We start from the raw sequence: 57,671 nt of genomic DNA, 5'->3' as shown, positions 1-57,671 counted from the left end.
ACTCCTGATGGCAAGCCTACAGCCCGAATCGTCTTGCTTAAAGGATTTAGCGCTCGCGGTTTTGTGTTTTATACCAACTATCAAAGTGTCAAGGCCAAACAGCTTACTGCTAATCCCTATGCCGCTTTGGTGTTTTTGTGGGATAAACTAGAACGACAGATACGAATAGAAGGAGAAGTGGAGAAACTTACCGCCAAAGAATCTGATGACTATTTTTACAGTCGCCCTAGAGCTTCTCAATTGGGAGCATTAGCTTCAAATCAAAGCGAAATTATTGCCAATCGTCAAGTATTAGACGAGAATTTGGCGGCTCTGACTGCTAAATATGCCGATGCGACCGAAATTCCTCGCCCCTCTAATTGGGGAGGTTTCCGCGTAATTCCCAACCAAATTGAATTTTGGCAAGGTCGTCCCAATCGTCTCCACGACCGTTTATTGTATTCGCGCCAAGCTAATGGCAACTGGCGGATAGATCGCTTGTCTCCCTGAGCGGTTTTGAATTAAAACTCAAACTGCGACTCGCTCGCTAGCCAGAAATAACAAGACTACGAGCGCCGTCCTCATTAGATTATTTTCAGTGAATTAACGTGGATAATTTTATCGAACTCGATTCAATCGATCTGATTTTAGCACTGGGAATTATCGGAATCGCGATCGCGCTTTCATTGTGGCAAAGACTGCAATTAGAACGACAGCTAGCTTTTGGTGGGGTGCGAGCATTGCTCCAACTAATTGTCGTCGGCTACGTTCTCGATTTGGTTTTTGCTCTCGATAATCCCGTTGCGGTGCTGAGTATTTTGGCAGTAATGATTGGGATTGCCTCAATAGTAGCTCGCAACCGCATCGATAAAAAAATGCGGGGTTTGTTACCTCTGGTTTTACTATCCCTAGTAGCTAGTAGTGCCTTTACTCTTGGTTACGTAATTTTCTTAATCGTTCAACCCGACAGATGGTACGAACCGCAATACCTCATACCTTTGGCTGGAATGTTATTTGGCAATGCTATGAATGGCGCTTCACTTGCAGGGGAACGTTTGGTTAACGCCATTAGACAAAATCGTTTGGCAATTGAAACTCATCTATCACTCGGTGCTACTCCCAAACAAGCCATCGCTAATTATCAAAGAGAAGCGATCGCCACTGGCTTGATTCCTACTTTAAATAACATGATGGTTGTCGGGTTGGTTAGTTTGCCAGGAATGTTTACCGGACAGGTATTGGGGGGAGTTAATCCTCGCGATGCCGCTTCCTATCAGATTTTAATTTTATTTGCGATCGTCTTAACTAACTTGTTGGTTGCGGTTTTGGTAACTCAAGGAGTATACCGCAATTTTTTCAACCGCGATTTACAGCTTGTTGATTAACGACCATCAGCGATCGCCTTTCAGCCTCTAGCCTCTAAATATAAAAAGATAAAAAGGGAAGGAATCTAATCTAGATTTAGATCTGCCTTCCCTTAGCCGTATTAAATTTAACTCGTGGCTAAATTACGTTTTCCTCGTACTTATTGAACGACAACTTTACCAACCATTCCCGCACCACGATGGGGTTGGCAATAGTAAGAATATTCTCCAGCTTCTTTAAAAGTAGTTTCAAACGAATCACCAGGAGAAAATACTAGCTGTTTGTGAGATTTGACATTATCGTCCGAGAAAACTACGTTGTGAGGAGCCATTTTGTTGTTAACCCACTTAACGGTATCTCCTTTACTGATAGTGATAGTTTCAGGTTCGAATTTCAACATTCCTCTATCAGTACCCATTTTTACTTCATAGGTTTCTGCAGCCACGGGATTTACATTAAAGCAAAAACTAGCAATTGCGATGATGACGACGGACAATAATAAACTTAGTTTCTTAGTCATTTGTGCTTGAATCTCTACAATCTATATCAGTTTTTTTACTCGATGTTCTAAAGGTGTAAGAACAAAAGCAGCATCAAACTAATTACTGCTCGAAAAAAGAGGGAATTTTTATCGATGTATTCCCTATAGATCATGGTACAACAGAAGTTTGACCAAATGTAAAACTTTGACAAATTGTCTTTTGACGGAAGCGACGTTTTCTCTGACAATCTGCTTTTGACTCATACTAAAACCAAAGAGGAGAAACTGTCTTGCGTAATCTAATATCAATATTTTCCCTACTGTCAATAGCCGTTATGTTGACTTTTGCTACTCCCGCATTAGCAGGAGATGCCAGCAATGGTGCTAAAGTTTTTAGTGCTAACTGTGCCGCTTGTCATGCTGGTGGGAAAAATGTTATCCAGGGTAACAAAACCTTAAAAAAAGATGACCTAGAGAAATATGGCATGAACTCTTTAGCAGCGATTACCAATCAAATTTACAATGGCAAAAATGCCATGCCAGCTTTTAGAGGACGTTTGAAAGATCAACAAATAGAGGATGTAGCTACCTACGTGCTTACCAAAGCAGAAGAGGGTTGGTAAAGTTTGCTCGAGGTAATCGATAAGTCCGATTTGTTTTTTAGCTCCCCAATCTTTCATCTCAAGGTTGGGGACTAATTTATCTGTGAAACAATAGTATTGTAGGACTAGAGGGAAATTTATTATGGATCGAGGCAAACTACTGGCAATTATTACGGGAGCGATTTCAATTTTAATCGCGATCGCTTATTTAATCGTCGTTCAATTACTGGATTTTCGGGGTGAGATGATTCCCGCACCGGTAAGTCAAAGGTTGTTTCACCATACGAATGATATGATTCTAGCAATCGAAGATCGTTAACTGTGGGTGAATCAATTGCCGATAGCATCGTAACATGTCTATTTGGCGATCGGTAGTTTGAGGAGAAAACGAGATCTTGTTTATAGCTCCGTGAATATGGGTTGTCGATCCCTAATACAATACTCTTAATTTCGTAAACTCTACTTCTCTAATTAGAGAAGATTTTCAGAGTGCGATTGAGTAATTACACTAACTATTAAAGCACACGGGGGAGTTTAATTTCTGGGTAATTACTATGGCAACAGCCATAACTTGGGCTTACCTTGAACGAGTTAATCTACTTACTAATAGCAGATTCGAAAATCGTGGATGTCAGCCGTCAGCCCAAAAAGGAAAAGTTTTCTTTTATCTACACTTTGAGTTTATCTGGCTCATCAAATCTTTTGCAGCAAGCTCGTTACCCAGAACCTAATTTAAATTCTGGCTCGACTTTTACTCAGCAAGAGTTGCCAGCTAAATCGGTGTCGAAAGATTGCGAACGCTTAAATTCTTCTAATTTATCTAAGTATACAAATTCTGAGGAAACTTCAGAATCCTCAGCTGTCAGTTCTGCTTTAGCTACACCTGATGACACTGTTGCTACCATTACCGCTCAATGGTACCAAATAGAGCCATCAGCGAGTTCTTACGATTTAGAATTATCAGCCATAGCTCCCTCTTCTGGTATTACAGAAGCCTTCAAAGAGCGATCTCAACCCCACCGTAACTACTTAAGTAAAATTTTATTAATTTGTTCCTGCGGCTATCTGATTGTGGTTATGGGGTGGCTCTTCGGACACCACAGCGAATACCTATCAGTAATACTGAGAGGAAAACAACCTGTAGTCTTGTCAAAATCTGATGCCGAATTTATCGATTACATGGAGCGATCGCTGTCGGCAATAGACAACCAAGCTAGCCAGCAAGATTTAGTTGCCGAGCGAGATTCTCAAGTAGTTTACGTTCCTGTATTTACTCCTCAAGCTTCGGCTCCAACTACACCGCCTCCTGTCACTTTCCCTCCAACCTCAATGGCTAACGAGCCAACTACAGCGATTTCCCAACCTTTACCGTTAGCACTACCTCAAGAGAGCCTAAAAATTCCCTCACCACCGCCACTACCAGCACCGACACCAAGATCGGATGCCCAAGTCTCAGATTATTCCACTGCGACGGCTACTGCTCGCAAACGCACGAGCGAGCATACGTTAATTGGGATTCTCGAATTAGGCGATCGGTCTGCAGCTTTATTTGAGATCGAGGGAGCGATCGAGCAAGTTAGTCAAGGACAAGAAATTCATAGTAGCGGTTGGATTTTAGACTCTTTAAATGACCAAAAAGTCCAAATTAGCTATCAAGGAGAAGTCCATACTCTTAGCGTCGGTGAAAAGTTCTAAGATATGAATTAAGCAATGACAATTCTGATATTTTAGAATAATTAAAATGGGTTTATTTGACGATCTCGATCGCTTTCTCGAGGAACGACTGGATGAATTTCTCAGTAATAATCCTCATTTGGAACTTCAGGCAATTGAGGAACAGTTAAGAGAACAGGAACGAGACGCTCAAAAAATTATTACCGAGCTGCAGCTGGAAGAAAAAAGTCTGCAAGATAAAATTTTAGCGATCGCCAAAGATATTCAAACTTGGCATGGCAGAGTAAGCAAAGCTGAAAGTGCCAATCGTCCCGATTTAGCTAAAGCGGCGCAAGAACGAGAAGCAGCACTATTGCGACAGGGCAATCAAGCTTGGGGACAAATGCAGGGAGTTAAAAATCGCATCATTCAGGCAAAGGAATTACTTCAGCAGGTTCGAAACAAGCGTCGACAGATTGAGACTGAGTTGGCAAAAGTCAAAGCCAGTAGAACTACAAGTAACACTAGTAGCTATACCGTTGGCTGGGATCGAGGTGCTAGCAATAACTATAGCCGTGCCAGCGATCCTTTAGAAGCAGAATTTCAGAAATGGGAACTGGATGCCGAACTAGAAGAAATGAAAAAGAATATGAACCGTTGAATAGTTCGAAGTTCGAATACTCGGTTTTAAATCCTACTGTCACCCCTGTTGTTAGCAATTCGTTTATCGACTTAGAGCGATCGAGGTGACATTTTGCATTAAAAACAAATTTTTGTTACTATTCTTTACATAAGATAAAAAAAATTAACAAAAAGAGGTAAGTTATGACTACATTATTAATTGCTATATTTACAATCGGTTGGGTAGCCGCTGCGATTATTGGTACTCAGGCATACTTTAGAGGGGAACAAACTAAACCAATTCACGAACGCAACTTAAAATCCGAGTCTTTCGAACAATTAGCCAGAATATTTACTGGTAGAGAAACTAATTATGCCGAAAGAATTCCCGTAGTAGCACTCGATACATACAATAGTCGCAATCTTCCTCGCAGATAAAGAGCGATTACATGAATCGAAATAGCCAACAACTCTGTGAGCTAAATAACGATCTATTTTGACCGGAATCTAGCTTACAGGGTTGCTTTGATTCAAACAGAATTTTGGTAAGTTAATTTTTAAATTAAAACAGTTGTAGTTGCTACTGTTCGGCAGTAACTAATTCCGTACTGCCACGGGAACGACGGCGAGTTAAGGTATTGAACAGCATCATGCCAATTGCCTTAATTAAACTACCTTCTAACTCTTGGAATAATTCCATATTTCGACCAAAAGCAGCATTAGCTTCATCGACAATCTTTTCAGCAGTTTCTAGATCGATTGGCAACTCGTTTAAAGCTTGACGATATCTATTTTTAAACGCTTTTTCATCCGGGATCTCCTCAAATTCATAAAAAGCAGTTCCTTCGCCGTTGCTAAGGTTCATTGCTCTCTGAGAAATCTTCTTGAGAATTTGCCCGCCTGAAAGATCTCCTAAATAACGAGTATAGGAATGACCGACTAGTAATTCTGGTTCGGATTTGGCTATTTCTCTAATGCGTTCTACATAAGATGCCCCTACTGGAGAAAGAGTAATTTTTTCTTTCCAGTTAGGACCATAGTAAAAGTATAAATCCTTTTCTAAACTTTCTTTACGGTTGAGCTCGGGAAAGGAGATTTTAGAAATAACAGGATGGTCTTTTAATTTTGTCATTTCTTCTTCCATTACCGAATAAACGAAATAGAAGTTGCTGACTAATTTACGATAAGATTTTTTTTCAACTACACCTTTGAGAAAACATTTGACGAAGCCGACGTTTTCTGCCATTGTATGTGACTTTTTCGTCCCCTCGCGCAACATCGTGGCTAAATTGACACTCATATTAAGTTTCCTTTCGCTGTTTGTTATTTGTCTGTTTATTTAGTCTGCTTGCTTAAATTTAGCAAGCGATCGACAATACGCCTAGTTTGCTAGATTAAACCGATTTCATGAGAGTTTTCATTAAGAATTTTTACACGATAAGCTGGCTCGAGTTACTCATGACTCTGATATTAATTGGCAAGCTAAACTGTTAAAATTTTTTAGCAGGGAAACTCATACTTTATTTAAGTTAACTCGATCGAAGAATGGCTTAATTTAAATTAGCAAAGAGCGACATTAAAGATTGAAACTATCTATAGCTAGCCGGTCTAAAAGATTAACATTATCACTCTGAGCAATTTTATTAAATAAAATCCATATAATATATCAAATTATACTTAAATATACAAATTATCGAGAATTGGTAAAAAAACTTAAACATTAAGAACATTTTTGCCTATAATCGATACAGGATTGTTTAAAATATCCTACAGATTTTAAATTTCTTTTAAGAAAGCGAAACTATAATCAAACACATAACATATCAAACCAACCATAAACCTTAGTGCAATGCCAAGAATACTTGTAATTGATGACGATCCTGCAATAGCCGAATTGGTCTCAATCAATTTGGAGATGGCTGGATATGATGTCAATCAGGCAGAAGATGGCGTAAAAGGTCAAGCTTTGGCAGTACAGCTACAGCCTGACTTAGTTATGCTAGACTTAATGCTTCCTAAAGTAGACGGATTTACAGTCTGCCAGCGATTGCGTAGAGACAATCGTACTTCTGATATTCCAGTGTTAATGCTGACCGCACTAGGACAGACTCAAGATAAAGTAGAAGGTTTCAATGCTGGTGCCGATGATTATCTAACCAAGCCATTTGAAGTTGAAGAGATGCTCGCCAGAGTAAGAGCTTTGCTACGGCGAACAGATCGTATTCCACAAGCTGCCAAGCACTCTGAAATTCTCAATTATGGTCCTTTAACTTTAATTCCCGAGCGCTTCGAGGCAATTTGGTTTCAGCAAACCGTCAAGCTAACTCATTTAGAATTTGAATTACTGCATTGCTTGCTACAGCGCCACGGTCAAACAGTCGCGCCACCAGAAATACTGAAGGAAGTATGGGGTTACGATCCCGATGACGATATAGAAACCATTCGCGTTCATATTCGTCATTTGCGAACTAAACTAGAACCCGATCCGAGACATCCTAACTACATCAAAACAGTGTACGGTGCGGGGTACTGTTTGGAGTTACCTAGTAACGAAGAAATGGCTGCAGAAACAGATAGAGCGACAGCATAAGAGTAGTGTTACTATATTTTTTATTAACTACTCTCTATTTAACTGGAATTTAATGTCAAGGGCTGACTTAATCTGAGTGTAATCATGTTTTTTACGTAGTTAGAGCGCTCGCTTTGCTAGTAAAGCAGTTCCATAAGCTGCTTCAGTGATAGTTGTCGATACCACGGACAGCTTGAGATAACGTCGGCGAATTTCCTGCCAAACCAGATTTTTTGCACCTCCGCCAGCAGTATAAACTCGTTTCAACTTGCTGGCACCTAATTCTTGTAATTTTTGATACCCTAAAGCTTCGATACGAGCTATGCCTGCTAATAGTCCATGCAAAAAATCTCGCTCGCTTGCAGGTCGAGGGGTCAATCTTGGCGATAAATTAGGATCGTTAATCGGAAAGCGCTCGCCAGGCTTAAGTAGCGGATAATAGTCGAAAGGACTAGGAACATTGGGATCGATTTGTCGCGATAGAGTAACTAACTGCTCCTCATCAAAAAAATGCTTTAAGACTGCGCCACCTGTATTAGAAGCCCCGCCTGTCAACCATAAGTCTCCTAGTCGATGACTGTAGATCCCATATTCTTTAGCTTCAATTCTAGTTTTACTAAGTAACTTCAATACGAGTGTAGAACCGAGAGAAGTTACTGCTTCCCCTACTTGAGATGCGCCACTAGCTAAAAAAGCAGCGATACTATCGGTAGTTCCCGTACAGACCGAGCAATCTCGAGCAAAATGGAAGCGATCGCTAATTTCTGGGGTTATTTTTGCTACCGAAGTACCAGGAGAGAATACTTGAGGGTATAAGTGCCTAAAGGGTAAATCTTGCAACCAATGGGGATAACTTAAATCTTCTATGTCGTAGCCTAATTTGAGAGCATTATGATAATCACTAATACCTAACTTGCCGTGAAGCAAATAAGCCAGCCAGTCAGCTTGATGTAAAAAATATGAGGCTCGTGCAAAGTAAGGTTGCCGAGTATACCATAATAATTTTGCCAAACTCGACGTTGCACTGACAACTATAGAATTGGCTGGTGCGAGCGCCTGGAGCTGAGGTAGTTCGGTTGTTGCTCTAGGATCGTCATACAAAATCGGTTCGCCAATTGGTTCGCCATTGGCGTTACAAAGCAATACTGTAGAAGAAGTACCATTAATAGCGATCGCTTTAATTTGCCTGCTGACTTCTTGAGGAATTTGAGCGAGAAGTGAGTATAGAGCCGCTTGCCAACTAGAGGTTAACTTATCTGGGGCTATATTTTTAAAGGTATGCTTTAAAGTTAGCTTTAGGGTTTCAACTTCATCGATAACTATGCCTCTCACACCAGAAGTACCAAAGTCAATTCCTAAGTAATAAGCCATAAAATCTATTGTAGATATATTGTCTAGGCCTAACTCATAGCCAATTTCCTAGCATAATAAAAGAAGCCCAGTAAAAAGGATGGGCAAATCGAGATGAATTAATCAGAGCCAATTGAGTTTGGCGCAAAGATAAAGCTCTATTAGTTTCGGTTTTAGATTCGGTAAGTTGCTGATAAAAATTATTCATTGCCACAGCGGTAGACTCATCATCCACTGACCAAAGAGTAGCTAAGGTAGTTCTAGCTCCGGCTTTTACCGCCATACCTGCTATACCCAAAGCGGCTCGTCGATCTCCTGCCGCAGTCTCGCAGGCACTAAGTATCAATAGTTCGATTGGTCGTTCGCGAGCGAATTCTGTTTGTTGCAGAATTTTTTCTAACTCTCCAATATCAATATTATCGTCCCAAGCCAACAAATATGTCTCATTCAAGTCAGAGCTAAACTGACCGTGAGTGGCAATGTGAACTACTTGAAATTGGGACGAGCTAATTTTTTCTTGGAGTGCATTTTTAGTAAATGCTTCATTCCTTAAAATGACACCATTAGTTTGTTGTTGAATATTTTCAAGTTCGTCGTTAACATGTTCGAGAGCATAAAAACCTCTTCTTTGTTGAGTGATTCCTGCAGCTAAGGTTTTTAATTTTACTTTTTCTAACGATAAAGGAGCGAGTAACTGCAATCCCGGCGTTAGAGCCACATTATATTGCTCGATTAAATAGCGTTTACCATCATGGAGCACGCTCATCGGAATATTGCGTAAAGAACCATCAGAAACAAAGGTTAGAGTTTTAATATTATTATCGGCAAGCTCTTCTAAAGCAGGGCGAATCAGCCAATTATACAATTGTCGTGCTGGCTGATAGAACTGTCGTCGACTGCGAATTTGAACGGTTTGACGCAGCTGTTCGATAACGTTCTCTAATTCTGCTCTGGGAATTTTCGTAGAGTAATGGCGCAGAGTTTTATCGGGCAAACTAACGATTACTTCCAAGCGATCGCGTAAGATAATTGGATAGATTACTGCAGCTTGGGGATCGATACTCTCAATCGCTGTCGGCTTGGCATCCAGACAAGCTTCGCGAAAAAAATTGTTCAGTTCTGCTAACTGTAAGGATTCAATCGTATTTCTCGCCTGGATTAGATTATTTTGACTGACTGGCTGGTTGTTTTGAGGCTGTAACAGCAAACTGACTAACTGTCGATAAACTGGTTCGACACTTTCCCGAAAAGTAAACCGAGCATCGGTGTTGGTAATGATTAAATCGCTACGCAAAGATTCTAAATCTTTGACCGCTTCAGAATAGGCAGCGATCGCCCCTGAATGACGATCTTGAATTGCCAGTAGTCTTCCCAACTGCCACTGCCATTGATAGGACAGATTTGAGTTATTAATCGGTTCTGCAAGCTCTAAAGCTCGTTCGGTGTATTTTTGGCTCAGCGACCATTTTTCTTGTCGTTCGTATAGATAACCCAAAATCCCAAAGGCATAAGACTCTGCTTGAGTATCTTTGATTTGTTGGGCGCGAGCGATCGCAGCTTCTAATAGCTTTTTAACTGATGGGGTAGATTCTTCAATAGAAGGTGTTGCCGACAAGTCAATTAAACTTTTGGCAAAGTTAACCGTAGCATAGACCGAACGTCGACTTGAAGAAAAACCGGTAATGTTAGTTTGAATTTGCGGTAGTAGCACTTCTACCTCTTGCCATCGTTCGGTAGCGATTAACAGACTGAGTTGATTTAACTGCGCTTCCGTTTGCAGTAATGGTTGGGAAGTAGTAGCTGCTGCTCGTCGATAAAAAGCGATCGCAGCTTCCTTATCGTCCAACCCTCTGGCAGTATTACCCAAACTAAACAGAGTCATGCTAGTTTCTTCGGGCAAATTTAGCGTTTGAGAAATTACCATACTTTGGTATAGTATCTCGCGAGCCTGCTCTAGGTCGCCAGTAACTTGTAAAGTAATCCCCAAACTACGCAGTGCCGTAAGTTTAAGTTTAGGATTGGTTTGTGCTGTCAGTCGCTCGGTAATTTGTTCCAGTAATTTTTGAGAACGTCGATACAACCCCAGACTTTGCCAAGCTTGGATCTGGTTGATTTGACTGCCAAGCATCCCAACTTCATCTCCAGCCTGTTGATAAATTTTAGCTGCTCGTTGCCAATCTGCAAGAGCGGCTTCGGCTCGACCCATTGCCAGCAAAATTCTACCTTGAGTATTTAAAACCCGAGCGAGTATGGGTAAATTTTCATCTTCTAAGTTTTGTCGTTCTAGCAATTGTAAACTTTGAGAGATGTTTTGCTCGGCTTGAGACAACTTTCCTAGTTTGTGATTACTCAAGCTGAGATAGCTCAGACCGATCGCTAGTTCTAAATTATTTCCTTGAGTTTGATAGTATTCATTTGCCTGTTGCCAAATTGTAGCGGCTTTTGCATATCTGCCGGCTTCATAGGCAACTCGACCTTGCTGTAGTAGCTTTTGACCATTAATCTCAACTAAATTATCTGCAACTCTCGTCGGTTTTGCGATCGCGGTTGTTGTTGGCGCGATCGCACTTAAACCCAGCAATGTCAACCAAAGACCAAAATGAATTAACTTTATTGTTTTTTCCTGCTTCAAATTACTCATTTTCAAGATATCTATCGCCCTAGGCAATTTAGAGATTAATGTCAAAGAAGATTAAGCCAGAAAATTTCTATCGGCACTGATTGAATAATTGCCAGTAGTCTTGATCGTTTTGTTGAGGTAGATAACCAAGTAATTCAATATTGCCTTGAGAGTTAACCTGCCATCCTTTAGTTTCAACTATTTTATCGATCTCGTCATCAGAGCGATTATGGTATTGTCGTTGGTTTTTAGCAACGAGAGAGAAATCTCGTAAATCTTCCCAAACCGATTCACCTCTAAGATTTCGACTGGGATTTTCTGACAATCCGCCTTTTCCAGTAACTGCCATAAAGTTACCTTCTTCTTTTGGACAAATTCCAGAAATCAAAGTGGCAGGATCGACAATGTTGCTGGGTAATTCAGCCGTTCCTATTTGTTCGTCTGAATCTACATTATCGATATTTACCACTCCATCTAGACCTAGTTGAGAACTGGCATCGATGTCACTATCAGTAGAAAGTAAGATGACTTCTGTATCGATATTTATGTTACCGCCATTACCCAAAACTGCATTCGCCCTAATATCGCTATTATGATTAGCAATGACATAGTTACTATCGATAAAGATGTTGCCTCCGCCTCCAGTGCTGCCCAAGACACTGCTGCTAAGTTCGCTATTGTTAGTTAAATATAAAAAATCCGTTACTAAGTTAATATTGCCGCCTCCAGTTTGAGTAGCGGTGGTAGCGATTTTGCCATTACTAACATTAACTTCCTCAGCGTTAATAACAACATTACCAGCCTTACCCAAACCATTACTACTAACCGAAATTTGTCCTTTATTGCTTAAATTAAATGTCTCAGCACCGATCGCTACGCTGCCTCCATTACCAGTAGCGGCAGTTCCTACTTCACTAAATACACCGCTACCTATTCCCATAGAAGTAACCATATTAGATTGAATATTTACTCTGCCTCCATTACCCTTAGCAGAGGTGCTGGTGTCGATCGATCCACCATTGTTTAGCGTTAAAGCATCAGTAACAATCGCTACATTACCTCCATCCCCACTACCTCTGGTTTCAGCGGCAATTTCGCTATTGTTATCGAGAGTAATTGCTTCGGCAACATTTAAAGTGATATCGCCTCCGCCACCACCGTTAGTAGAAGCAGTAATACCACTAGAAATATCTGAAGTAATGTTATTTAATTCTACAGAACGAGCATTAATCAAAACATTACCAGCTTTCCCTTCTCCTGGTGATCGTGAACCCAGACTTGGAAAATTGCCAGCGCTAATTACTGCACCATTTTGGATAGATAAACTGTCAGTAGTAATATTTAAATCTCCACCATTACCAGTACCTTGAATTGCGCTGGCAAACAAACCACTGCGAGTGAACTGATTAAAATCGGATAATTTTATATTTTGAGCTTCGATTAATAAATTTCCTCCTTTTCCAGAACCTGTTGTAGTTACTGCCACTTGTCCTCCGTCAGCAACTCGTAAATTCTCAGTTTCTATTTCTAAATTTCCTCCATTTCCCAAACCGACACCAAGAACAGCAGCAACAGGCTCTGGAAGACCAGGTATTGTTTCAACTGTTGAGGCAATAAAACTCGGTCCAAATTCAGTTCCACCAATTACTTTTATACTCTCGGCTACGATTTTTAACTCCCCGGCATTGCCAAAGCCAAAAGTTCCACCTAATATTTGTCCGCCATTAGTTATGTTTAAACTGCCTGTATTGATATTCAAATTTCCACCATTCCCTCTTGCTCCTGGGGCAACGGGCGCAAACAATCCACTAGGACCAAAAGGAGATATGCCGCTTATTTTGATATTTTCAGCTTCTACAGCTAAGTTACCGCCACTACCAAAACCAAAAGTACCACTCGATATTTGCCCACCTTCACTTATTTCTAAGCTAGTGGTTTTAATATCTATATTTCCTCCGTTTCCCATAGCTGCTGGAGCTACATCAGCTAATAAGCCACTAAAAACAGGACTTTGAGTAGAAATTCCAGTTACTCTTAATGACTCTGTGGCTCGAACTGTCAAAGTTCCACCCAAACCATTTCCTATCGTGTCGGTTAAAATTATCGAACCGTCTTCAACCGCAATATTTTCACCCCGAATTTTAATTTCTCCGCCACGATTACCACTAGCATCTACTGAAGCTGCTTGGGAAAGCATGATATTTTGATAGTCGATAGTTTCTTGCCCAGTGCTTACCCCTTCATTATTGAGATTGAGAGACAAATTACCATTTTTGAAAGACCATAACTCAATTTTGCCTTCTGCTGCAGTTAAATTTCCTCCTACAAGCTCGATTTTGTTACCAACTAAAGCCAAAGTTTTGCCATCTGGTACTTGAAGTCCAGAAGGTCTGTTGTTTCTATTTATAGAAAAATCTGGATTGATGGCTAAATTATTGCCAGTTCCTCGCACGACTATTTTGCCTGCGCTCGTCCCTAATTGTAAGCCGATAGGAATACTGACGCTTAACAGTGGAGAATCTGAGGTGGGAGAACTACTAAATTCACTACCGTCTTGAAACTGAATGCTGTCAGCCGTGCTGCCAACGAAAGAACCACCAATATTTAAAGCGGCATTACTACCAAAAATAATTCCGTTGGGATTAATTAAAAATAGATTGGCAGTACCATTGGCACGAATTAAACCATTAATATCAGAAACAGAATTACCCGTTACGCGATTGATAATATTTTTTACGTCCAAAGCATTGTCGAAGACAACCGTTTTGCCTGAAATAACCGATAATTGCTCAAAACTGTGAAACAAATTGGCATTCGCTCGTGAACCACCAGTAATTATCGTGATATTATCATTGGTTTCAACCGCAGAATTATTGGGAAGAGTATCATCGGGAACGACTTGTCCTAGAGCGATCGCATTTATTTCTGAGATTGAGAACCAGAAAACAAACGGCAACAACAACCTATGTTTCCTCAACTGTTGTCGTAACTTAATGATGCAAAAATTAGCAAGCTTCTGCATATTATATTTGTGGAATCTTATAGATTTTCAATATCGCTGCTAAAGACTAAGCATATGATTCCCAAAATTCTGCTAGAAGTAACAAACTGCTAGAAATCTCTACCTAAAGTCAACGTGAATTAAGCCCCTCTACCCCAGCCCCAGAAATAGCCCTCGTCCCATAACTTATTATAAACTTCCCAGTGACCTTTACCGCAGGCATAGGTGCCCCAGATCGGACTATAAACTTCACCGCTGCTAACGAACATTTCTTGTAACTGTTCATTGCGATCGTCGTAATTGTTGCCATCGTTGTCTACATACTCTGGAGTCAAGATTGCTGTACTCTCAACGGTGTTACTCGTCATCCAATCTACAGTTACATCAATTTTTTCAGCTAGTGTAACTTGAGCCTGATTAAATAAAGTAGCTAAATTAGGAGTCTCTATATTTTCAGTTTTAAGATCCCAACCGATCGCATCAAAAAGCTGTACATCTAATTCGGTAATTTCTCTTCTATCTCCCGTTTTCAGACGTGGATCCATAATACCGACTGCCTCGTCCATTGCTTTCCAGTGGCTGGCTTGATAACCATCGCCACCCAATTCGGTATCAACTCCACTTGAAAAGTAAGCTATGGCTTCTCCGTCAGAACCAGTAAACGAAAGATATGGATTACCGCCAACAGACATATCGATCCAGTTTTCACCTCCACTCATGGTGTTACTTTCCTGGGAATAACGCAACATATCAACAGGAGTTGCATTATTTAAAGTACCTTCTAGACGATTGTAATATTTATCTTCTTGTTTACTCTTTTTAAAATTGCTGGTTGTGGATAACCATCCGTCCCTATCTACACCGCTGACAAATCCAAGAACGTGTCCGATTTCATGAATTGCAACCCCTAAATAGTCAAGGCTGTTGTTAGCAAGAGCATTATCGCTGTAGTTATAGTCCCAAGCTAAACTTTCTAATCCACTCTCGCCAGAACCATCAAGGTCGCGCATCAAAATATAGCCGTCGAGCTCTTCACTATGTCCATCAATTAGACCCAAAGCTTTAGCATTAGCGCGAGTCATTTCCATATACTGGTTATTTTCTACTTTATAGCCAGTTATGTCTTCAAACTGACTATCAAAATATGCAGTATAACTATCTCGTTGTGCTTGCTGATTATTATTAATTAAAGTATCAATTTCCGAAGTAATATCTGCTTCTAGAGCATCACGAAAATTACTGTATAATACATTGTCTTCAAATCCTGGTAAAGCACCGCCAATAACATTCTCAGGTAGAGAATCGGTCATCTCAACAAAAATGTTGATACTGACATTATCGTTAAAATAATTTGACCAAAATTGTCCTGCAAGTTCAAAACCCATTATCTGTTCGAAACTTACACCTGGAGCGTAGGTAAAATTGAATTCTGTGCCGAGATTAATTTCTTCCATAATTATTTTAAATTTATTATTATCGTATTAATAAAGAAATTTGGAATTTTAATTTTATTAGATAAAAAGCATTAAAAAATAAATAGCTTTTTATTAGAGTTATTAATTTATATTTATAAAAGATGTGGTTGAGTTAAACTGTGATTGCACGACAAAAACAATTGTGATTTGAAACAATTGTGATTTGAATCCTTATATTTAGTTATTTACTCTTGAGCTTTCGAGGGGTGCGAACAAATGAATACCGTTATTAGTACTTACAGAAAAACACTAAATATATAGTGAACTAAAGTTAAACTAACTTTATAAATAAAGCTTTTGATGTTCTTTTGATTTATTTGGCTTAACCTTGATTTTGTTTAAAAACTTGTGTTTAAAAAAGTATGACAAAACAGTTATCTATAGCAATGGTCAAAAGACTTAGGACAAAACGTAAGGCTGAAAAGCCATATTCGCCGTTGCTTATGTAATTCTGATTATCTACGGCAAGTTATGGAGTTGATTATTAAAGATGCTACGTCCTAACTCTCTTGGTTGTAGCTATAAATTTGGACAGCGAAATAGGCTTAAAATAGGAAAAATAAAAACGATCGCAATTTATGGCGATCGCAGTCAGAAAATTATTGAAGAAACTAATACTCTTTACGAAAAAGTTTGTATTTTTTTAACAGATGGTTCAATTGCCAGAAGATAAGTATAAATAGAGCAGATAATGTGGCTCGAAACATCTGAATAAATTGCTCAAAATAAACTGAATCAACATGGGAGAAGCTATAAAAGAAATGCTCCCCAGTGGCAGATTCTAACGCCCCGTATAGCCAGAAGTTTTCTCGCTGCCACTGCACAGGCATTTACTGGTTTGACTCCTTGAAGAGTAATCTAAGATTAATTCAATTATTGATTAACGGGACTTAAACAAAAATCAAGCCCAAACAAAGCCCAAACTCGCTTTATAAGCTGTGAATAGGTCAGGATTTTGGTTGAGCCATCGAACGAAACCAAAAGACATAGCAGTACGAAACGCTTCTAATGCTTCAGGAAAAGTCTTAATTTCTTTATTAGCCCAGCGTCTTATTAACCCACCAGTTAGCTTGTGCCAAAGGATAAAAGTGTAAGCACAAATCAATTTCTACAACTGCTACCCATAAGTGCTTCGGCTTTTCTAAATTTAGAATTACTTCACTAACAGCCTCTTTGGGTAACGACCGTGCTAAATCATCTAATCTTATGTCTTCTCTATCCTCTAATTGATTAAGAAGTTTTACCTTTCTATTTTTGGCTAATCCTCCAATATATTTTAACTTTCTCTTCTCTAATTCCTTCAACAAGGTTGTATTGTTACCATATACAGATGAGTTGTAACAACAACATTGCCATTATCTGTTTTCCCGATTTCTCCAATATACTGACGACCTACTCCCGCAGTGAAATTGCGCACCGCCCGCGCTGAGGTTTCCTCAGCGTATAGGACGGAGCAAGCACCCACTTTTTCTATGACCACTATCATCAACAATTAAGCTAAAACCGCTACAAATTCTAGTCTGATGACACTTGTTCATTACTTGTAAACGTCGCTCATTAACCATGTCTGATGACCAAGGTGCTTCGGTTAAAAAGTGATGTAAGCGGTGATATGTGAGTTCTACAGCATCTGTTGCGATTTGAGATCGGTTTTTTTTTCTCTCGCTTTCGCCCAATAATCCCCCTAAATAGTTTCTAAATTCCCTTTTCTGCGATTTGTTTTTGAATAAATCATCAAATTTTTGAGACCATCTATCAAAACACGGTGGCATTGCTGCGGGAGTTGTTTCGTTCATAATGGCGAACGCTGTTAATAATAATGCTAAAGTTAATCAGCAAAAGCATTTTACCTCATTTTAGCCACCAAAATTGTCTAAGTACCATTAATTATTTATTGCTCTGCCGCTCATCAAGCAGATGTAATTCGCTTTAATTTGGCTCCTAACTGTTGTAATTTACCTTCTAAATTTTCATAGCCGCGATCGAGATGATGCAAACCTCTGACAGTAGTTTTACCCTCTGCAGCCAAGGCTGCTACCACTAGAGCAGCAGAAGCTCTTAAGTCAGTAGCCATTACCGGTGCACCAGATAAAAAAGGTACGCCACTGACGATCGCGTGATTGCCCTTAACCCGAATGTTAGCTCCCATGCGCTGCAATTCGGCAACATGACCCAAACGATTTTCAAAGACGGTTTCGCTAATTACGCTGTTACCTTCGGCAATACTGAGTAGGGCAGTAAACTGTGCTTGCATATCGGTGGGAAATCCAGGATAGGGCAAAGTCTCGATATCGGTGGCGCGTAATTCGCCAGGAATTAACCGCAGTCTTTGAAACAAGGAGTTACTGCCCTCGTCTGCTTCAACCACCACTCGACAACCAATTTCGTTTAACTTAGCGATGACTGGTGCCAAATGATTGGGAATTACCGAAGTTAGAGTAATCTTCGAGCGAGAGATCGCACCAGCCACCAAAAAGGTTCCCGCCTCGATGCGATCGGGAATAACGTTGTAATCAACCGAATGCAGGCGATCGACTCCAGAAATAATAATTGTATTAGTTCCGGCACCGCTAATTTTGGCTCCCATCTGACGACAAAAATCAGCTAAATCTACTATTTCTGGTTCTTGAGCGGCATTTTCGATTCTGGTTTCTCCTTCTGCCAGGGTAGCCGCCATCAAAATAGTTTCGGTAGCGCCAACGCTGGGATAGTCTAAATAGATATTTGCCCCTTGTAATCTGCGTTTGCCCCCGGTGAGGTTGGCGTGAACGATACCAGATTCGATGCGGACATTAGCTCCCATTGCCTGTAAACCGCGAACGTGTAAATCTACCGGTCTGGCACCAATGGCGCAGCCTCCAGGCAGGGGAACCCGAGCCGTTCCTAGTCTAGTTAATAACGGTCCGATGACAAAAAAGCTGGCTCTTAACCGAGAAACGATATCATAAGGAGCCTTAATAGGGTTGATTTCTCGCGAATCTATGTCTAATACATTGCCATGTTGTTCGATCTTTAGCCCTAGTGCGATGAGAATTTGACCCATACGAGTAATATCGACCAAATTGGGCACATTGTGTAATCGGCAATCTCCCGAACACAGTATCGATCCTGCCATTAAAACCAGAGCAGAGTTTTTGGCACCGCTGATTTTAACTTCTCCTTGAAGAGAAGCACGACCTTCTATTTCGAGAACCGCTTGAGATTCTCGTTCGGTAGCTGGGGTTGGGGTTAAATTAGAAATAGGATTAATCGGTTTGTCCTCAAATTACAATTGATGATTCGATAGAAGCGGTAAACTGATTTACCGTAAAGATATTGGGAAGTAATTTATGATTGCGACCTAAGAAAATGAGTTAGTCAGGGATTTTACCTTAAATAAAAATATATTGAGTTGATTAACAGGCAAAAGTTTTTAATTTAGAGCTAGATCCCCAGCGTTTGACATGAATTGCAAAATATATAATAATATTAGGCTGCATGGCAAACCAGAGAGCGGAACTGGCGGAATTGGTAGACGCGCTAGATTCAGATTCTAGTGTTCGAGTAGAACATTCGGGTTCAAGTCCCGAGTTCCGCATTTAGCAACCAAAGTATTACTTTGATAGGTACTATTCGTCAAGTCTTTCAACCATAAATGTTAGAACCGAGATGCTAACCAGCATTAAAAATCCTCTAATCAAACAGATACGCAAACTATCGTTAGCCAAAGAAAGACGCAAACAACAATTACTACTTTTAGAAGGAACGAATTTAATTACCGCAGCTTGTCAGGCTAGCTTTCAACTAGAACGGGTTTTTTGCACTCCTCGTTGGCGAGAAAACCACGAGCGATTATATAGAGAACTCGAAGCGCAAAGGGTAAAAATCGAATTAGTCAGTGCGGAAGTGTTAAAAGCGATCGCTACTACCGTTACTCCTGATGGGGTAGTGGCAATTGCAGAACGCAGGTCGGCTAAATTACCAGATGTCAGTCAAACTAGATTAGGAGTAGCTATAGAACGACTGCAAGATCCTGGTAACCTGGGAACGATTATTCGGACTTCTGTAGCTGCAGGTGTAGATGGCTTATGGTTAAGTCGCGATAGTGTCGATCTAGATCGCCCTAAAGTTTTGCGAGCCTCGGTAGGAGAATGGTTTCGTTTAGCAGTTGCGACCGAACAAGATTTATCAGAGGTAATCCAACAGCATCGGCAACAGGGAATACAAATAGTTACCACTTCTCCTCAAGCCAGCAAAAATTACTGGCAGATCGACTTTCAACATCCTAGTTTGATCGTTTTGGGCAATGAAGGAGCGGGTTTATCAGACCAATTGCTTGGTTTAGCCGACGAACGGATTAAAATACCGCTAGCAAATCGGGTAGAGTCTTTAAATGTAGCGATCGCTCATGCCCTGTTGGTTTACGAAGCCCGTCGTCAAGTATTAACTAATGGTTAAAGTTGCGAGCGATCGCGCCAACCAAAAAGGTGGGAATTAACTCACCTGATAATTACTTTGGAGATGGAATATTATTAGCTTTTAAATACAGTTAAATACAGTGGAAATTTCTAATTCCGGTATCATGATTTCTTCTAGTAAATATCTATCTAAATATATGGATTTTACTCAAAAAACTGTTCTTAATCATAATCAAAAGAAGATTTAATCTCTTAATTACTGTTACTTAATCTACAAAGATAAAAATCTTATAGGAAAAGAAAAATCCTCTCAATAGCCAATATTATTAAGGGTTTTCTGGCAGTTTGAGTTGAAATTTCATCTTCTACTTCGAGACATTTTTAGGTAGTTCGCTTGAAGTACGAGAACTAATAAAGATTATTATTTGAGTAACAAATAAATCATGAGTAACGGTAATAGCGTAATTTTCATCCACCCAGACGGTACGAGTCCTTCTCACTACCAAGCAGGGCGTTTAGCTTCTGTAGGACCCGACGGCAGACTTAACTGGGATGAGATGACCGATGCTGGGGTATACCTGGGACATATGGACGACCAAATTGTGGCTACTTCAAATGCTGGTGCGGTAGCTCACGCCTACGGGATTAAGCCCTATGCTGGCAGTTACGGTCTAGACGCAGAAGGCAACCCCTACACTTCTCTTTCCGGTGAAGAAGGCACCACAATTATGGAAGAAGCGATCGCTGCTGGTAAAGCAACCGCAGTAATCAACTCTGGCTTTATTGCCGAACCAGGTACTGGTGTATTTCTTTCTGCGGCTGAAGATCGCGACAACGTTGCCGAAATTACGGCTGAAATCGTCGAATCCGGTGCTAACGTCATTATGGGTGGGGGCGAGATTCACTATCTACCCAAAGGAACCGTAGGTCGCTTTGGGGAAGAAGGTATTCGCGAAGACGGACGCAACCTGATCGAAGAAGCCAAAGAGATGGGTTACACCATCGTTTACAACCGCGACGAATTAGAAAATCTTCCTCCCGATACTAAGAAAGTTATCGGTATTTTTGCCGCAGAAGATACTTATAACGACACTGACGAAGCAAGCTTAAAAGAAGAAGGTTTTGTCAATGATGATGGCAGCCTGATGCTTTACGGACAGGAAGGAAATCCCAATCCGCCTTCAGTTGACGAAATGTTAGAGGCAACTCTAGGTCTAGACGTTTTCCAAAACAACGAAGAAGGCGTGTTTGTGGTCTTAGAAGAAGAAGCGACCGACAACTTTGGTAACAACAATAATGGACCTGGAGTCACCGAAGCAGTTCTAAGAGCGGATGCTGCAATTGGTGTCGCTCAAGACTATATAGATAACGTTAACCCCGATACTCTATTAATTACTGCCGCTGACAGTGATGGTGGCGGTTTGGAAAATGACGACGTTCCCGACGATGCAGAAACGGTAGGCTTTACCGAGATCCAGCCTCCTTTCGAGCCAGAAGTTCCTTATGACGGTACTACAGGTAACAATACCGAACCCTTTACCACTGGTGCTCCCGACGCTAACGGCGATATTTTCAACTATGGTAATCTGTGGGCTGGTACTCCCGACTTTGCAGGCAGCATCGTTTCTAAAACCTATGGTTTGAACGCAGAAAAGCTTCCTGCCACTGTAGATAACACGGGTATTTACCGCCTGATGTATGAAACTCTCTTTGATGAAGAGTTGGCACCCCCTGAAGGCGTTCCCGACGCTCCCGAACCCGCTCCCGAACCTACTCAAGATACCGGAAATGTTATCTTTATTCACCCAGACGGTACCAGTCCCTCTCACTACGGTGCAGCTCGTTTTGCTTCGGTAGGACCCGATGGCAGACTCAACTGGGATGAGATGACCGATGCTGGGGTATACCTGGGACATATGGAAGACCAAATCGTTGCCACTTCTAATGGTGGTGCGGTAGTTCACGCTTACGGGATCAAACCATATGCTGGCAGTTACGGTTTGGATGAAGAAGGCAACCCCTATACTTCGCTTTCCGGACAAGAAGGCACTACCATTATGGAAGAGGCGATCGCTGCTGGGAAACCGACGGCGGTAATCAACTCTGGCTTTATTGCCGAACCAGGTACAGGTGTATTTCTTTCTGCGGCTGAAGATCGCGATAACGTTGCCGAAATTACTGCCGAAATCGTCGAGTCCGGTGCAGACGTAATTATGGGTGGTGGCGAGATTCACTATCTACCCAAAGGAACCGTAGGTCGCTTTGGGGAAGAAGGCATTCGCGAAGACGGACGCAACCTAATCGAAGAAGCTCAAGAAATGGGCTACGAAATCGTCTACACCCGCGAAGAATTAGAAGCTCTCGGTCCCGATACCGACAAAGTTATCGGTATTTTTGCGGCTGAAGATACTTATAACGACACCGACGAAGCAAGTTTAAAAGAAGAAGGTTTAGTCGATGAAAATAGCGAACTAATTCTCTACGGTCAACCAGGAAATGAAAATCCTCCTACCGTTGCCGAAATGTTGGAGCAAACCCTCAGTTTCGACAAGTTTGTCAACGCTGAAGACGGCTTTATGGTTGTTTTAGAAGAAGAGGGTGCGGATAACTTCCCTAACAATAATAATGCCGCTGGGGCGATCGAAGCTACTTTACGGGCAGATGAGGCGATTGGTGTAGCCCAAGATTTCGTAAATAATATCGATCCCAATACTTTGGTGCTAACTGCTGCTGATAGTGATGCTGGTGGTTTGGAAGTTGACGACGTAGATGGAGAAACAGTAGGAACTGTAGAAGTACAGCCTCCTTTTGAGCCAGAAGTTCCTTATGACGGACAAACAGGAAACAATACCGAACCTTTTGTTTCTGGCGCACCCGATGCTGATGGCGACACTTTTGAATTCGGCGTAGGTTATGTCAGTACCACTGATGTGGCTGGCAGTATCGTTTCTAAAGCCTACGGTTTAAACTCCGATCTACTGGAAGATACCGTAGACAACACCGATATGTACCGCATCATGTACGAAACTCTGTTCGGCGTTTCTCCTGAAGAAGTTGCTGAAGAAGAGGAAGAACCCGATTTAGCACCTGCGTTTGGTACTGTCGATAGTGACACCATTGAAATCGAAGGTAGCGACCTCTTAGTTTTTGCTGGCGAAGGTAATGATGTAGTCGATGCTGCTGTTAGTAGTGAAGGTAACAACCGCATTTACCTCGATGGCGGCGATGACGTTACTATTTTAGGAACTGGCGATCGCATCGTTGGTGGCGAAGGTGCAGACCGCTTCTTCACTCTTACTGGTGGCGGCAACGTTATTACTGGTGGTGAAGGTGCAGACCAATTCTGGCTTGCCGGTGCCGAACTTCCCGAAGCTGCCAGTATGATTACCGACTTCATCAGCGGTGAAGATGTTCTCGGTATTGCTGGAGTTGGTGCTAGCTTCGAGCAATTGGACATTACGGACCAAAATGGCAGTGCGGCGATCGCCTTCAATGGTAACCCTCTGGCGTATCTCAACGGTATAGAAGCCGACAGTTTGAGTGCTGACGACTTTGCTTTTGCATAACTTCGCCGCTAGCTAGCTACTAACAAACTAAATAATCGGCACTTGAGGGGGCGATCGCTCCCTCAAGTTTTTTAATAATATATATAATTACGCCCCAACGCTAACTCCTAGCTTCTGTAATTTCGCCTTAAAATTTAAAGTAAATCGAACCTATAAATTACGAGTAGCAAAAAAAATGAAACGCATAGTCACGATCGCTGGGTTTGAATCTTTTAACATCAGCCTCTATCGACAAGCGGCTGAGATGGCGACCTCGCGCTGTAGGGATTTAGAAGTTGTCGTTTTTAGCGATCGCGATCTTACTGCCGCACCAGATACGGTAGAAACTGCATTACAAAATGCCGATGTGTTTTTTGCTAGCTTGATCTTCGATTACGACCAAGTTATTTGGTTAAAAGCAAGAGTCAAAAATATTCCCATCCGTCTGGTATTTGAGTCGGCAGTAGAATTAATGAGTCTGACTCAGTTGGGTAAATTTGCCATCGGCGATAAACCCAAGGGAATGCCCAAACCCGTTAAATTTATCCTCAGTAAGTTTGGTAACAGCAGAGAAGAAGACAAGCTGGCTGGCTATCTCAGCTTTTTAAAAACAGGACCCAAACTACTAAAATATATTCCTGCCAAGAAAGTTCAAGACCTGCGTAACTGGTTGATTATTTACGGCTACTGGAATGCAGGTGGCATAGAGAACTTCGCCGCTATGTGTTGGATGCTAGGGGAAAAGTATCTTGGTTTAACCGTGGGCGAAATTCCCCCAGCGATAGAAACCCCAAACATGGGTCTATTACATCCCGAATATCAGGGTTATTTTACCTCTCCTCAAGTTTATTTAAATTGGTATCGAGATATCGATGAACGATCCGTACGACAAAAACCCATTATTGGTATTCTGCTGTATCGCAAACACGTAATTACCAAACAACCCTATATTCCCCAATTGATCGAACATTTCGAACGAGAAGGTTTAATCCCTCTACCGATATTCATTAATGGCGTAGAAGGTCATGTCGCGGTTAGAGACTGGCTGACTAGCGACTACGAACAGGCACAAAGACAACGAGGTAACAAAGAGATCTTATCTCTATCAGAAGAAGCAGTTAGAGTGGATGCAGTTGTTTCTACTATTGGTTTTCCTTTGGTTGGAGGACCTGCAGGTTCGATGGAAGCGGGAAGACAGGTAGAAGTGGCAAAAAGAATTCTTACTGCCAAAAACGTTCCTTATCTTATCGCCGCACCTCTATTAATTCAAGATATTCACTCTTGGACGCGACAGGGAATAGGTGGTTTGCAAAGTGTAGTTTTATATTCCTTACCAGAACTAGATGGGGCGATCGACACCGTACCTTTAGGTGGTTTAGTAGGAGAAGATATCTATCTCGTACCCAATCGCTTAAAACGTCTTACTAGCAGGGTTAAAAACTGGATTAAGCTGCGATCCAAACCCACATCAGAAAGAAAAATTGCAGTTATTCTCTATGGCTTTCCTCCCGGTTATGGTGCGACTGGCACGGCAGCGTTACTAAATGTGCCTCAGAGTTTATTCAATTTTCTCCAGGCTTTAAAAGCACAAGGTTATCAAGTCGGTGAATTACCAGCAGATGGAGAAGAATTAATTCGGCAGGTTAAGGAAGCCGATGAAGCTATTGCTTCAGACGATGGGAAAAATGGCATAACCTCAGTTAACGCCCGAACCTTAGAAAAATGGTTGGGCTACTTACAAACCACCAGAATAGAGAAGCAATGGAAATCCTTAACGGGTACCGGCATTAAAACCTACGGCGATAATTTGCAAATTGGCGGTATTAGATTGGGTAACGTTTGGATTGGGGTACAGCCACCATTGGGGATTGCTGGGGATCCGATGCGGTTGATGTTTGAAAAGGATCTAACGCCGCATCCTCAGTATGCAGCTTTTTACCAGTGGTTGCAACATGAATTTCAAGCCGATGCCGTGGTTCACTTTGGAATGCACGGTACTGTAGAATGGCTACCTGGTTCGCCCTTGGGTAATACTGGTTATTCTTGGTCTGATATTTTATTAGCTAATCTGCCCAATCTGTACATCTATGCTGCCAATAATCCGTCAGAGTCGATTTTAGCCAAACGCAGGGGTTATGGTGTTTTGATTTCTCACAACGTACCACCTTATGGACGGGCGGGTTTGTACAAAGAATTGATGGCACTGCGAGAATTAATCGCTGAATATCGCGAAGATCCGGTAAAGAACGAAGCTTTGAGAGAGTCTATCTGTCAGAAAATTATCGATAGTGGTTTGGAGAAAGACTGCCAGTTTCAGGAAGGTGCCAAGCAGGGAATTGATTTTAATCTAGAGAATGCCAGATTGTTTAGTAAAGCAGCGATCGACGAGTATTTTCTTCAGGTTTATGAATACTTGCAGGTATTAGAACAACGCTTATTTTCTTCTGGCTTACACGTCTTAGGCAAACCACCGACTGAGGAAGAGTTGCAATCTTATCTAGAGGCTTATTTTGATGGCGAGTTATCAGAGAATGAGTTTGAAGAAGCAGAAAAGATAAAAGATTTGTTGGTGCAGAATACAGATGAGATGACTAACCTACTGCGGGGTTTAAATGGGGAATACATTCCTCCTGCGCCTGGTGGAGACTTACTGCGAGATGGCAGTGGCGTGTTACCTACTGGTAGAAATATACACGCTTTAGACCCCTATCGAATGCCTTCTCCTGCGGCTTACGAACGGGGTAAGGAAATTGCTAAAAAGATTATTGCCCAGAATCTTGAAGAGAAAAGAACTTATCCGGAAACGGTAGCAGTGATGCTATGGGGTTTGGATTCGATTAAAACTAAAGGTGAATCTTTAGGAATCTTACTAGAATTGGTGGGTGCCAAACCCGTCAAAGAAGGTACGGGTAGAATCGTCCGTTACGAGTTACTGCCAATTGAAGAAGTAGGACATCCCCGCATTGATGTGCTGGCGAATCTATCGGGGATCTTCCGCGATACTTTTGTCAATATTATCGAACTGCTAGACGACTTGTTTCAACGGGCAGCAGAAGCACCAGAAACGGAAGAAGAAAACTTTATTCGCAAACACTATTTGGCTTTACAAGCACGAGGAGTAGCTAATGCCAGCGCGAGAATGTTTTCTAACCCTGCTGGCGATTTTGGTTCTTTAGTTAACGACAAAGTAGTAGATAGCAATTGGGAATCTGGTGAGGAATTGGCAGATACTTGGAAAAATCGCAACGTCTTTAGTTACGGACGTAAAGATAAAGGACAAGCCAGACCAGAAATATTATCGCAGTTATTGGAAACTAGCGATCGCATCGTCCAGGAAATCGATTCGGTAGAATACGGCTTAACCGATATTCAAGAATATTATGGCAATACTGGCGGTTTAAAACTGGCAGCAGAAATACAAAGCGGCAAACAAGTCGAGGCTTCTTTTGTCGAAAGTTTTTCCAAAGATACTACGCCTCGCAAGCTAAAAGATTTATTGCGTATGGAATACCGTACTAAGTTACTCAACCCTAAATGGGCAAAATCTATGGCAGAACAGGGAAGTGGCGGTGCGTATGAAATTTCTCAACGGATGACAGCTTTAATTGGTTGGGGCGGTACGGCTAATTTTAAAGATGATTGGGTATACGACCAAGCAGTAAATACTTATGCCTTAGATCCAGAAATGGCCCAAAAATTACGAGATGCCAATCCTGAAGCCTTTCGTAACATTGTCTCACGGGCGATCGAAGCCCACGGACGAGGTTTGTGGAATGCAGACGAGGAGAAGTTAGAGAAACTCAGAGAGTTATATGAATCTACTGAGGACGAATTAGAAGGAGTAACTGTATAAATACTCTTTCCATCAATTCCGTACAATTGTACTATTATATTACAGTATTAGAATTATAGGAGTCATCAATAATAAATATGTTATCAGCACAGTTGCATTACTCCAATGAACAAAAATATTAAACTATTTAGAGTAGTAAAGCTTCCGACTTAGCGTTAGCCAGTGTTAATGTTCCCAAAGAAGAATTGTACCCTTATACCTGTGGAATGCTGGCAAAAAAATTCCGATTACGCCAGCATGACATCATTCAAATGATTAAAAAACATTTAATTTGAGAAATGATGTTAAATATCACTACTTATCCCCCTCCTAAGAAACAAAATCAGTCACAGAGGGGGAGACGGACTGAGGAGTCAAATCAAAGCCGAGAGAGTGAGATTTTTTGGTCAGGTTTTGAACGAGTCGCTCTTGATATTTTTGTTCGTAATAATCAACTCCTGGATCGACATAAGCCTCACCTCTGGTCCAAAGATAATAGAAAAGCCGTGCTATTGTCTTGGTGCGCGTTCCCATGCTGGGGAAACCCCAGGGGGGTCGCACCGCTTTATGTGCTGTAGCTGTAAGTGCTTGAGGAGTACCCAAACGGGTTCGCAGACGACGAGAGAATGCACCCAAAGCAGAACGACTATTTTTGAGAGCTTGAGCTGCCATTCGGAAGGCATTAGCTGCTCGATTAACGACACAACGAGTCTGAGAACTTTTAATCTTACCTCCAGTTATACGAGAAGCAGGACATAAACCCAACCAAGAACAAAAATGTTTGACAGAAGCAAAGCGAGTCGGGTCAAGCCCAACTTCAGAAAGAATTGTCTGTACCGTCAAAACCCCAAGCCCATCAATTCGAGTGAAATCAACACCACTAATACGATAGAGATGAGTTGTCAAGTCAAAATTAGGTTGATTCCCTTGAGGTTTATGGCGTCGATTTTTAGCGGGAAGAATGGGTGAAGTTTCGACATCAATTTGATTAGCAAACTAAGCTAGACATTGCTCAATTTTTCGGTCGCATTCAGCGATCGCTTTTTGATAGACTTCATAAAGTTGTAATTCCTGTTGCAGCACAAAAATGTGTTCGACACGGTAATCTCCAGTTAAGGCTTGAGCTATCTCTGAGACACTACTCTTGATGCGGGGATTTTTCAAAGCAGTAAGACTTGGGGGTTTCTTTCTCCAGCCACAATAGCACGAATAATTGCTATGCCAGTGATGCCAGTAATATCACTAATCACCCGATGCAGTTGCAGATTCATTTGCCTAAGAGCTTTCTGCATTCGTTGAACGTGAGTACTGGCACTTTTAATTAGCCTATCTCGTTGACGAATATAACTACGCAGAACGCAGATTTGGTCATCGGGTCGAAATGAACCAGATAACAGACCATAACTGTGTAATTGCTGTAACCATTGACAGTCAAGTACATCACTGTTACGTCCAGGGACGGTTTTGACATGATGGGCATTGACTAACTTGACTTCCAAACCTTGAGTTTCCAGAATTTGCAATAGAGGAATCCAGTACACTCCCGTTGATTCCATTGCTACTGTCTTGACTTGGCACTCTTTTAACCAATTGGCTAAAGCATACAAATCACTAGTAATTCTCCTAAACGGGATAGCCCAATTGTGGCTTCACCAATTTCATTCCCTTAAACATCTAGAACCACGCTTCTGTGCGGGCGCAATCGCACCAATGAGGGTTCGGTCTTAACTGTCAGGCGACCACCATTAATATTAAGGGGTTTTCTCCTCTGTGACTGATTTTGTTTCTTTTATTCATTATGCAGCAATCGCCGCTCATGGAACGCTTCTGTCAGACTCCGAAAACTAGAGCAAATTCTTGTTCATACTCTCTTACCACTGGTTTTACCAGTTTCCATAACTCTTTTGAGTCTAAATTTTTCTGGGATAGAAAACGGGTTATGTTGTCATGGCTGACCATTCCTGATAATGTTCTCGACAATCCTGTCGCCGTTATCTGATCAAATGAACTGATAACGTAATCACTGTATAGTTCCAAAAGCTTTTTATCCGTCTTAATATGATAGCTTTTGCGTAACATCAGTTAATAGAAATTTTTTAGGCGGGCGGATGACGAAAATTTGACTACAAATGGCTCAATGAATTGATATTGTTTCCCTTGAAAACCTTTTCCTAATATGAAATATCGGAAAGTGACAGAAGAGGGATATAGCAATCCAAAATTTAGCTATTACTCATGCAATTGTCTCGTTCAAGAAATCGACTTGGTAAAATTTTATTTCTGCGCTTGCATATCAAACTATAGATAGAAAAGCGATCGCACTACTAAACAAACCAGAGGCTGAAGTTGTAAGCTAAAAGTGTTGTATTTCTGAGGAGCAAGAAGAATGGTAGAAGATCTATCTCAACAAAAATGCGTTCCCTGTAGCGGCGATTTGCCTCCATTGAGTGAAGAAGAGATAAAGTCGATGAAAACTCAAGTTCCTGAATGGGAAGTAGTTCAAGATAACGGTGAGTACCACCTCGAACGAGTTTTCGAATTTCCCGATTTCAAAACCGCTTTATCTTTCACTCAGTCTGTGGGTGAAGCCGCAGAAGAAGAAGGACATCACCCCGTTTTAGTTACTGAATGGGGCAAGGTAAAGGTAACTTGGTGGACTCATGCAATTTCGGGACTGCATCAAAATGATTTTGTCATGGCGGCAAAAAGTGACGATCTAGCTAAAGCAGTTAAGTAGTTAACTTAGTTTTTAGGATCGAGAGCATCCCGTAGTCCATCTCCGATGTAATTGATACTCAAAACCGTCAAAAAGATTGCCAGACCAGGAAAAAGTGCCATATGCGGGGCGGTAGTAAGATAATCTTTAGCATCGAATAACATTCGCCCCCATGTGGGCACGTCGGGAGGAAAGCCTAAACCGAGAAAGCTCAAGGTTGATTCGGTGATAATAGCATTACCTACTGCTAAAGTTGCCGCGACGATGATAACGCTCAGGACGTTGGGAAACAAGTGTATCCAAATTATTCTACTGGGTTTAGCACCGATCGCTCTTGCCGCGCTGACAAATTCCATTTCTTTTAACTTCAAAAAATTGGCTCTAACTAGCCGCGCTACGGACATCCAGTTTAAGCCGCCAATAAGTAATACGATTAAAATAAAAATTCCTAGTTCTGCTCCAGCGATCGCTCTTAATAAATCGCGAAATAAATAGACAATTAATAACAGTAAAGGTAGCTGGGGCAATGCTAAAAATAGATCGGTCAAACGCATTAAACTTCCGTCAATAATTCCTCCGTAAAAACCCGCGATCGCTCCGACTATCGTTCCCAGAAAAATAGCGACGCTCATTGCTGCAACTCCCACAGATAGAGAAACTCTTCCTCCCCACAAGATTCTTGCCAGCAGATCCTGTCCTAAAGCGTTGGTACCAAAGGGATGCTCCCAACTAGGGGGGGCAGCCGAGTTGGCAAAATCAATTCGATCTACAGAAACAGTATAAATAAAAGGTGCAAACATAACTGCCGTAACAATTACTAAAATTACCACCGTTGCCAAAACTGCCGAGCGATCGCGCTTAAATCTTTTCCAGGCATTTTGCCAAAGATTACTTGATTTTTTTATCGGTACATTAACCGAACTAGTGTCTGCAAAATTCATTTCTTAAGGATGCATATTTACCAGTTAGCAAACGTATCTAACTTTATCTGTGGTTCTTAAACTCGCTCTCAATTATAATTAAAAACGTGACTGACTAAAATTTTTTTAATGTTATTATTTGAAGCCGTTCTCAGGGTGTGGAAGTGTTTTTATTAGAACTACATTTTTTGAATTAAGATTACTCCGCAGTTTTACGGTGTAACTTACATTACAATTATTGGTAAAATTTAATTTTATTAATATTAATATAAGTGTCAAACTATGTTTAAAAGGTCGATAAAGATATTTTTGATTACCAACTATTTGTTGATGTCTAATGCTAATCTTGCTGTCTCTTGTTGCCTCGATTCTGCGAGTCCTACTGTTAGGGCTAAACTAACAAATTCACCTACTACTTCAAATTCGAAGAAAGCTACCGCTAAAATCGTTAACAAACAACAGCAATATTTTTCTCAACCAAATCTTTGGTGGGCAGTAGAACAATTCGATCCCTTTGGAGGAAGACTAGTAGAAAGTTGGACATCTCATGCTCGAGTTAAAGAAATAAATTTAACCGTAAATTTACAACTATGGACATTAATGGATTATTTAGGACGCTATAGTTTTGTCAATCAATTTGGCACGACAGTTAGAAACCAGGGATATAATCTCAGCATTTTTAGTACGAGAAAACAACGTTTGGCAACTTATAAATATAATCCTAAAACCGAGCCCCCTAAATGGGAAATTACTTTAGAAAGATTGGGTAAAGACAGCTTGAGAGTCAATTCTTTAAACAACTAAAAGAAAAATAAAATTAATACTTTATAATTAAAAATTGTGCTATTAATTGCTAGTAAGCGTTTCGACTAAGGAGAAATCAAGCGTGAGTTTATTCGAGCGAATTTTAGATGCAGTTAACAGTCCAGAAAGAGAAGCCAGTTCGACCCAATTAAGCGGCATTCTCGATACCGTACAGCAGCTAAGTAGTGGCTACAATACTAATTCTGGTAATATTCAGTCTGCCATGTCAATTGTCGGTAACTTTACTCGTTCGGCTTTAAAACAAAAGCGCGATCGCGAAGGTGTTGGTGCAGTCAACCAAATTGTCAATCGCTATGGCGGCGATCGCGCGGATTCTGAGGCATTGTCGACCTTGTTTAGTACATCTCAGCTACAGCAAATGATAGGACAAATTAGCAGTCGAACTGGACTAGATGCCCATACCATTCAATCACTATTGCCGATTTTAGTACCGATAGTGCTGAATTTACTCAAAACAGGCAACAGAACATCTAATTCTCAGGCATTGGCGAATTCAACTACAGAAAATAACTCTGTTGTCGATCGCTTTCTCGATGCCGATGGTGATGGCGATGTAGATATTGCCGATGCGATGATGTTATCTTCTCGTTATCTCGCTTAACGACCGAGATAACTTCTGTGCTTGCGCTATTGACAAACAAAATCAAATTAGTAACAATAAATACAGAAATTCAAACTCGTTCATCTCTCCAGGTCAGATACCTGAGAGACGGAAGTAAGGAATATGCCTGAAGGAACGCGCCTCATTATCACCGCAAACATTTTAGGAGGCGAAAACCATGCAACTTTTATATCGAGGAATTAATTACCATCGCCAATTGCGAGCTACAATTGAAAACCCTCGTCTAGAAGGGAAGTACAGAGGGGTTAATTGGCGCTCTCATGAGGTTCAACCAATCTCTATCAATCGAACTAACTCTCAATTGACCTATCGGGGCATCAGCTATCGCTAACTTAAAAATTACTGAGTAGAGATTGCTTAGCCCACAGTTAATAAATTTCACAATATAAACCAAGCTAAATTTGGAATTAATTTTTTTCTAAGCTGCGACTTATTATAAATCGTAGCTTTTTTTATTTTTTAACTTTATTTTTACGCGGTTATTTTTTTTTAAGAGATGGGCATACTAAACAAGTATTCTTTACCAAGACTTACCGAGCGCAAATAAGTTGCAACATTTTCAACGAATGTTTTATGAATGAATCTCACCAAAAGCAGTGGATCGTTGCCCAAGATACTTCTGCTCAAAAATTTATTCCCTTGATAACAGAATTACTATCTCAGCCATTATGGGCATTTAGTAGCTTGGGATTGGCGATCGTTTTGGTAGGTTTAATCGCTTACGGTAGATGGAAATATAATCAGATGCTCAAAGCTATTGCCCATGAGCAGCGCAAAATTGAAAATTTAGAAAAAAGATTGAATACTGCTCTGGCAACGATACGTAAATGGGAAAAAAATCCAGATTTAGTGCATTCGCGAGACTGCAATCTCGACTACATTCGAATGCGAATGCAGGAAAAAACCTTTCATTCTGCATTGACTAATCAGGCAAAAGTTAAAGTAAAACAATTTATCAGTACTGCACTGCGAATTAATTTGTCTAAAAATGCTAGTGCTGGAATAGCTAGCAGACATGGTTTTAAAATCGACGAAACTTTTGACATTACCTATGAAACCGAAATTCAAGGTAAGCGTAGTCGCCGAGTTTTGTTTCGTATTCAGGTCAAGTTAACCAAGTTGCCGACGCAATCTACATCAACTACAGTCAAGCAAATTGTCGAATGCGTGGAAACTTTTTTGAGTCCTACGGAAGATCGAGAAAATTGGCAGCCAACTATTCAAGGTCATATTGTTTCTATGAGTTGGAATCAAATGGCAAAGCCAACTCCTTTACTACTTTTAGAGCAGCATAGCGGCGGAGTCAATGTTAGTTTTCGCACCAAAAAAGCCGTTAAAGGTCGCTGAGGCAGATCTATTAAGATTAGAATAGACCAATTCAGATAAATAAACGACTAGATCGAAGATAAATAATGTTGCAATTTTTGTTTACTTGGTTGGCAACTGCGATTTCTCTACTAATTACGGCCTATATCGTACCTGGTTTGACAATTTACAGCTTTTCGGCAGCAGTTGTTGGCGCGGCGGTTTTAGGTTTGGTCAATGCCATAGTCAAACCTATTTTAATTTTATTTACTCTACCCCTAACGATTTTGACCTTGGGATTGTTTTTGTTCGTAGTCAATGCGTTCACTTTAGGAATAGTAGGATATTTAACTCCAGGTTTTGAAGTTGGCGGCTTTTTTGCTGCTCTATTCGGCTCGATCGTGCTTTCTCTAGTTTCTGGGCTAATTGCAGGATTTTTTAATAGTTATGATTACTAAGCTCTATTAGATAAACAAATAGCGGTCGCTCGGTTAAGGAGCGACCGCCTTAACCTTAAAATAATCTCGATCTAGGCGACTTTATCTTCAATCACCTGGTCGATTATGCCATATTCTTTAGCTTCTTCTGCCGACATAAAGAAATCGCGATCGGTATCTTTTTCGATTTTTTCTAATGGCTGACCCGTATTCTCTGCCATCATTTTATTGAGTTGGTCGCGGATGCGTAAGATTTCTTTAGCTTCAATTTCGATATCTGAAGCCTGTCTGCGCCCTTGAACGCCACCGAGAGGTTGGTGAATCATAATTCTTGAATGGGGTAAAGCCAGACGTTTTCCTTTCGTACCCCCAGCAAGTAAAAATGAACCCATTGAAGCAGCTAATCCGACACAAATAGTTACCACGTCCGACTTGATATGACGCATGGTGTCGTAAATAGCTAAACCTGCGGTAACCGAACCGCCTGGAGAATTAATGTAAAGATAGATTGGTTTGCCAGGATCGTCAGAATCGAGATACAACATGATCGCAATAATCTGGTTGGCTAAAGCATCATTAACCCCTCTACCGAGGAAAATAATCCGTTCGCGGTACAGGCGATCGTAAATGCTAATCCAGTCGCTATAAGGCTGACCTGGCATTTGATAGGGAACTTTGGGAATACCAATTGGCATAAATTTTACCTTACTGATTTCAACGTTTAAGTAATTGCGGAAACGGGAGTGGGAAGTTGTGCAGTACTTTCTAAAACTTTATCGATTAAGCCGTATTCTTTTGCTTCTTGCGGAGTCATATACAGCATTCTGTCAGTATCTTTTTCCAGCTTTTCGATTGGTTGACCCGTATTTTGGCTAAAAATTTCTAATACTGCTCGTTTGTTGTGTAGTACTTCCTTGGCTCGAATTTGGATATCGGTAGCTTGACCTTGTGCTCCCTGACGAGCTTGATGTAGGATGATTGTCGCATTAGGTAGGCTCGCACGACAACCTTTAGTTCCCGAAGACAAAATCATTGCTGCCGTTCCCATTGCTTGACCGATACAAATAGTATGAACGGGAGGCTTGATATAGTTAATCGTGTCGCAAATAGCAAAAGCTTCGGTTTCAAATCCGATTGAATCTCCACCATACCAAGAAGTACCGGTAGAGTTGATATACATCATAATCGGCTTATCGGGATCGTCAAACTGCAAAAATAACAGTTGAGCGATAATCAATTCGGTAACATCGACACCGATTTGTTCTTTATATTCGTCAGGAGATACCAAAGGTAGCCCCAAGTAAATAATCCGCTCTTTTAATAATAGAGATGGTAAATCTGGTGGAGGAGTACGATAATTAGTACCACCTCTGTAGGGTGCTTGAACTGCCTGAATTGGTGAATTCATAGTAACTTTATACTGATTTGTTCTTAGTGATTCGGTTCCTGGTTCGATAAATTTAAAGCGAGAACGCCAATAAACTATAATTAAGCTCTAAAACAACCTTGGTAATGATGATTTTAACGCATTACTCAATCGAGCATTAAGCCAATGGAGGTATCTAAAACCGAACCAAGATTTAGTTGCTATTTTGCGAACCTGGCTGCTAACTAGATTTTTTTCTGTTTAAATTATGGCAAGAACCATTGCTTTTATCGCTCACGACCAAAAAAAAGCGGATTTGGTCGCTTTTGCCCAACGTTACCAACCTTTATTATCTCGCTATCATGCGATCGCTACGGGAATTACAGGACAGAGAATCTCAGCCTCGACCAATTTAGATGTAGAACAGATGGAACCTGGTTCTATAGGAGGAGACGCGCAAATTGCCGCTAGAGTAGTTTCAGGGGAAGTAGTGGCGGTAATTTTTTTGGTCGATCCTCTTAATGCCCAGACGTACGAACCAAATGTCGAGTTACTACTGCGAGTTTGCAATTTGCACTCAGTACCCATCGCTACTAATTTAGCTACTGCAGAAGCGATCGTCCGTAGTTTTGCCGACAGCCTAGTAGCACATTTAATTTTCAATCCTGCGTCGGGACACGGTAGAGCAGAACAGGATTTAGATTTAATTCAAGAATTGCTCGAACCGAATCTCCACTTAGAAGTTCACCTTACCAGTCCTGAAATCAGCCCCCAACAAATAGCAGAACGAGCGATCGGCAAGTCTGCCGATTTAATTATTGCTGCTGGTGGAGACGGCACGGTTTCAGCAGTAGCTGGGGCAATTATCGGTACGGATATCCCTCTAGGTATAATTCCCAGAGGTACTGCTAATGCCTTCGGTATGGCTTTAGGTATTACCCAGCAAATCGCTCAAATTCATCGCGCTTGTGAAATTATTTTGGCAGGTAAAACCAGAGTTATCGATGCGGCTCGCTGTAACGAGCGACCGTTAATTTTACTGGCGGGAGTGGGTTATGAAGCCGAAACCATTGCCAAAGCCGATCGCGAAGCCAAAAATCGTTGGGGTCCTCTAGCATATATTATGGCGGGTTGGCAGCAACTGGACGAGCAAAAATTGTTTGAAGCAGAAGTGGAAATTGACGGAGAATTCAAAACTTTTGAAGCAGGAGCAATCACCGTTGCCAATGCCGCACCCCCCACTTCAATTTTGGCTCAGGGTATTGGAGAAGTAGTTATTAACGATGGTTTGCTAGATATTACGATCGCCACTGCAGAAACTAGATTACAGGCTCTAACTACGATGTTAAATATGCTGGGTAGTGCTTTAATTAAAACCAATCGCGAACATGAAAATATCGTTCATTTGCGATCGCGCAAGGTGAAAATTGCCGCTGCTCCTCCGCAAAAAGTCGTCCTCGATGGCGAAATCATTGGTAACACGCCAATAGAAGTTGAATGTATTCCTCAAGCTTTGAAAGTCTTTGTTCCCGTAAATGGCGATGAATAAAAAATGCCAAAATGAAGTATCTACAATTAAGCGGCATTGATGGCTTGTTTCTACTTACCTATTGCTGTAACCCAATTTAATTAAGCTTTTAATACGTGATGAAAACTAAAACTCTAAAGTTATACGAACGCGATTACAATCTTTGGCTAGAACGAACTGCTTTTTTACTAAAAAAAAGGTCGATATTCCGCTTTTTTTAATAGGTAACTGTTTCAGATATTATAATACTCCTCACTTAATAGTACGCTCTGTAGATCGAGATATTTCTTGCAGCAATCTGACAACATTTTTTTCTGTATTATGGCACTAGAACCCTGTAATGTCTGCGGCAGTCTGATTAGTTCTGAAACAGAAATCTGCCCGAATTGCGATAGTCCTACCAAGGGTAGTAAACGCCCCGTTGTTTTTCGCGTAGCCGCAATCGCATTGGTTATAGTTTTTGCTTTACCGGTATTAGTTAGTATTTTTGGCTCATTTAATACAAATAAACTAGAAAATACTCAAAGCTTTAGATCGAGGTAGAAATCGGATAATCAGCGAAATCAAGATAACTTGCCCGTTCAGAGTTTTTCTACTTTAAATTAAAATTCAAATCAATTGATAGGGAAAGAGGATTACATTTGAAAATATCGCTCAACCCACTTCTCTGCAACAATCGTGCTGAGATTTACTTGGTATCTCTCTGATTTGTACCCTGTAACAGACATTTCGCAGGTAGGCTAACAAATTAAATAATATTTTTGGCAAGGGCTTCCAAGAAAACTTAAAATCTTCAGTCGAGCCTCATTAAGATTAGAAACTTGTAGTTGATGATTCAAATGAACAAGATGAATCGCTTGAAAACATCGAAATATCCATCTTAGTGTGGGAGTAGAAGTGGGTTTCTTGAGTTGATTGGGAATAGTTTCTTGGTTCTGAGCTAAAGCTTGTCGTAACTGAGGTTGACCGAGAGTATAAACTAGCAAACACAAACCCATAACCATTGACAATGCTGCTACTCTTCGAGGGGTGTTCAAAAAAACACTGGAAGTAAAAAATAAAGGGTCTTTAAGAAAACGCAAGCCTCGCTCAGAACTTTGCTGTCCTTTGTATTCAACTAGCACCTCATCATTGGAAAGAACGTCTTCATCTGTGACATTAGTTGCTAAAACAAATCTCCCAGCTCGCCTTTGGGCAATCTCAATTATCGACTCTAAAGGAACAACTTGAGCAGTGACACGATAGGTAATGTGTTCGGGAGACTGATTGTTTAGTCGGTCTTCCTGCTTTGATGTAGTGAGGATGAGTTTCAATTGCCACTAATTCTAAAGAATGATATTTCCAATTACGACTTAGCATCTCCGCAGCTTGTTTGGCATCGACAGCACAAGCAAAATCCTGTCTCATGAGTGACTTTAGTTCACTGGTGGCTATTTTGAGTTGTTTTGTCAGTTGCTTGTCTAGCTGCTTCAAATGACTATCGCGACGTTTTTCACTTTCAACAACTAACCAACCTTGAGGCACTCCACCATAATCACAACAACAGGAGGCAATGCGATAACCAGAAATTTCACTCTCGACAAAAACATCGTCTTTGATTGATTCGGCTAAAATCTTAGCTGTTTTGATACTTCGAGGAACAAGAGTAATCCAGTTCAGTTTTTCTAGTTGTTGAATATTGTCCGCGCTGTAAAGCGCACTTTCGGCAACGTAAATACTCTCTAAATTCCATTCCTGTTTAAATTGCTGAATCAACTGAGCAAAAATGGCACGGTCGGATTCGTTTCCATCTCTTATTCTCACAAATAAAGGTACATCTCCATCTCCCTTACAGATGACATCCATCATAAATTGCTTTAAATCTGGTCGATGGTCTTTCGAGTAACCATAAGTAATCTTGAGGGATTCGATAGATTTACTCGATTCATCTGAGTCTCCTATCTTATAACTTCCTTCCACGCTAAAGCTACTGGAGTCTAGATGCAGACTCTTAGTCGCCAGATTAAATCTTTGATGTGCTAACAGGGCAATGCTGGTAAACAATGATGTCAATCCTTGATTCGATAAACTATCCAAGGCTCTGCCTATACGATCGTCGTTTAGGTGTTCTGGCTTAATTCCTTCTCCTAAAAGATGTTCGGTTGCTTTTCCAATAAAGAATTCTCCAAACAACTACAAAGGTGCGCTGACGAACCCTAATCCATTAACAATCATAGCTTTCACCACTTGTCCTGTGCTGATTATTTGTTGGGGATGTGGCTCTATTTGCTTATCTATTTCTTCAACTAATCCTATCTGGTCAACGATTCCTGCTACTATACCTAAGTGATCTAAGTTTTTTACCTGGATATCCATTCAAAGGTTATTTAAACTCTTCATTTTAATACCCTACCTTTATTCCTCAACCTGCGAAATCCCCGCTGTAATCGACTTGCTTATATAAAATACTTGAATGTTTGCTACAAATGACTAAAGTGGTTGCAGTCAATAATTTCTCCGACCTCTTGCCTTCTGGAGCGCGCGCTGCTAGAAGAAACCTCCAGAGTCAGCCCCTTGTTTATGCCGCCCGTCGCTCTGCCCGAATTTTTTACAAACTTTGGACAACCCAAGGAGATTATACCGCTCCTGGCATGGATTATTATGAGCAGCGTTACCGAGAGCGAATGGTCAATAACCTCCACAAAAAAGCGATTGCTTTGGGTTTTGAGCTTATTCCTCAACCCTCAGCAAATCTGGTTTCTTAGAAGAGGGCTAAGTTAGTTTGGTCTCCTAGAGTGGGTTACGTACCACAGTGGGAATAGCCCGAACTATTAGCATCACAAATTCTCAAATTTATTAACCTGAATTCGGGTTAAGACCATCTCGCTACCTGACATTAAATTCAAGTCCCCAGGCTAGGGGATTTAGAGGGCGTTAATTTAGACAATTAGAGTTCTCGGACAGTCTCTGAGATAGCGAACGCTATCTACCGTATCTTTGACGTAAATTCAAGCGACGTTCCAAGGCTTCGATTTGTCTTTCTAATCTTTCTTTTTCTCTTTCTAATTCTTCAAATGAGTTGATAGAACCACGTCTGCGATCGTCATCCCAGCGCTCCTCGTACTCATGGCGATCGCGTCGATAAATTCTGTCTGACTCTTGTCGATATTCTTCTCCACGTCTTCTGCGGTGGTCATCATCTCGATAATATCGTCGATCTCGATAGCGCAGGTTATTGAATTGGTGTCTTCTACGTTCTCGCTCTACTTCTCTACTGTAGTCGGATTCGTACGGTTTACCTTTGGCTAAATAGAGTCTATCAGAAAACCGATTTGAGTCTAGATTGTATACGAATTGGACGGGTAATGTGGGTTTGGCATTTACCTCCCAGTTCGGCGATAGCGCGATCGTCTGAATTAAGATAATCTCTAACATAAGCTGTCTCCCTAAATAAATAAATATGAGTAAAACAGACATTGTTTTAATGTCTGTTAGCTCTTAAAAAGATTGGATCTGGGCAATTTAGACGATATAAAGATCTTCACTAATTAGAAAGTCTACGCCGCCTTCAATAACAGCAAAGGTTTCGCGATCGAACGACAATTCTCCCGAATAAATATCGTAGTCGAAGCGGTGATAATCATATGTATCTATGCCAAAGCCTTCGGCATAAACTTCGATGATGTCTCCCTCTTCATAGTAAAAGTCTTCAATAGTATCGACTCCCGTACCTAAAATTGTGGCAAAGACAAACTTATCCGCGCCATAGCCACCATTTAAGATGTCGTCGCCGCCTTGCCCTTCTAAAATGTCGTTGCCGTCATCACCCGACAAGGTATCTATACCTTCACCACCAAGCAGAGTATCATCTTCGCTTTCGCCAAGTAAAAGGTCGTTTCCCGCACCACCGTCTAGGGTATCATTTCCATCGTAACCGCCGTAGAGAACATCATCGTCTGCCTCACCAAATAGAAGATCGTCTCCTTCTTCTCCTTGTAGGGTATCGAAACCTTCATAGCCAAAAAGAACGTCGTCTCCTACTTCACCTACGACTAGATCTTGGTCGGAACCACCATAAATCGTGTCATCACCGTCAAAACCCACAAGGGTGTCGTTACCTAGATCGCCATCCATGATATCGTTACCTTCACGACCATCCATAAAGTCGTCTTCAGTACTTCGGGGAAATAAAATTCTAAAGTCTTCACTACTTGAAGTGCCAATATACTCAGCCATGTTGATTATTCCTCAGTCATTTATCTAGAGATTTTTAGCTCTATAAAAAAATTACTTGGTTAGCAAAAACTAATTTTTAATTTGTGTTTTAGCCAACTTTTTATAAGTCGTAAAAGCTCGAATTTCTAGATCTAAAATAAATGTCGAGCAATAGCAATTTGCGTAAATTTTGCTTGCAATAACACGCTTTTTGCCTTTTAAAGCTTTTGAATAGTTTTTAACTGCTATCTATTTTTAAGTTTAAAAAACAAAAATAAAGAACCTGGTAAGTAAAAAAAATTAATAAATTATTCGCCCTATAAATACAAAACGCCGAGGAACTTGCTTGCTTTATGATGAATATTTAGGGCAATTGTCGCCATTGAAAAAATCAAACAGCGATCGCATAATTATAGAGATTTACGATCGATTCGTTAACAACGACGCAGTAAAAGAAAAAATTGTTTCCAGCTAAAAAAATTTTATCGTGGTTTGATTGGTGGCGCGATAAGCTTGAAGGGCATCCGCTTCGCGATTGAGCGAAGCCCAGCGGCAAAGCCATCGCCTCAGAACAAAATAATCTCAGCATTGCACGGCCAGGGTATGATGAATATACTAGTAGTTATTTTTGATGGAAAATAATCAATCTAACTATTTACAGCAGTCTCAAGATACAATTAAAACTCCTTCAGTTACAGACAAAGCAAACTGGGCGATCGCTGACAGCGAACGGCTATACAATGTTCGAGGTTGGGGAGAACCTTACTTTTTTATCGATCGCTCTGGTAACTTAGTCGTAAACCTGAAATTTAGCTCCCCTAAAAAATCTTTAGATTTATACGAACTCGTAAAATCCCTAACCAAGCAGGGATTAAATCCCCCAATTCTATTTCATTTTCCCGATATTTTAGCGGACAGAATCGCTCGACTCTATAGTTGCATGGCAGAAGCGATCGCTCGTTATCACTATCTGGGTAACTACCAAGGAGTTTTTCCGCTCAAATGTAACCAAAGCCTTCATTTAGTAGAGGCTCTAGTTAATCGCGATCGCACAGAGCGGTTTGGTTTGGAAGTCGGTTCCAAACCAGAATTAATTATCGCCATAGCCAAACTCAAACCGCAATCAGGATCTCGACCTTTACTTATCGTTAATGGCTATAAAGACCGCCAATACTTGGAAACAGCTCTACTCGCTAGCAAATTAGACTACGAGGTTATTATAGTCATCGAAAGACTTCAAGAACTGTATTTGGCTTTAGAAATTAGCCAGCGGCTGAAGATCGAACCTATTCTGGGGGTACGCGCCAAACTGAATACTCAGGGTACGGGAAGATGGGGTAAATCTACTGGCGATCGCGCTAAATTTGGTCTGACGAGCTCCGAAATTTTGCAGTTAGTTAGAGAACTATCAGCAGCAGACAAGCTCGACTACCTGCAGTTACTGCATTTCCATATTGGTTCGCAGATTTCGGCGATTAGCGCGATTAAAGCTGCCATTTGCGAAGCCAGTCAAATTTACGTGCAGTTGGCAAAAATTGGGGCAAATATGCGGTATCTAGACGTTGGTGGCGGTTTGGCAATCGATTACGATGGCTCGAAAACCAACAGACCTAGTTCTAAAAACTACAGTCTACAAAATTACGCCAACGATATCGTGGCTCAGGTTAAAGACGCTTGCGATCGCGGCGGTGTGACAGTACCTACTCTAATTAGCGAAAGCGGAACGGCGATTGCCGCTCCTCATGCGGTATTAGTTACTAATGTTTTGGGAACTAATAGTATCCCCGCTTGGATTCAGCGATCGCAACTAGACGACGAACCTTTAGTAATGCGCAATTTTTGGGAAACCTTTGACTCTATCGACAAACACAACTATCAAGAAAGGTATCACGATGCGATTCAGTTCAAGCAAGAAGCACTGAGTCTATTTAACTTCGGCTATCTCAGTTTGGAACAAAGAGCTATAGCTGAAGAATTATATTGGGGTTGCTGTCGCAAAATTGCCAAGCTCTTAGAAAACCAAGATTACCTTCCCGAAGATCTTCGAGATTTAGAAGGCATTATGGCTTCAGTATACTACCTGAATCTCTCGGTTTTTCAATCCCTTCCCGATGCTTGGGCAACCGAGGGGTTATTTCCCATTATGCCCCTTCACCGCCTAAACGAAAGACCTACAGTTAAGGCAACACTTGCCGATCTTACCTGCGATAGCGACGGTAAAATAGACCGCTTTATTGGCTTGAGAGATAACCAACAAGTTCTGGAATTGCATTCAGGCGATCGCCATCCCTATTATCTGGGAATATTTCTAGTTGGTGCCTATCAAGAAACAATGGGGAACTTACACAATCTTTTTGGCAAAACTAATCTAGTTCAGGTTCGAGTAAATGCTGAAGGAAAGGTAACTGAGCGTGTAGTTCGAGGAGATAAAATCAAAGATGTTTTGGCAGATATAGACTATGATGCCGAAGACTTACTAAAAACCTTGCACCTATTTTGTCAAGAAGCATGGGAAAAAAATCTTATTACTTCAGAAGAGGCTACAAAATTAATACAAAACTATCAAGATAGTATGTTTAACTATACCTACTTAGCCGAAAGTTAGTATAAAACTCAAAAAAGAGCGCAGATTTCGCGCCCTTGAGTAGTTATTTAAAAAATTAGCCTTCTTGTTTTTCAGGAGTAAATTCTAGAGCAACTCCATTCATACAATAGCGTTGACCTGTAGGTTGAGGACCATCATTGAAAACGTGACCCAAGTGACCGCCACAGCGACTGCAGTGTACTTCGGTTCTAGTCATAAACAAGGAGCGATCGACGCTAGTTTCTACTCCATCTTCTATAGGTGCGTAAAAACTCGGCCATCCCGTACCGCTATTAAATTTGGTATCAGAGGTAAATAGCGGTTGACCACAGCCAGCGCAAAGGTATGTACCCTCATCATAGTTTTTGTCTAAGGGGCTAGTACCGGCTCTTTCAGTACCGTGTTTGCGCAGAACGCGAAATTGTTCGGGTGTTAGAGTTTCTTGCCACTCTCGTTCTGATTTTTGTACTTCAAATTCTTGTTTAGAAGCTGTCATAAGGTTAAAATTTAGCTCAATTAACGTAAATACTTTATTTTATTATGGGCTAAATCCAACTCTGCTTCGAGTTGGAAATCGCTAAAGCTATGTGTGGGTTTTACTAAAACGAGCGATCGCTTTAGGAAATTAACTTTAGTTTTGCTTGAAAAACTTTTAAAATTATTAATGAAGTAGATTATTTAAATATTAAATAACCAGGATAAAAAACTATGACCCCTTCATTAAGCAATTTTCTCTTGAGTTTAGTACTAGGCGGCATAATTGTAGTCGTTCCAGCAATTATCGGTCTAGTAGTTCTCAGTCAGAGCGACCAAATCAAACGTTCCTAGACATTTTTCGTGATTCCAGGACGCAGTTACCATAATCAACACTCGAGCCAAAAATAGCACCATATATAACCCATGGGAGAATCACTGAGGCTTGAGGAAAATCGGGGTGGGCAGTGACCACCCCTTATACTATAGATAGAATAAATAATATTAAAAATTTGAGTTTTGTGGTGCGATAAACTTTCCCATAAATAAATCTTGAAACTACTCGTTGTTTGGTTACAACAGTACGACAAAAACAAAAAAGATTAAGTAGGGCGATCGCTAATTCAATTAGGAGATTATTTTTATGGTTAATTTTGGGCTAAATTCAGCTAGCATTTTGGGCATCTTTCTGGCAGTGGCAGGAGCCTCACTATATTTTATGCGTTCTGTGCGTCCAGAACTGTCACGAGATCACGATATATTTTTTGCTGCCGTAGGCTTGCTGTGTGGTTTTATTTTGCTATTTCAAGGTTGGCGGCTCGACCCCATTTTACAATTCGGTCAATTCTTGTTGACTGGTTCGGCTGTGTTTTTTGCCGTAGAAAGTATTCGTCTTAGGGGAGTAGCTACCGAACAGGCTAGACGCAATACTCCTACTGTCGATCGCGACCGCCCTGTAAGCCGTTCTAGAGTCTATACGGAAGCAGAATTAGACAAATTTAACTCCGATGAGTATGAAGGAACTCCTAACTATGACAGTCCCAGATTGAGAGGTTATGAGGAACCATACCCGCGTTCTGCTCGCAGACCTTCAGAAGCTAGAACTGCCGAGTCTCGATATACCGACTATTCTTATTCAGAACCAGCGGCGGAACCACCAACCCGCAGTCGTAGCAGTCGTAGCCGCAACAGCCGCCCCGAAAGGTATGAAGCTACAACAGACGCTCGTCCTCGCCGTCGTAAAAGCTCACCGCCACGCCATTCAGAAGTTTATGAGGAGGGACAAGTTACAGCTAGAAACGAATCTTCTCAGACATCCTCTCGTCCTCGCCGCCGTAATACCAGAGATGACGGCTACTCAGATTCTCCCGTGTTCTCTAGACGCAGTAAAGCTAATCCAGCGGATTTGGGTAGAAGCTATGATGCCGATCTCGGTAGAGATTACGAACCCGACCTGGGTAAAAGATATGATGCCGACTTGGGCAGAAAATATGATGATGACTATGCAGATGAATACGAAGATGAGGTAATTTCTACCGATTATGTCGATTATCAACCACTCGAAGACTCTGAAACTGACTATCCAGAAGATAGAGCTGGCGGTCGCCCCATAGCTTATAGTGACGAGCAACAATCTACAAGAGAGGATCGACCGAGACCAAACAATCCTATCGATCTCGATTATTAAAGGGTTAGCTATAGCTGGCAATTGAATAGAGGCTTAAACCCCAACCAATTGCTTAGACTGCTTAGACGGCTAGGATTTATACCCAAATTAGCTAAAAGCAAATAAAAACTAGCTGTTAAATTGAATTAGTTTGGTGTCGAATGTATGATTCAGAATTGGTAAATCGTCAGAAGCGACGGCTTTGGTTACAGTGTGGCTTAATTGGTTTAATATTTTTAAGCGCCTGTACTTCTACCAATCGCCAGCCAGTTTCTCGCTCTCTCAACAGTCGCTACCATGAAGAACAACCAGCCTTAAGCGGCGATGGTCGTACGTTAGTATTTATTTCCAATCGTAATGGCAGCAATCAGATCTATGTCTACGATTTGCAACAGCTTCGCTTTTTAGATTTACCTGGCTTAAATCGCTCGGGAGAAATGGCTCAAACTCCTAGCATCAGTCGCACTGGCCGCTATATCGTCTATATTTCTAGTAGAGAAGGCAGACCCGATATTATCCTCTATGACCGAGCCATCGAGCGCTCGCACATTATGACTGAAAGATACCGTAGCTGGGTACGCAACCCCCGCATCAGCCCCAATGGACGGTATATCGTTTTTGAAACTGCTCGTCGCGGACAGTGGGATATCGAAGTTCTCGACCGAGGAACTAATATAGAATTAGACATTGCTGACGGTAGCCGAGTAATCGATAAACGGTAGTTAGTCAGAGAGACCCCGCCATAAGACAACGGGACTTCTTTTGACTTCATAATTTTGCTCGTTCCGCTATCCTAAGGAGCGATCGCGCTATTGTGAAATTTTTTAATCTCAAACTATTTTTATTAACTATTTCATTAGGACTAATAGGCGGCTGTGGGGGCTATCCGCGACTGCTCAATTTCCCTTTCGATACGCGAGGCAGAAGTTTAAATAGTCCTGCTTTAGAAGTGCAACCCCAAATCTCGTCTCAGTTTATCGTTTTTGTCTCCGATCGCAACGGTTCCCAAGATATTTATCTCTACGATGCCCAACAGCGGCGTTTAGTAGATTTACCGACTCTCAATTCTTTTGATGAAGTGGCTGCTAATCCTTCCATTTCGGAAGACGGACGCTACATAGTTTTTACTCTGTCTCGTCAGGGAAGGTCTGATATTTATATCTACGATCGCACCACGCTGGTCAAACGTAATTTGACGGCTAACTTACAGGCTCAAGTCCGCAATCCTTCCATCAGTGCCGATGGCTCGAGAATTACTTTTGAAATCGCCGCCGACGGACAGTGGGATATTGCCGTTTACAATCGTTCTGGTCAACCGCTTAATTTACCATAGGTAAATCGCGATCGCACTTATACATTTGGAGATTGGGTTTTGAAGACAAAAACCAGGGTCTTTGAACCCAGACAATTTATCTTAAAAAAGCTAATAAACCGTTTCGTCTTCTTTTTTCCAGGCAGGATCGACGATACAAATAAACACTAAAGGTTCATCGCCACAATTTTGAATGTATTGCTTGGCATGAGGAGGAATATAAATCGCGTCTCCTGCGGCGACATTTTGAGTTTCGTCATCGATAAACATTTTTCCCCGACCACTAATCAAATAATAAACTTCTGAAGTGCTAAGAGAATGTGGTGTGGAAGTTTGTCCTACGGGAACTCTCGCCCACGCTAAACTATAGCGTAACTCTACAGGCTGTTTATCTGGATGGAGTAATTCTCGCAGGCGAGTACCATCTCCGGCAACAAATTCTTCGATTTCGCTCAGTTTTCGAACTAACATCTCCTATGGGCTGTGATTGGTTCTATTTAGATTGATAGTCGGAACAATCAATCGCTAGTTCTGTATTGGCAGCATGAGGTCGTACCGTACATTTAAGACGATAGTCACAAGTAAAAAACCGACATGTAGTACAAGGGATTTGGTGCATTCGTTTAGCTCTAGTGACTGCATCCGCAACCGCGCTGACTAAACTCCAAGCACAAAGACCGATTAAAGAAGAAGCACAAAAAAAACGGAGTGAAACACCGACTGGTTCTAAAATACCAATTAAATATCCGTTGAGTTGAAATAAAGTCAAACCAAATCTGCCTTTTACTGTCAATAAAAATTTATTATGACATAGATTAACTTTGTCAATCTACTTACCAAAGCAAGATTGGAACTCTTAAATTAGACCGAACTACAATCGGCTAGAAATAATTTGAAAGATTTGTTTGAGCTGTGGTTTGTTGAAGGTTTTCATCAGAGCGACTGCTGCTGCCTTTGGTTCGCTCGGTATAGTTACAGTTGCTGTTGAAGCAGGAGTTTCTCCAGCAGTTGCTGCCAGCTGCTGTAAATTTCTACTAGGTATAATTTTATCGACTTGTCCGGCGTTAAGATTATCTCCTGCAAGCTTGAGTTCTTTAATTACCACTTGAGCAATGGTATTGTAGGGATATTTTTTATTGCTTACCGCTTGTTTGGCATAGCTAGTAAGCTTTTGCCAGTTAGACTGTTCTGGAGCTATTTTGGCTAAATTTTGACACAAAATTTGTAATTGTTGGCGGTGTTCGCTACTATCGGGCTGCTTAAATAGCTGTAGCATTTGTTTGAGTATAATCGCAACCTTACCGCTGATATCGCTACCAGCGAGTAAGCCATTCAAATAATTCTGCAAATCGATGAAATTAGATTCAGCCTGAGCTAGAATTTCCACGGCATCTTTATCGCTAAAATCGCTCGAGCTTTCTAAACGTTCGATCAAATCTTGAAGACAGTCATATCCGTTTAAGAATAAATTTTCTAGTTTGCGATCGACATCAATGGGATTTTCTTTGAGTATTTTAAAAGAATCTTCTAGACGATGAGCGGTTTTTTGAATGCTGGTATAGCCTAACATTGCCGCACCTCCTTTTACCGAATGGGCGGCACGAAACATTTCATTAACTGTTTCGGTATCCCTTGCTGAGGTGGATAGCTGTAATATCCCTTGTTCTAAAGTTTGCAGGTGTTCTTTTGCTTCTTCTATAAAATAGCCTAGAATTCTCTGTTGATTAGTTGTATCCAAAGCTAATTCCCCCTATTTTGCCAGATAAAACTACACATATTAAGCAATATATAAAAACAAGTTTATCCCAGACTACTTAAATTGGGTAGTCGCTCCCGATTCTCTAATGATTGTTGAGAACGATCTAACCAAAATGACTCAATTCCAGCATTTTTTGCTCCTTGATAGTCAGCGTTAAAACTATCTCCAATATGATAAGCTTTGTAGGCAAGAATATCGTGTTTTTCTAAAGCTATGTTAAATATTTGCCGATCTGGTTTGGCAAAGCCAGCAATTGAAGAAATAGTAATACTACTAAAATAACGGTCGAGAGCGAATATTTTTAGTATTGTGTTTAGACGAGTATCAAAATTAGAAATAACTCCTAGTTGAATTCCCCGAGCGTGCCAATTTTCCAAATTAGGAATTACATCCGGATAAATATACCAAGGTTTTTCTGTCGCAAAATAAGCGTAAAGTTCGCTAAAAAAACTGGTAAAATCCGTAAATTTATCGATAACTTCTATTTGAGTAAAAGTTGCTTCTGCTAAATTTTTCCACCAAATAAATTCTTGTCGAACAGTTGCTTCTAGTTTAGTTTCTTGGAAGGCAAGAGGAGGAGTTTGTTGGAAAGCTTTATTAAAAGCTTTGTCGATCGTCTCCACATCTACTGTTACTCCATACTTAATGGCGATCTGCCGATAAATTTCGCCGACGCTGCCTTTTATTCCAAATAAAGTTCCCACGGCATCGAGAAAAATTACTTCGGGCTTGGTTAATTCTAAAAATGATTGAGAACCCATAGTTTAATCTATCGATTGCATGATAACAATTAATTAGAAGTATAAGTATATTTGTCTAAATTTTGTTGAACTGTTTGTTGCAATTGAAGATTTAAAACTTGGACGATTTCTTCTTTATTTTGTCGATACTGGCTAAAATAATTTTTGAGGTTAATCGGCGAACCAGTGGTGATACAGGCTTTGCGATGTCCTTTGGCTGGAGGATGATTAATTTGAAATACTTCTCGTTCCAATCTAGTTAAGGTATCTAAAAATCTTTCGGCTGTGGGATATTCAGCAACATAACCATCGTAGATGGCATTAAAGTTCAGTAGTCGCACAGTAGTTTGATATAGATGTTCTCGTGTTGCTTCTGGTATTCCCAGTTCCTGTTGGGTAGAATCCAGCACTGATTGGATTTTATAAACTCGTTCCCGCAAAGGCAAGCGATCGCCAGAGGATAAATTTAGCTTGGCTTCGCATTGTTCGATTAACAGCTCTTTGAGCTTTTCGATCCGTTGATTCCAATCTAGTTCGGTGTTTTGGCGATCGCTACCGTATTGATTCTCCAAATTAATTAAGATTCGTTCGGCGACAATTCGCAAACGCTGGTACAAATCGTCGGTACGAGGAGCAATTTTTAAAGCGGTTTCTAGACGACTTAAGGTTTTTTCAATTTCCAAACTCATCGAACTCGTATAAAGATATTTTAGGCTGACGGGTACTACGTAAAAATCGGGAACCACAGTTTCTTGTTTGGCGAGCTGAGCGAGTGCTTTAAAAGCTAGCTCGATCGCCCCCGAACGAAAAGGCATTACCGTATCATTTTGATAGGAACAGCCGCCTTCGGGAAAAATTACTAACTTAGTGGCTGGTTGTTGAAGTAGTTTGAGAGTTTGAACGATACTGGAGCGATCGCCTACTCCCCGTCTAATTGAATAAGCTCCAATTGTCTGCAAAAATTTTCCTACCCAGCCTTGAAAAGCTTCATAGGCGATGATGTAGTGAAACAACTGTCCTACTCTAGCTGATAACAGAAACAAAACTATTCCATCATCCAAAGTAGGATGATTGGGTAGATAGACGATCCGCTCTGTTTCGATTTCTCTGAGACGGGCAACATCTTCTGGTTCGATTGCCAATTCTAGCTGATAGGCAAAGTAGGCAGCAGGATAAGCAATGCTCTGACAAAGACGAGTAAATAGAGGATTGAGTCGAGGAGGAAAAAATTGCGAACTGCGATCGGACATGAATTATAGTCTTAGATTCAATATGTTAGGGAATTTTCAAATTATAATAAAAACCGAACTCGATCTAGTAAACTCAATCCTTGTGGTTAATTTTAATGTGAAGTTTGTCTAGATGGTTGCGGTTAATGTTATTTATTTGTCATCAAAGCTCAGGAGCGCTCGCATTTAGCTATTCTGGTAACACGAAGCCAGGTAAAACTCTCCTCCAGAAATAATCGCTGGCATTGATATTACTTCTACAACTTGTTGCGATCGCTAAATTTCCACGCTGACATCTTGAGGATTAATCATCAAACCCAAGTTTAAACTACTGTTGATGTATTTCTCAGTCTTCTCCTGAAATGGCTAAAACGATAAATTACTTAAAACTCAAATAGATATCTCAAGCTAAAAGTCGTCCCCCGCGCCGCACTGCGAGCAGAATTGGTGGTTTGTAGTTGGGAAACTACTGGCAAATAGTCATTGTTGAAGATGTTTTCTACTCCTAATTGAATTTTTCCCCCACCGACGTCTACACTACTGAGGAAATCCAGAACTAAATAGCTATCTACTTCCTGTAAGCCAAATCCCTCGCCCTCTGGATTGCGATTGCCTGAAAACAAAGCCTGAAGTCGATTTTGCCAACCTGGAAGCGTTTGATTCTCCAAATAAGCAGTTATTTTTAACGGTGGAATCCGAAAGCCATCGAGGTCTTCAAAATCACCATCGTCATCAGCATCTATTTCTCCTTCAATCAAAGTAATCGTTCCACCCAAGAGCCAGTTATCGGCAGGCTGAATATCGAATGCAGCTTCTAAGCCATAAATTTGTTCGGGGGCGCGTAATACTGTTCCAGGGGCGGTAAAAGTAGTTCCCAGTTCTGACTCGTTGTAAAATCCACTGAGGGAAAACTGTAACTCGTTCCAATTGCCTTTAACTCCAATTTCGTAACTATCGACTTCTTGGGGTTCGGGTTCGAGAGTTTCCACGCCAAAACCAGCAGGGGCGTTACGCAGTGCCAAACCAATATCGGCAAGGGAAAAACCTTGGGCGAAGTTGGCGAATAAACTGAGGTTATCCGTAGCCTCATAAACCGCACCGAGATTAAACAAGGTGGTATCAAAATCTAATTCTCCTCCTGGAATATCATTACCAGCCAGAGTCGTAAAAACGTCTATATCGACTCCTGCATTTTCATAACGCAAACCACCTCTGATAATAAAATCGCCAAAATTCGATTCTAATTGAGCAAAGATGCCAAGACTGTTTAAATCTAAAGGTGGTGTCCAGGTGCGATCGCCAATTTCTTCATACACCAAGCCATCACTGGCATCAAATACACCGGGGTCAAAGATATTTACGGGTTGCGCGGTATCTTCATTAAAATAGTCTATGCCCCAAATCAGGTTAAGCCGTTCTGCTGGCAAAATGGGAGTGTCTAAATTGACTCTACCGCCCCACTTTTCCGACTCTACCCTCGACTGAAAAATAGTATTGCCCAGACTGGCAAATTCTCTGGCGTCAAAAGGAAAAAAGCGGGTGAAATAATCGCGATAGTAAATTTGACTGTCGAGACTACCACCGAAAATATTTTCATTACTGTACTGGAGATTTAACACCGTATTTTCCGATGCTTGGGGATTATCTAGCTCTAAGCCTTCAATTGCTCTAGCTCTTGTTGGTTCTTCAATAAGATTTACGCTGGGATCTGTGGTGAAGTCAGTATCCTGTCGGTCGTCAAAATGGTTGAAGGTAAGCTGTAATCTTTGATTTTCGCTGATATCGATGCCGACTTTACCCAAAGCGTTAATAGTTCTCGTATCGGCAAAACCCCCTTGAGCATTTGGATCGGGCGGAATACGCTCGCCATCGGCATCAAAAAAGCCATCGGTATTGCTGTAGCTAAAGCTAGCTCGATAATCTACAACATCTTCATTAACCGCAATACCCCACTTTAAATCTTCACCGATACTATCGTCGGGATGAGTTAAAGAACCACTGATGCCAATTTCCCCTTGGGTGACAAATTCTTCTTCAGCCGCACCACGAGTAATAATATTAATTACCCCTCCCGTAGCACCATCACCATAAAGTGCCGTAGGTCCGCGCAACACCTCAACTCGCTCGATCGCTTTAGGATCGATAGTGCGCAAGTCGCGAAACACATTGCGGCTGGTAGATTGGGGAACGCCATTAATCAATACGCTAATATTTCTTCCCCGCAGAGATTGTCCAAAGGAACTAATACTTTGCGTCGGCGCACCCAAGCCAGGAACCAATTTTCCTAAAATATTTTGTAAGTTGTTATTAAAACCAGTCTGAGTTTCAATATCTTCTCTCTCAATAACTGTGATACTGCGAGGAACATTTTGCTCTCTTTCGGCACTACGAGTTACGGTAACGATTATTTCTTCGTCTGCTTCGGTAAATACTTCTCCTTGGGAAGAAATACTCAACACTAAATTTTGTTCTGAAGGTATTACTTCTGCTTCTGGTGCTTGAGTTTCTCCCGTGACAGTCACTCTAATACTGTCGGCAGTCAAAGATTTAACGGTGATTTCTGCAATTCCCTCAGCAGGGTTAGCGGCACTAAATATATCTCTATCTGGTAAGGCTAAAGTTGCGTCCAAAAGATCGATTATCAGGCTTTTCCCTTCGGGAAGAATTAACGGTACTAAATTATTACCTGCCGCAGTTTCTAAAATCACCTCCAACCCAACTTCGGTCTGATTAATCCGAACTCCTGTAACTGTAGTAACTGTTTGAGCTGTTATAATTTCTGGTTCTGGTTGCCGATCTCGGTCGTCTAGCTGCTGCGCGCTACTGGCAGGCGCGATCACCACACTCGCACTATACAGCGATAAAGCAACCGCACTGTTCCATAATACTGTTTTGTATAAACACCAATCATTCATAATCACTCCTCAAAAGCCAACCAATATAGACTTTATTGATAAATTTTTTTATTAGCTTAAAAAACCACGAGAAACCGAGTCTACCCCAAAATCGACAGGCGATCCCAAAACCGACATTCTCTCGATCTCGGTTACTTCTTCGTGGCAAGAATAAGTTTGGTAGGAGTTAGTAGTTGGGAGTTGTTTTCCATTTCCCTAGCTTTCCTGCCAAACATTCACTGGGAGTAATGCTAAATTGACGTTTAAAAGCTGCTGCAAAATGACCTAAATGAGAATAGCCAACTAAATTAGCGACTTCTGCAACCGAAACATTGCCCGATCGCAATAGTTTTTCTGCTTGTTGTATTCTTAAGAAGGTGATGTAACCGATTACCGTCATATCGAATAACTGACGAAAGCCTCTTTGCAAGGTGCGATCGCTGATTCCTACTATTCGAGCGAGTTCGATTATTGATGGTGGATTATCGTAAGTACGATGCAAAATATCTCTAGCATGGTAGATCTGGTTAACAGTTGTAGGTTTTAATTGAGATGATAATTTAGGGTAATCTCGTTTGGTTGCGATCGCATCAAATTGAAGTGCCAATAACTCTAAAACCTTTTACCTTGCAAGTATATTTTTTTTGTCGTACCACCAAAAGGAGTCTCAATTATTTGTCGAACTATAGTTTGCATCGATGGAGTTACTTCTGGAAAAAAGGAAGTTTTCAGTTGGTCTTGTTTGAACAACAATTTGACAAACTTTTCTTGAGTACTTACCAAATCGGGAAAAAGTTCGATTAGCTTTTGGGGTTCGAGATGAATATTAATCCCGGTAATAGTTTGCGATCGCCGATATTTTTCTGTGTATGACGGTGAGATCCCACTACCAGAAAGATAACTTCTTTTACCACCAAAAGTAGGGTAAATATTTTCATAATCGATAAATCCCGAAGACAAAAGTAACAATTGAATTGGATGAGCATGGGCGGGTACTTTTAAGATCATTTCCTGCTGATAATTCCAGTTCAAAATGTCTAACCACACTCCCGACATTAGCTCTATACGGCGAGTAAATCCTTTTTGAGATAGGCATTCAGGCTTTTGATAAATTGTTTCAAATTCTTCTAGAAATAAACTTTCGCTGTCGTGCCCGTTCTTTTGTCGATGTAGCCGAGCGTAATCTGTAGCCGAAAGGGTCGAAGTCATTTTGATAAAGCCTGAAGTGAATTAACTTAGTCGTGAAGATGAGAAGCTAATGACTGCTTATCGCAGTACGCTTGAAAGTCTTAGTAACAAGCACTACACTCGCCAAACCAATTGCTATAGAAATAATAAACAAAGGAATATATCCTAAAGCTTCGGCGATCGCGCCACTAATAGTCCCTGCTAAAATGGTGCTGAGAGTGAGAAACGATGCTTGAAGAGTATAATCCGTACCGGCGGTACGAAGATCGCTGTTATCCATCATCACTGTAAACTCGATCGTGTAAGCCATACTTAAAGTTATCTGAACCAAAATGCAAACCAAATAGAGTATGGGGAGTTTAGTTATACCCATTCCCGGAAGTAAATATAAAGCGATCGCCCCAGAATGGAGTAAACCAAATAGGATTAGCGATCGCTTGCGTCCCAAAGGTCTAATCAGCAAACCTGCTATAGGTGCGCCAACCATAGCGGCACTAAAACCGATAATCCCCGTTAACAAACCAATCTCTTCTAGGCTAAAGCCCAAATCCACCAGTAATGGCTGAAACATTGCCGCTCCCATTCTCGCGCCTAAAGTATAGGTCAGCAAAACTAACAGCCACAGCCACATTTGATCGCGACGACAGAAATTTATCAGAGCCATAAAATTCCGTTGTTTATGCTCGGAAGTGACTCTGGCTGATTCTCGATGCAGCCAAATTGGAATTGAAGCCAACACGATAAAAGTTGCCAAAGTTAACAGACTATTTTGCCAGCCCAGGCGATTGAGTATAACTAGCATTCCACCTCCGCCAATAACTGCCCCCAAATAGTTTCCCGCCGTTTGTACGCCATTACCCATTCCCCGCTGTCTTTCGGTGAGTAAACCAATAGCGAGGGCGTCTGTAGCAATGTCTTGGGTTGCTGCCAGAAAACAAACTAAAAAGAGACTCACGATTAGGGCAATGGTGTTTTGCTCGATATTAAGAAAGGCACAGATAATTAAGGTTATCGCCAGCAAACTTTGACAAGCAATAATCCAAGGACGATAATGCTGTTTGTCACTAAAGCTATAGCGATCGACGATAGGCGACCACAAAAACTTGAGCATCCAGGGAAGTGAAACCAGAGATAGTAAACCAATGGCATCTAATGATATTCCCTGCTGACGCAAAAAAACGGGCAAAGCCTGATAGAAAAAAGCGATGGGAATATACTGCGAAACATACAGGCAGCCTAACAGTATGAATTTATTGTAATTTCTCTGCTGGTTCACGAGGTAATAAGATAAATTATCGAGCGATTGCTTAGTTTTCTGACAGATGCGACCATATAACAGCGATTTTCAGTTGAATGGAATAATGGTCAATTAGTTTTGTTCTTAGTTCCTTCTGCCTTCTGCCAAAATGTGGTCTACCCAATTGAAAACTGCTGTAAATAAATTGCCCAGCGCCAGTTGCAATAAATTATCATTTCATTGATTAAAAACTCTATCACAGTTATTGCAATCAATCTCAATTAAATTTTAAGTTTTTTAACTCTAAGCGATCGCTAGGCAGCTTGCCGAAATTGGGATATAGCAGAGCAAAGAATTATATTAGCGATGTTCTGAAGTTTATTTAGCAAGGTAAAGCCGCTAATTTTGGCAGTACTTAAAAATTCATGGAAAAAGGAACTATTTTAGTTAAATGCAAATTATATAATAAACAAAAGACTAAAGAGAAAAATAGTCAAATATTTTTCTCATATTAATCTCTACTATTGCAAATAGGTTAAGTTACTCTAAAATCTCAAACCTAATTTTCCTGATTTCTAGTAACGATAACTATCCAGAAGAATTTAGTAAAAGACTAAAAACGATACTGACATCGACAACTTCACAAAAGTAACACTAAAAATTCCAAATAAAATAGTGTATAGTATAGGATTACTAACAAAACAAATTACTAAAGTGACCTAGTCCATGGCATATCGATTCAAAAAACGAGGTCCGATCTCTACAGAAATCAAAAGAATTATTAACGAACAAATCGACGCGGCAACAGAAGAGTTGACCGTAAAAATCGAAGACGATCGCGATGAGGCAATTCATGATGCTCGCAAGCGGTTTAAAAAAATCCGGGCGGTAATTCGTTTAGTCCGCGACGACTTGGGTAAAAAAGTTTACCGGCAAGAAAACGCCTGTTTCCGAGATGCTGGGCGGCGTTTATCTGGAGTGCGAGATGCAGAAGTATTATCGGAGACTCTAAATGATCTAGAAAAGCATTTCAAAGAATATGTGAATCCAGGAGCATTTGGCGATTTAGAGCAATTATTGTCCGAACATTATCAAGTGATGAGCGAGCGGGTTTTCGAGCATCAGGACGCAGTTGCCGAAGTGTTGACCGAGATTAACGATGCCAAAAAGCGAATTAACAACTGG

Annotated in this window: 48 protein-coding genes, 1 tRNA gene, 3 pseudogenes and 1 riboswitch (2 of these 53 only partly in view); of the genes and pseudogenes, 27 read left to right on the top strand and 25 right to left on the bottom strand. The window is 41.0% G+C overall.

All coding sequences use genetic code 11. From position 1 onward, the window contains the following. On the top strand, nucleotides 1-489 hold the 3' portion of the coding sequence (pdxH, locus tag ACLFKQ_RS19960) for a pyridoxamine 5'-phosphate oxidase (RefSeq protein WP_449001501.1). Its footprint begins 159 nt before the window's first position; only the last 489 of its 648 coding nucleotides appear in the window; the start codon falls outside the window, past its left edge; its stop codon occupies nucleotides 487-489. 98 nt (nucleotides 490-587) lie between these two features. Next, complete coding sequence (locus ACLFKQ_RS19955; RefSeq protein WP_449001500.1) at nucleotides 588-1,364, top strand: ABC transporter permease; 777 nt, start codon at nucleotides 588-590, stop codon at nucleotides 1,362-1,364. A gap of 140 nt (nucleotides 1,365-1,504) precedes the next feature. Here ACLFKQ_RS19955 and petE read toward each other — a convergent pair whose 3' ends face one another. Further along, the gene (gene petE / locus ACLFKQ_RS19950; RefSeq protein WP_449001499.1) at nucleotides 1,505-1,864 is read right to left on the bottom strand and encodes a plastocyanin; all 360 of its coding nucleotides are present in this window, start codon (nucleotides 1,862-1,864) and stop codon (nucleotides 1,505-1,507) included. Nucleotides 1,865-2,115: 251 nt separating this feature from the next. On the opposite strand from petE, the gene petJ reads away from it, so the two are divergent. From petJ to ACLFKQ_RS19925, 5 genes are all read left to right on the top strand, one after another. Then, nucleotides 2,116-2,448 carry a cytochrome c6 PetJ gene (petJ, locus tag ACLFKQ_RS19945; RefSeq protein ID WP_449001498.1) on the top strand — a complete coding sequence of 111 codons (333 nt, stop codon included), beginning with the start codon at nucleotides 2,116-2,118 and terminating at the stop codon, nucleotides 2,446-2,448. 121 nt (nucleotides 2,449-2,569) lie between these two features. Continuing rightward, on the top strand, nucleotides 2,570-2,746 hold the full coding sequence (locus ACLFKQ_RS19940) for a hypothetical protein (protein ID WP_449001497.1): 177 nt from the start codon (nucleotides 2,570-2,572) through the stop codon (nucleotides 2,744-2,746). Nucleotides 2,747-3,009: 263 nt separating this feature from the next. Then, entirely contained in the window at nucleotides 3,010-4,122 is a 1,113-nt protein-coding gene (locus ACLFKQ_RS19935) for a hypothetical protein (RefSeq protein WP_449001496.1), read from the top strand. A 46-nt stretch (nucleotides 4,123-4,168) separates the two neighbouring features. Then, nucleotides 4,169-4,741, top strand: coding sequence for a TIGR04376 family protein (locus ACLFKQ_RS19930; RefSeq protein ID WP_449001495.1), 573 nt, complete (start codon nucleotides 4,169-4,171; stop codon nucleotides 4,739-4,741). 164 nt (nucleotides 4,742-4,905) lie between these two features. Further along, nucleotides 4,906-5,139, top strand: a complete 234-nt coding sequence (locus ACLFKQ_RS19925) for a photosystem II protein, Psb35-related (RefSeq protein WP_449001494.1) — start codon at nucleotides 4,906-4,908, stop codon at nucleotides 5,137-5,139. Nucleotides 5,140-5,281: 142 nt separating this feature from the next. On the opposite strand, the gene ACLFKQ_RS19920 is transcribed toward ACLFKQ_RS19925, so the two are convergent. Next, nucleotides 5,282-6,001: a biliverdin-producing heme oxygenase gene (locus ACLFKQ_RS19920; protein ID WP_449001493.1), complete on the bottom strand. Its 720-nt coding sequence runs from the start codon at nucleotides 5,999-6,001 to the stop codon at nucleotides 5,282-5,284. A gap of 549 nt (nucleotides 6,002-6,550) precedes the next feature. On the opposite strand from ACLFKQ_RS19920, the gene ACLFKQ_RS19915 reads away from it, so the two are divergent. Then, complete coding sequence (locus ACLFKQ_RS19915) at nucleotides 6,551-7,291, top strand: response regulator transcription factor (RefSeq protein ID WP_449001492.1); 741 nt, start codon at nucleotides 6,551-6,553, stop codon at nucleotides 7,289-7,291. A gap of 99 nt (nucleotides 7,292-7,390) precedes the next feature. Here the strand turns inward: ACLFKQ_RS19915 and ACLFKQ_RS19910 are convergent, their stop codons facing one another. The 4 genes from ACLFKQ_RS19910 to ACLFKQ_RS19895 all read right to left on the bottom strand — a co-directional run bounded on the left by ACLFKQ_RS19910 (nucleotide 7,391) and on the right by ACLFKQ_RS19895 (nucleotide 15,695). Next, the gene (locus tag ACLFKQ_RS19910; protein WP_449001491.1) at nucleotides 7,391-8,641 is read right to left on the bottom strand and encodes an FGGY-family carbohydrate kinase; all 1,251 of its coding nucleotides are present in this window, start codon (nucleotides 8,639-8,641) and stop codon (nucleotides 7,391-7,393) included. 34 nt (nucleotides 8,642-8,675) lie between these two features. Then, nucleotides 8,676-11,261, bottom strand: coding sequence for a CHAT domain-containing protein (locus ACLFKQ_RS19905; protein WP_449001490.1), 2,586 nt, complete (start codon nucleotides 11,259-11,261; stop codon nucleotides 8,676-8,678). Between the two features lie 67 nt (nucleotides 11,262-11,328). Next, nucleotides 11,329-14,202 (bottom strand): two-partner secretion domain-containing protein, encoded by a 2,874-nt coding sequence (locus tag ACLFKQ_RS19900; protein ID WP_449001489.1) that lies wholly within the window; start codon nucleotides 14,200-14,202, stop codon nucleotides 11,329-11,331. A 179-nt stretch (nucleotides 14,203-14,381) separates the two neighbouring features. Continuing rightward, nucleotides 14,382-15,695: an NF038122 family metalloprotease gene (locus ACLFKQ_RS19895; protein WP_449001488.1), complete on the bottom strand. Its 1,314-nt coding sequence runs from the start codon at nucleotides 15,693-15,695 to the stop codon at nucleotides 14,382-14,384. A gap of 511 nt (nucleotides 15,696-16,206) precedes the next feature. Here ACLFKQ_RS19895 and ACLFKQ_RS19890 point away from each other — a divergent pair. Then, a complete protein-coding gene (locus ACLFKQ_RS19890) occupies nucleotides 16,207-16,389 on the top strand; it encodes a hypothetical protein (protein WP_449001487.1) in 183 nt (60 codons plus the stop codon). A gap of 228 nt (nucleotides 16,390-16,617) precedes the next feature. On the opposite strand, the pseudogene ACLFKQ_RS19885 reads toward ACLFKQ_RS19890, so the two are convergent. Together ACLFKQ_RS19885 and murA are read right to left on the bottom strand one after the other, a co-directional pair. Then, a pseudogene (locus tag ACLFKQ_RS19885) lies at nucleotides 16,618-17,512 on the bottom strand (transposase). 113 nt (nucleotides 17,513-17,625) lie between these two features. Continuing rightward, entirely contained in the window at nucleotides 17,626-18,957 is a 1,332-nt protein-coding gene (murA, locus tag ACLFKQ_RS19880) for a UDP-N-acetylglucosamine 1-carboxyvinyltransferase (RefSeq protein ID WP_449001558.1), read from the bottom strand. A 251-nt stretch (nucleotides 18,958-19,208) separates the two neighbouring features. Here murA and ACLFKQ_RS19875 point away from each other — a divergent pair. The 4 genes from ACLFKQ_RS19875 (at nucleotide 19,209) to bchH (ending at nucleotide 27,511) form a co-directional block, all read left to right on the top strand. Continuing rightward, nucleotides 19,209-19,293, top strand: a tRNA-Leu gene (locus tag ACLFKQ_RS19875). Between the two features lie 71 nt (nucleotides 19,294-19,364). Beyond that, a complete protein-coding gene (locus ACLFKQ_RS19870) occupies nucleotides 19,365-20,153 on the top strand; it encodes a TrmH family RNA methyltransferase (RefSeq protein WP_449001486.1) in 789 nt (262 codons plus the stop codon). A gap of 403 nt (nucleotides 20,154-20,556) precedes the next feature. Further along, a complete protein-coding gene (locus ACLFKQ_RS19865) occupies nucleotides 20,557-23,679 on the top strand; it encodes an alkaline phosphatase (RefSeq protein ID WP_449001485.1) in 3,123 nt (1,040 codons plus the stop codon). 175 nt (nucleotides 23,680-23,854) lie between these two features. Next, nucleotides 23,855-27,511, top strand: a complete 3,657-nt coding sequence (bchH, locus tag ACLFKQ_RS19860) for a magnesium chelatase subunit H (RefSeq protein ID WP_449001484.1) — start codon at nucleotides 23,855-23,857, stop codon at nucleotides 27,509-27,511. Nucleotides 27,512-27,820: 309 nt separating this feature from the next. Here the strand turns inward: bchH and ACLFKQ_RS19855 are convergent. Beyond that, nucleotides 27,821-29,118: pseudogene (locus ACLFKQ_RS19855) on the bottom strand (IS110 family transposase); the annotation flags it as partial. Nucleotides 29,119-29,876: 758 nt separating this feature from the next. Between ACLFKQ_RS19855 and ACLFKQ_RS19850 the strand changes: the two are divergent. Further along, nucleotides 29,877-30,227 (top strand): 4a-hydroxytetrahydrobiopterin dehydratase, encoded by a 351-nt coding sequence (locus ACLFKQ_RS19850; RefSeq protein WP_449001483.1) that lies wholly within the window; start codon nucleotides 29,877-29,879, stop codon nucleotides 30,225-30,227. Nucleotides 30,228-30,232: 5 nt separating this feature from the next. Here the strand turns inward: ACLFKQ_RS19850 and ACLFKQ_RS19845 are convergent, their stop codons facing one another. Next, nucleotides 30,233-31,147 carry an ABC transporter permease gene (locus ACLFKQ_RS19845; protein ID WP_449001482.1) on the bottom strand — a complete coding sequence of 305 codons (915 nt, stop codon included), beginning with the start codon at nucleotides 31,145-31,147 and terminating at the stop codon, nucleotides 30,233-30,235. A 309-nt stretch (nucleotides 31,148-31,456) separates the two neighbouring features. On the opposite strand from ACLFKQ_RS19845, the gene ACLFKQ_RS19840 reads away from it, so the two are divergent. The 5 genes from ACLFKQ_RS19840 to ACLFKQ_RS19820 all read left to right on the top strand — a co-directional run bounded on the left by ACLFKQ_RS19840 (nucleotide 31,457) and on the right by ACLFKQ_RS19820 (nucleotide 34,336). Further along, nucleotides 31,457-31,930 (top strand): hypothetical protein, encoded by a 474-nt coding sequence (locus tag ACLFKQ_RS19840; RefSeq protein WP_449001481.1) that lies wholly within the window; start codon nucleotides 31,457-31,459, stop codon nucleotides 31,928-31,930. 82 nt (nucleotides 31,931-32,012) lie between these two features. After that, on the top strand, nucleotides 32,013-32,552 hold the full coding sequence (locus ACLFKQ_RS19835) for a DUF937 domain-containing protein (RefSeq protein ID WP_449001480.1): 540 nt from the start codon (nucleotides 32,013-32,015) through the stop codon (nucleotides 32,550-32,552). Between the two features lie 75 nt (nucleotides 32,553-32,627). Next, nucleotides 32,628-32,694: riboswitch (Glutamine riboswitch) on the top strand. 36 nt (nucleotides 32,695-32,730) lie between these two features. After that, nucleotides 32,731-32,904 carry a DUF4278 domain-containing protein gene (locus tag ACLFKQ_RS19830; RefSeq protein WP_449001479.1) on the top strand — a complete coding sequence of 58 codons (174 nt, stop codon included), beginning with the start codon at nucleotides 32,731-32,733 and terminating at the stop codon, nucleotides 32,902-32,904. 242 nt (nucleotides 32,905-33,146) lie between these two features. Then, entirely contained in the window at nucleotides 33,147-33,920 is a 774-nt protein-coding gene (locus ACLFKQ_RS19825) for a hypothetical protein (RefSeq protein ID WP_449001478.1), read from the top strand. A 65-nt stretch (nucleotides 33,921-33,985) separates the two neighbouring features. After that, nucleotides 33,986-34,336, top strand: coding sequence for a phage holin family protein (locus ACLFKQ_RS19820; RefSeq protein ID WP_449001477.1), 351 nt, complete (start codon nucleotides 33,986-33,988; stop codon nucleotides 34,334-34,336). Between the two features lie 71 nt (nucleotides 34,337-34,407). On the opposite strand, the gene ACLFKQ_RS19815 is transcribed toward ACLFKQ_RS19820, so the two are convergent. Both ACLFKQ_RS19815 and ACLFKQ_RS19810 read right to left on the bottom strand, forming a co-directional pair. Beyond that, on the bottom strand, nucleotides 34,408-35,010 hold the full coding sequence (locus tag ACLFKQ_RS19815) for an ATP-dependent Clp protease proteolytic subunit (protein WP_449001476.1): 603 nt from the start codon (nucleotides 35,008-35,010) through the stop codon (nucleotides 34,408-34,410). Between the two features lie 26 nt (nucleotides 35,011-35,036). Beyond that, a complete protein-coding gene (locus ACLFKQ_RS19810; RefSeq protein WP_449001475.1) occupies nucleotides 35,037-35,723 on the bottom strand; it encodes an ATP-dependent Clp protease proteolytic subunit in 687 nt (228 codons plus the stop codon). 226 nt (nucleotides 35,724-35,949) lie between these two features. Between ACLFKQ_RS19810 and mgsA the strand changes: the two genes are divergently transcribed. Next, the gene (gene mgsA, locus ACLFKQ_RS19805) at nucleotides 35,950-37,230 is read left to right on the top strand and encodes a methylglyoxal synthase (RefSeq protein WP_449001474.1); all 1,281 of its coding nucleotides are present in this window, start codon (nucleotides 35,950-35,952) and stop codon (nucleotides 37,228-37,230) included. Nucleotides 37,231-37,949: 719 nt separating this feature from the next. Here mgsA and ACLFKQ_RS19800 read toward each other — a convergent pair. Then, nucleotides 37,950-39,564: pseudogene (locus tag ACLFKQ_RS19800) on the bottom strand (IS1634 family transposase). Nucleotides 39,565-39,674: 110 nt separating this feature from the next. Between ACLFKQ_RS19800 and ACLFKQ_RS19795 the strand changes: the two are divergent. Further along, the gene (locus ACLFKQ_RS19795; protein ID WP_449001473.1) at nucleotides 39,675-39,953 is read left to right on the top strand and encodes a hypothetical protein; all 279 of its coding nucleotides are present in this window, start codon (nucleotides 39,675-39,677) and stop codon (nucleotides 39,951-39,953) included. Between the two features lie 217 nt (nucleotides 39,954-40,170). Here the strand turns inward: ACLFKQ_RS19795 and ACLFKQ_RS19790 are convergent, their stop codons facing one another. Both ACLFKQ_RS19790 and ACLFKQ_RS19785 read right to left on the bottom strand, forming a co-directional pair. Continuing rightward, entirely contained in the window at nucleotides 40,171-40,623 is a 453-nt protein-coding gene (locus tag ACLFKQ_RS19790; protein WP_449001472.1) for a hypothetical protein, read from the bottom strand. An 87-nt stretch (nucleotides 40,624-40,710) separates the two neighbouring features. Continuing rightward, nucleotides 40,711-41,424: a calcium-binding protein gene (locus tag ACLFKQ_RS19785; protein ID WP_449001471.1), complete on the bottom strand. Its 714-nt coding sequence runs from the start codon at nucleotides 41,422-41,424 to the stop codon at nucleotides 40,711-40,713. Nucleotides 41,425-42,034: 610 nt separating this feature from the next. Here ACLFKQ_RS19785 and speA point away from each other — a divergent pair. Continuing rightward, nucleotides 42,035-44,008 (top strand): biosynthetic arginine decarboxylase, encoded by a 1,974-nt coding sequence (speA, locus tag ACLFKQ_RS19780; RefSeq protein WP_449001470.1) that lies wholly within the window; start codon nucleotides 42,035-42,037, stop codon nucleotides 44,006-44,008. Between the two features lie 55 nt (nucleotides 44,009-44,063). Here the strand turns inward: speA and msrB are convergent, their stop codons facing one another. After that, a complete protein-coding gene (gene msrB / locus ACLFKQ_RS19775) occupies nucleotides 44,064-44,483 on the bottom strand; it encodes a peptide-methionine (R)-S-oxide reductase MsrB (protein ID WP_449001469.1) in 420 nt (139 codons plus the stop codon). Nucleotides 44,484-44,695: 212 nt separating this feature from the next. Here msrB and psbX point away from each other — a divergent pair, with 212 nt between their 5' ends. The 4 genes from psbX (at nucleotide 44,696) to ACLFKQ_RS19755 (ending at nucleotide 47,460) form a co-directional block, all read left to right on the top strand. Further along, entirely contained in the window at nucleotides 44,696-44,815 is a 120-nt protein-coding gene (psbX, locus tag ACLFKQ_RS19770; RefSeq protein ID WP_449001468.1) for a photosystem II reaction center protein PsbX, read from the top strand. Nucleotides 44,816-45,104: 289 nt separating this feature from the next. Further along, nucleotides 45,105-46,148 (top strand): Ycf66 family protein, encoded by a 1,044-nt coding sequence (locus ACLFKQ_RS19765; RefSeq protein WP_449001467.1) that lies wholly within the window; start codon nucleotides 45,105-45,107, stop codon nucleotides 46,146-46,148. Between the two features lie 140 nt (nucleotides 46,149-46,288). Then, on the top strand, nucleotides 46,289-46,849 hold the full coding sequence (locus tag ACLFKQ_RS19760) for a TolB family protein (RefSeq protein ID WP_449001466.1): 561 nt from the start codon (nucleotides 46,289-46,291) through the stop codon (nucleotides 46,847-46,849). A 92-nt stretch (nucleotides 46,850-46,941) separates the two neighbouring features. After that, nucleotides 46,942-47,460, top strand: coding sequence for a TolB family protein (locus ACLFKQ_RS19755; protein WP_449001465.1), 519 nt, complete (start codon nucleotides 46,942-46,944; stop codon nucleotides 47,458-47,460). Between the two features lie 90 nt (nucleotides 47,461-47,550). Here ACLFKQ_RS19755 and ACLFKQ_RS19750 read toward each other — a convergent pair whose 3' ends face one another. From ACLFKQ_RS19750 to ACLFKQ_RS19710, 9 genes are all read right to left on the bottom strand, one after another. Further along, nucleotides 47,551-47,910 (bottom strand): cupin domain-containing protein, encoded by a 360-nt coding sequence (locus tag ACLFKQ_RS19750; RefSeq protein ID WP_449001464.1) that lies wholly within the window; start codon nucleotides 47,908-47,910, stop codon nucleotides 47,551-47,553. Nucleotides 47,911-47,932: 22 nt separating this feature from the next. Then, nucleotides 47,933-48,208, bottom strand: a complete 276-nt coding sequence (locus tag ACLFKQ_RS19745) for a hypothetical protein (protein WP_449001463.1) — start codon at nucleotides 48,206-48,208, stop codon at nucleotides 47,933-47,935. Nucleotides 48,209-48,310: 102 nt separating this feature from the next. Next, nucleotides 48,311-49,177, bottom strand: coding sequence for an Hpt domain-containing protein (locus tag ACLFKQ_RS19740; RefSeq protein WP_449001462.1), 867 nt, complete (start codon nucleotides 49,175-49,177; stop codon nucleotides 48,311-48,313). A 62-nt stretch (nucleotides 49,178-49,239) separates the two neighbouring features. Then, on the bottom strand, nucleotides 49,240-49,959 hold the full coding sequence (locus ACLFKQ_RS19735; RefSeq protein ID WP_449001461.1) for an HAD-IA family hydrolase: 720 nt from the start codon (nucleotides 49,957-49,959) through the stop codon (nucleotides 49,240-49,242). A gap of 29 nt (nucleotides 49,960-49,988) precedes the next feature. Further along, the gene (locus tag ACLFKQ_RS19730) at nucleotides 49,989-51,188 is read right to left on the bottom strand and encodes a 1-acyl-sn-glycerol-3-phosphate acyltransferase (RefSeq protein WP_449001460.1); all 1,200 of its coding nucleotides are present in this window, start codon (nucleotides 51,186-51,188) and stop codon (nucleotides 49,989-49,991) included. Nucleotides 51,189-51,550: 362 nt separating this feature from the next. Further along, nucleotides 51,551-54,082 (bottom strand): TonB-dependent receptor domain-containing protein, encoded by a 2,532-nt coding sequence (locus ACLFKQ_RS19725; protein ID WP_449001459.1) that lies wholly within the window; start codon nucleotides 54,080-54,082, stop codon nucleotides 51,551-51,553. 166 nt (nucleotides 54,083-54,248) lie between these two features. Further along, complete coding sequence (locus tag ACLFKQ_RS19720; protein ID WP_449001458.1) at nucleotides 54,249-54,668, bottom strand: helix-turn-helix transcriptional regulator; 420 nt, start codon at nucleotides 54,666-54,668, stop codon at nucleotides 54,249-54,251. A gap of 5 nt (nucleotides 54,669-54,673) precedes the next feature. Next, nucleotides 54,674-55,270, bottom strand: coding sequence for a hypothetical protein (locus ACLFKQ_RS19715; RefSeq protein WP_449001457.1), 597 nt, complete (start codon nucleotides 55,268-55,270; stop codon nucleotides 54,674-54,676). Nucleotides 55,271-55,316: 46 nt separating this feature from the next. Then, complete coding sequence (locus tag ACLFKQ_RS19710; protein ID WP_449001456.1) at nucleotides 55,317-56,525, bottom strand: MFS transporter; 1,209 nt, start codon at nucleotides 56,523-56,525, stop codon at nucleotides 55,317-55,319. Nucleotides 56,526-57,212: 687 nt separating this feature from the next. Here ACLFKQ_RS19710 and ACLFKQ_RS19705 point away from each other — a divergent pair. Further along, a protein-coding gene (locus tag ACLFKQ_RS19705; RefSeq protein WP_449001455.1) for a CHAD domain-containing protein crosses the window boundary here: on the top strand, nucleotides 57,213-57,671 show its start. It continues 465 nt past the right edge of the window; only the first 459 of its 924 coding nucleotides appear in the window; its start codon is at nucleotides 57,213-57,215; its stop codon lies beyond the right edge, outside the window.

It is taken from the genome of Myxosarcina sp. GI1(2024), assembly GCF_053543375.1.
Note: the sequence above shows the minus strand (reverse complement) of the source record. Positions and strands in the feature narration are given on the sequence as shown.

Bases quoted from the DNA above. Each gene is read 5' to 3' on its own strand.
- bchH (WP_449001484.1), top strand. From the start codon at position 23,855: ATGAAACGCATAGTCACGATCGCTGGGTTTGAATCTTTTAACATCAGC.
- ACLFKQ_RS19715 (WP_449001457.1), bottom strand. From the start codon at position 55,270: ATGACTTCGACCCTTTCGGCTACAGATTACGCTCGGCTACATCGACAA.
- ACLFKQ_RS19895 (WP_449001488.1), bottom strand. From the start codon at position 15,695: ATGGAAGAAATTAATCTCGGCACAGAATTCAATTTTACCTACGCTCCA.
- petE (WP_449001499.1), bottom strand. From the start codon at position 1,864: ATGACTAAGAAACTAAGTTTATTATTGTCCGTCGTCATCATCGCAATT.
- msrB (WP_449001469.1), bottom strand. From the start codon at position 44,483: ATGACAGCTTCTAAACAAGAATTTGAAGTACAAAAATCAGAACGAGAG.
- ACLFKQ_RS19830 (WP_449001479.1), top strand. From the start codon at position 32,731: ATGCAACTTTTATATCGAGGAATTAATTACCATCGCCAATTGCGAGCT.
- ACLFKQ_RS19725 (WP_449001459.1), bottom strand. From the start codon at position 54,082: ATGAATGATTGGTGTTTATACAAAACAGTATTATGGAACAGTGCGGTT.
- ACLFKQ_RS19840 (WP_449001481.1), top strand. From the start codon at position 31,457: ATGTCTAATGCTAATCTTGCTGTCTCTTGTTGCCTCGATTCTGCGAGT.
- ACLFKQ_RS19905 (WP_449001490.1), bottom strand. From the start codon at position 11,261: ATGAGTAATTTGAAGCAGGAAAAAACAATAAAGTTAATTCATTTTGGT.
- ACLFKQ_RS19750 (WP_449001464.1), bottom strand. From the start codon at position 47,910: ATGTTAGTTCGAAAACTGAGCGAAATCGAAGAATTTGTTGCCGGAGAT.
- ACLFKQ_RS19910 (WP_449001491.1), bottom strand. From the start codon at position 8,641: ATGGCTTATTACTTAGGAATTGACTTTGGTACTTCTGGTGTGAGAGGC.
- ACLFKQ_RS19870 (WP_449001486.1), top strand. From the start codon at position 19,365: ATGCTAACCAGCATTAAAAATCCTCTAATCAAACAGATACGCAAACTA.
- ACLFKQ_RS19940 (WP_449001497.1), top strand. From the start codon at position 2,570: ATGGATCGAGGCAAACTACTGGCAATTATTACGGGAGCGATTTCAATT.
- ACLFKQ_RS19765 (WP_449001467.1), top strand. From the start codon at position 45,105: ATGGTTAATTTTGGGCTAAATTCAGCTAGCATTTTGGGCATCTTTCTG.
- ACLFKQ_RS19760 (WP_449001466.1), top strand. From the start codon at position 46,289: ATGTATGATTCAGAATTGGTAAATCGTCAGAAGCGACGGCTTTGGTTA.
- ACLFKQ_RS19845 (WP_449001482.1), bottom strand. From the start codon at position 31,147: ATGAATTTTGCAGACACTAGTTCGGTTAATGTACCGATAAAAAAATCA.
- ACLFKQ_RS19810 (WP_449001475.1), bottom strand. From the start codon at position 35,723: ATGAATTCACCAATTCAGGCAGTTCAAGCACCCTACAGAGGTGGTACT.
- ACLFKQ_RS19730 (WP_449001460.1), bottom strand. From the start codon at position 51,188: ATGTCCGATCGCAGTTCGCAATTTTTTCCTCCTCGACTCAATCCTCTA.
- ACLFKQ_RS19785 (WP_449001471.1), bottom strand. From the start codon at position 41,424: ATGGCTGAGTATATTGGCACTTCAAGTAGTGAAGACTTTAGAATTTTA.
- ACLFKQ_RS19890 (WP_449001487.1), top strand. From the start codon at position 16,207: ATGCTACGTCCTAACTCTCTTGGTTGTAGCTATAAATTTGGACAGCGA.
- ACLFKQ_RS19820 (WP_449001477.1), top strand. From the start codon at position 33,986: ATGTTGCAATTTTTGTTTACTTGGTTGGCAACTGCGATTTCTCTACTA.
- ACLFKQ_RS19925 (WP_449001494.1), top strand. From the start codon at position 4,906: ATGACTACATTATTAATTGCTATATTTACAATCGGTTGGGTAGCCGCT.
- speA (WP_449001470.1), top strand. From the start codon at position 42,035: ATGGAAAATAATCAATCTAACTATTTACAGCAGTCTCAAGATACAATT.
- ACLFKQ_RS19865 (WP_449001485.1), top strand. From the start codon at position 20,557: ATGAGTAACGGTAATAGCGTAATTTTCATCCACCCAGACGGTACGAGT.
- ACLFKQ_RS19915 (WP_449001492.1), top strand. From the start codon at position 6,551: ATGCCAAGAATACTTGTAATTGATGACGATCCTGCAATAGCCGAATTG.
- ACLFKQ_RS19815 (WP_449001476.1), bottom strand. From the start codon at position 35,010: ATGCCAATTGGTATTCCCAAAGTTCCCTATCAAATGCCAGGTCAGCCT.
- ACLFKQ_RS19850 (WP_449001483.1), top strand. From the start codon at position 29,877: ATGGTAGAAGATCTATCTCAACAAAAATGCGTTCCCTGTAGCGGCGAT.
- ACLFKQ_RS19735 (WP_449001461.1), bottom strand. From the start codon at position 49,959: ATGGGTTCTCAATCATTTTTAGAATTAACCAAGCCCGAAGTAATTTTT.
- ACLFKQ_RS19920 (WP_449001493.1), bottom strand. From the start codon at position 6,001: ATGAGTGTCAATTTAGCCACGATGTTGCGCGAGGGGACGAAAAAGTCA.
- ACLFKQ_RS19825 (WP_449001478.1), top strand. From the start codon at position 33,147: ATGAATGAATCTCACCAAAAGCAGTGGATCGTTGCCCAAGATACTTCT.
- psbX (WP_449001468.1), top strand. From the start codon at position 44,696: ATGACCCCTTCATTAAGCAATTTTCTCTTGAGTTTAGTACTAGGCGGC.
- ACLFKQ_RS19795 (WP_449001473.1), top strand. From the start codon at position 39,675: ATGACTAAAGTGGTTGCAGTCAATAATTTCTCCGACCTCTTGCCTTCT.
- mgsA (WP_449001474.1), top strand. From the start codon at position 35,950: ATGGCAAGAACCATTGCTTTTATCGCTCACGACCAAAAAAAAGCGGAT.
- ACLFKQ_RS19930 (WP_449001495.1), top strand. From the start codon at position 4,169: ATGGGTTTATTTGACGATCTCGATCGCTTTCTCGAGGAACGACTGGAT.
- ACLFKQ_RS19790 (WP_449001472.1), bottom strand. From the start codon at position 40,623: ATGTTAGAGATTATCTTAATTCAGACGATCGCGCTATCGCCGAACTGG.